The sequence below is a fragment of the Pedobacter ginsenosidimutans genome (assembly GCF_001442625.1).
Taxonomy (GTDB): domain Bacteria; phylum Bacteroidota; class Bacteroidia; order Sphingobacteriales; family Sphingobacteriaceae; genus Pedobacter; species Pedobacter ginsenosidimutans.
Map to the genome: position 1 here is coordinate 57,672 of NZ_LMZQ01000018.1, position 46,478 is coordinate 104,149.

Here is a 46,478-nt window from a genome sequence, read left to right on the forward strand (position 1 = left end):
GAGAAGTGTAGTTTTAGAACGTTCATTCGGTGTCGCTTATGGCCGTCCGACTATTACTCCTGTAGAATTGAGTGCCATAAAACTCACATTAAAACTCGGAGAAGAGTTTGTGCTTACTGGTGCAAGCAGGATTGAACTGGTCAATAAATTTTCTATCCGCAATGCTGCTAATAAACAAATTTATGACTTGATTATCAAGGAAACCAAAACAGGTCAGTTAACATTAAAAGTGCCCGATAATTTGCCGATTGGCAGCTATGATCTATATAGCTATAACTATCCTGCCGGAGAATATTATGCCGGCGGCCCGGTTAGCGGTATTTTCGATGATGTGATAACAATTGTTAATTAGGCTGTAAAGTGCAATACAACACAAAGATATATACCACGCTTCTTATGCTCATTCTAATGGGAACCTCTGCCTGTAAAAAGGCACAGGTTTCTGTTGATGATGCGGAAGAAATTGTTTCGCCTACAACAGGTACACGTAGCCAGTTTACGCTCGATTCTATCTTTTTGTACGCCAAACAGGTGTATCTATGGAGCGATGCATTGCCAGGTTATGAAACGTTTAACCCACGACAAAAATATGGAGGAATCAGTTCTGATATCATTGCTTTTAAAAAAGAATTGTTCGATATTTCGCAGCTTAAAATAAATGTGACTACAGGAAACCCCTACGAATTACCTGTTTACTTCGAAAACCCAAAATACTCATATCTTCAACAAGGAAGAAGTTTACCAGGTACTAGTGCTGGAGTCGTAAATTCAGGTGCTGCTGTCACCAGTAAAATCATTGCTACAGGAAATACGCCTGTTGCTTACCTGGCTTTGGCTTCCTTCCCTCTATTAAATAGCAGCAAAGCAACCTTAGATCAAGCCTTTGCAGATCTGGCTACTGCCAATCCAAAAGCTATTGTAATCGACCTGCGGAGCAATGGTGGTGGTTATCTCGAAACTGCAGAATATGTAGCCAATTTAATTGTTCCTAATGTTTTGAACGGAAAGGTGATGTACAGTGAGGTATTTAACCCGGCAATGCAAAATGGCACCGTACCGATATTAAAACACCAGCCATATTTAGATGCTAATGGGAAAACTGCCATCTACAATGGACGTAATGCGACCATGGCCGATGTAGACTATACTACTGCTGGCAATACCTATACATTCAGCAAAAAAGGGAATTTACAAAGTATCCAGTCAGTTTATGTAATTGTATCAGCAAAAACAGCCTCGGCCAGCGAAATGCTGATCAGTTGCCTAAAACCTTATTTTGATGTGAAACTGATTGGAGAGAAAACCTATGGCAAACCAGTAGGCTTTTTTGGGATCAATATCGATCAGTACAGTATTTACCTCAGTAGTTTTCTCATTAAAAATGCCAATGGCTGGTCTGATTATTTTACAGGTATGCAGCCAGATGTAATGATAAAAGGAGTAGATAATCCAGTTTTGGGTGATCCAGATGAGCTGTGCTTAAATGCCGCACTTTCGCTGATTAACGGGACTAAAAAACTAACTGCAAGCAAGCTGGCCACAACAGGTAAAATTGCCAATGTTAAAGCTGATTTTTTGCAGGTAAATAATATAGAAAGTGTAATGCTTGAAAACAGGTTACGATTAAGAAAATAAAAAGGCAGCAATATAACCTGGTACTACAACAATAAAAATAAAACATGTTTAAACTATCCTTCATCATATTTTTCCTTGTATTTCTCCATTTAGCGGTTGCTGCACAAGATTATGGACGTTTAAAAGGCAAGGTTACTGATGAGTTTGATAAACCTTTGCGTGGTGCAACCATACGTTTGGAGCCTGACGGGCATAGCACCGAAACCGACACCAAAGGAAATTTTAGCTTCAAGAAGATATTTACCGGTAATTACAATATTACCGTAAGTATGGTCGGCAAAATCAATCATCAAGCCAATATTAAAATCGGTTCGGTGGCTGCAAATAACTTAATAATTAAACTATCAGGCGATGAACGCGAACTTAACGAGGTTGCTGTATCCGAAAACCGTGCTGCTCCAGATAATCTGTTAAAGTTAGAACGCAGCGCAATGCCTGTTACGGTAATTAGTAGGCGAACCATCGAATTAATGGGCAGCAGGAGGTTGGATGAGGTATTGAAAGAACAGACTGGGATTGCCATAGTAAACAACATTGGTGGTGGCGCAAGGTCGGTAGGTGTGCAGATGCAGGGTTTTAGCAGTGAATACATTATGATATTGATCGATGGTCAGCCAATGGTTGGCCGCAACAGTGGAAATTTCGATCTGTCCAGGATCAGTGTTTCCAATATCGAACGGATTGAAATTATTAAAGGCGCATCCTCCTGTCTCTTTGGAAGCGAGGCGCTCGGCGGGGCAATTAATATCGTAACCCGCTACGGCGCTTTACAGCCACAGGCATTGGTTGCCGCAAATTACGGAAGTTTGAATATTGCTGATGTTACCCTCGAAGGAGAAACACCATTTGCCTCGCAAAGAGGATCCGCCAATATCTCAGCCAATTATTACCGCACCGATGGTTTTAATACCAATCCTAAATACATCCAGCAGGGTACCACCGCACCGCCTTATGATAACTATGCTTTGCAAGGGAGAATCCGTTATCGCTTAACTCCAAAAAGTACCATAGGTTTTAGTGGGCGCTATGGGCTAAGGAAATCGTTTATGTCGAAAGATTTTGGTTTAGGTATCATTTCAGGCGATAGCCAGAACGAGCAGGACATGAATCTTTCAGCCACATTTGACCATAACTTCAGTTCGGGTTTGCGTAGCATGAGCCGTTATTATTATACCAATTTCCGGTCAGACCAAAGTGTAGACTGGCAACAGGCCAATAGCACCATTACAAAAGACATTTTCGCACAGAACTTACACCGTTTCGAACAGCAATTTGCCTATGGTATAAGCGACGAACTTAAGTTTACAGGCGGTTTGGGCGGCAGTATCGAAAGTATGAATGATGTTTCGCTAACCAGTCCAGCTTCGGTAAGTACAGGTTTTGCTTTTCTTCAGGGCGATTGGCAGCTCACTAAACAATTGGGCGTGGTTGCAGGGCTGCGTTATGATTTAACCAATGCCTACGGCAGTAAACTTAACCCCAGTTTAGGCCTGCAGTATAAAATTATCCCAAATTTAACCTTTAAGGCCGGTGCAGGTACAGGATTTAAAGCACCCGATTTTAAATCGAGGTACCTTGTTTTTTATAATCCGGCAGCAAATTACCTGGTTATTGGAAATGAAGTGCTGAGGCAAACACTAAATCAGTTGCAGGCTCAGGGACAGATTAGTGAAATCAGACAATATCTGTTAAACCAGCTGGATCAAAATTTACAGGCAGAAAGAAGCACTTCATTAAATTTAAGTCTGGAGTGGAAACCAAAAGAAAATATAAAAGTAGAGGCAGGCGTTTTTCACCACGCCTTACGCAACCAGATTAACAGCATTCAGGTAGCTACAGGCAGCGAAAACCGGAATATTTATACCTATCAAAACCTTCCTGAGGCCGTAAATAAAGGCATAGATGTTTCTTTTGCCATTAGTCCGGTTAAAAATTTAGAATTGAGCGCAGGTTATCAATACCTCATTGCGAAAGATTTAAGCGTAATTGATAGCATTAAAACCGGGCATTATCCTTATAACCAGAATATCCACGATCCCGCAACCGGAAACTCCTATGCACCAAAACCTTCTGATTATTGGGGGATTGAAAACAGATCGCGTCATATGGCCAATTTTAAAGCCTTTTATAATTACCGTCCCTGGGATGCCAGCCTAAACATACGTGTAAATTACAGAGGTAAATATCCCTTTGGCGACCGCAATGGAAACCAGTTTATCGATCGTTACGACACCTTTGTCAATGGCTTTTTTATGTTTAATGCCGCTTTTGAAAAGAAATTAATGAAACAGCATTTAAGCATCAGACTTACGGCAGATAACATTTTGAATTATACCGACCGTTTAATGCCCGGACAGCCGGGGCGCGTACTGCTGGCTGGTTTAACCTACCGTTTATATAAAGATTAAATTTTAAACACCATAAATTACAAAACATGTTAAGTACAAATATTAAAGAGGCTACAAAAGCCGAACACCAAAATTTAGAGAAACAGGTTGTTTTAAAGCTGAAAGCAATCAGAAGCGATCAGGACTATGCAGATTTGTTGAAACATTTTTTTGCGTACTTCAGCCATATCGAAGAAACGATTAAACCTTTTATCACGGCATCGGTTCTACCGGATTATGCACAGCGCAGAAATTCGGGCTATATTAAAGCTGATATTTTAGAACTTGGTGCAGATATCACTGATCTTCCATTTACAACCGTACCAAAAATTGAAAATACCTTACAGGCTTTAGGTGCATTATACGTATTAGAAGGTTCGATTATGGGTGGAAGCATTATTGTTAAAATGCTCGAAAAAGGAGGGGTAACCAAAGGTGTTTCTTTCTTTTCGGGTTATGGAGAAGCTACAGGCATGATGTGGGGCAATTTTATAGCTGTTTTAAATGCACAGGCAAAAACTGATCAAGAAGAACAAGAGGCCATTGTTGCAGCAAACGAAACCTTCAAACATTTTGCTTATGTTTTCGAAAAGGAACGGGTAGGTACGGCTTAATACAACATGATTAAGTTAAGTCCTTTAAGCGCAGTAGAAATAATTTAAAATTTTTAGTCCATCGGTCGATGACTCATCGGCCAAAGCCAAATATTCAACTTCATCTATTGGTTTTTGAGTTGAAAGATAAGCCTGGATTGCCCGCGCTATTTTTGCAGCGGGCATCAGGCTTATCTGTTTTATGACTGATTTTGTTTACGAAACCTTTCAAAATTGTTAAATTCCATTTTTCGTAGTTAAAAAAGCTATTTCCATGTAAAAAATTACAAGTGTCAAGAGATAAGTAAGATAAGCCCCGATACAAGCCAATGAAACCGATTGTATTTATATTATCTTTGTGTTATCTCTATGCGTGTTTACTGTTCATATTCTGATAGCGAATTGGCATTCTTGTTAACTCAAGGCGATGAGCTGGCTTTTACCGAAATTTACAACCGTTTTTATGGCTTACTTTTTATCCATGCCAATAAACGCTTAAATGACGATGAAGAAGCAAAGGATGTATTACACCAGTTGTTCGAATCGCTCTGGGTGAAACGTTTACAGGTAGCACCTGATGGTAATTTATCAGCCTATTTATATACAGCAGTGCGCAACCGTGTACTGGATGTGTTTGCGCATCAAAAAGTAGAAAGTAAATACATTGATTCTTTGCAGGATTATATAGATCAAGATCATGTGTCGACTGATTATATGGTGCGTGAAAAACAAATGGCGCTATTAATCGAGCAAGAAATTGATGCTTTGCCACCTAAAATGCGCGAAATATTTATTTTAAGCCGTAAAGAAAACAAATCGCATAAAGAAATAGCGCTCGAATTAGGGCTTTCTGAGTTAACCGTTAAAACACAGGTTAAAAATGCGCTCCGAATTCTTAAATCGAGGTTAGGGGTGGTTATTTATGTTGTTTTCCTCTTAAAAACCTATCGGTAGTCTGCCGTGAGGGGCTTAAATTCAGTCTTCTCTCTTTAAATTAAGCTGTATTGAAAATATTTTTGAAAATAAATAATTTTTCGATACCCCCAAGGCTATAGCTTCGCCGTATATATAACAATCAACCAAACTAGATTTCTTTTTGATGGAGAAAAATGCGAAAAAGCTTTTAGATAAATACCGTGCAGGCTATTGTACGCCGGAAGAAATTGCTATTGTAGAAACATGGTACCTTCAGCTGCCTTTCGAAAAAGAGGCTCCTGATCATTTACTTATCGAAACCAGCAAAGAAGAAGTATGGAATCGGTTAAGCCCAAGCAAAAGATCTGTAAAATTGGTCACGGTTAAACGCATTGCAATAGCTGCGAGTATTATTTTATGCTGTAGCGTAGGACTCTATTTTATGGCAGGCCGTAATACTTTGCCCTTAACAGCTAAAACCGAATTAAAAAATATTCTTCCAGGTGGGCATAAAGCAATACTAACGCTGGCCGACGGAACGGTGGTAAACCTGGATGATGCTAAAAACGGTCAGATTGCTAACCAAAATGGCATCGTAATCCGCAAGGCTAAAAACGGCCAGCTCGAATATATCATTAAAGAAATTCCGAATGCATCAGTTACAGGTTCAAATACGATCGCAACGCCAAGGGGCGGACAATATCAGGTAAGCCTGCCTGATGGAACAAAAGTTTGGCTTAATGCTGCTACAACCTTAAAGTACCCTTATGCCTTTGCTAAAAACGAAAGGGTAGTAGAGTTAAATGGAGAAGCCTATTTCGAAGTTTCGAAAGATCATACCCGCCCTTTTAGGGTAAAAACAGATGCACAAATGGTAGAAGTTTTGGGGACTCACTTTAACATTAATGCCTATAAAGATGAAGCCGCTGTTAAAACCACGCTTTTGGAAGGTGCTGTAAAAGTGAGCAATACCTCTGGTAGTGTAAACCTGCACCCGGGAGAACAATCGAGGCTAAATATAAACACTGCTAGATTAATTGTCGATCAGGAGATTGATATTGATAAAGAAATGGCCTGGAAGAATAATATTTTCTCTTTTGATAATGATGATCTCCAGACGATTATGCGGCAGATTTCGCGTTGGTATGATGTAGATGTAGTTTATCAGGGCAAAATTTCAACAGAAAAATATGTAGGCGAAATTCCGCGAAATAGCAACCTGGCTGAGGTATTTAAAATATTAGAGCTTAACCATGTTCATATTGATGCAAAAGGTAAAGTGCTTACCGTAACAAAAAATTAAACAAGAATGGCTTTTCTTTAAACAGCCGAGCAATCAACCAACCAATTCACAAACTAACTAAACTTTATGATGAAAAAACTACCAGAAATTTAGCAATCTACCTTTAAAAAAAACCGAAAGCGCGATAACGCTTCCGGTAGAAATTTGGACAAGCAGCTTGCTTCGAAACCCAGCTGCTATTTTTTAACCTCATTCATTACAAAGGTATGAAATTAACTACCCTTTACAACCCCGTGTGCGACATGCGGAGGGTAAAGATTAAATTTTTATTGGTCATGAAATTGACTACAATTTTACTACTGGTTGGCGCCTTACATGTTTCGGCAGCTACCTTTTCTCAAACCGTAACGTTATCCAGAAGAAAAACCTCGCTTAAACAGGTTTTTAAGGAGATCAAAAAGCAAACGGGCTATTTTTTCTTTTATAAAGGTCAGTTGTTGCAGGATAAACCAGATGTGACGATAGAACTCGTTAAGGCTTCGCTAGTGGAGGCGCTGAATGCTTCTTTAAAAGATCAAAACCTGAGCTATAGTATCGTTAACAAAACCATCGTAATCAGCGGTAAAGAGGATTTACCGGTGCCAACGGCAGTTGTTAACGCCAAAATTGAAGTAAAAGGTGTTGTTGCTGATAAAGCTACAGGAGAAACCATTCCGGGGGTAAATGTTTCGGTTAAAAACGGTGCGAGTGTAGGCATTACCAACGAAAAAGGCGAATTCAAAGTTAATGTTGATGAAGGAAGCATTTTGGTTTTTAGTTATGTGGGCTACGACTTGTTTGAAGCCAAGGTTACAGGCACTAAAACGTTAAACGTTAAGCTTGCCCCTAAGATGACCCAAATGAACGATGTAGTGGTAACGGGTTATCAAACGATTAAAAAAGATAATTATACCGGTAATGCAATTACGATATCCGGAGATCAGCTGAGAAGGGTTAATCCACAGAGTTTACTTCAAAGTATCGGAACGTTCGATCCTTCCTTTAAACTGATAGATAATAATCTTGCCGGCTCCAATCCTAACAGAATTCCTTCTATCAATGTTAGAGGAGCTTCTGCACTGCCAAGTGGCGATGGGCAGGTGTTGAGAAGGGATGATATTCTTGGAACAGCAAACATGCCTGTTTTTATGCTTGATGGCTATGAAGTAAGCGTGCAGAAAGTATTTGATCTGGATGTGAATAGAATTGCATCGGTTACCTCATTAAAAGATGCGGCTGCAACAGCAATCTATGGTTCTCGCGCCGCCAATGGTGTAATTGTGATTACGACTAAAACACCATTAGAAGGAAAATTAAGGATAGAATACAATTACGAATTGAATCTTACTGCTGCAGATCTAACTGATTATCAGGTGTTAAATGCAGCTGAAAAACTAGATTATGAAGTTTTGGCAGGTTTATACAATTCCTCGAAACAACAGGTATCTCAAGATCAGCTCGATGAAATATATTACCATAAAAAAGCCAATGTTGTTGGTGGCGTTAACAGTTATTGGCTATCGCAACCCCTTCGTAATACCGTAGGGCATAAACATGCTGTAAATCTGGATGGAGGTTCGCAAGCATTTCGTTATAATGTAAATCTTCGTTACCAAACCAGGCCAGGAGCAATGAAAGGATCGGCAAGGGACCAATATTCGGGAGGAATGAGTTTTCAGTATAATGTGAAGAAAATTCAGTTCAGAAATGAATTATCCATAACACAAGTAGGCGCTACCGAATCTCCATATGGCGATTTTTCTAATTATGTACGGATGAATCCTTATTACCCATTGCAAGATGCTAATGGCATGACGATGAGGATTTCTGATGTATATGAAAAACAGGATCGATCGAAAGATTATGTGTTTAATCCGCTGTTTGATGCTGGTTTAAGCAGTTTCAATAAATCGAAGTACACCGAAATTATTGATAACCTTTCTGCTGATGTAGAGGTGGCGAACAACCTTCGGTTAAGGGCTCAAATGAGCGTAACCACGCGATCAAATTCTGATGATGTATTCACCTCTCCATTAGCAAATAAATATTACCTGTACACAACAGATAAAATAGATGAAAAGGGCGAATACACAAACAGGGAAATGAAAGAAACCTATTGGGATAGTAATATCAGGTTAACCTGGCTAAAACAGATCGGTGGCAATTATTTTAATGCTTTAGTAGGTGTAAATGCCCGAACAGAGCTGCGCGATCAAAAAGAATTTACAGCTATTGGATTTGCTAATGATCGTTTTACCAGCATAGGCTTTGCCAAGGGTTATGCTGAAGATGGAAAACCACAAAGCAAGCTCGAAAAAGCACGGTTGTTTGGCTCTTTCTTTACCATGAACTACTCGTACAAAAATAGGTACCTTATGGACGGAACCGTGCGTATTGATGGTTCTTCAAAATTCGGCGTGAACAATAAGCTGGCTCCTTTCTGGTCGTTCGGATTAGGATGGAATGTACATCAGGAAGAGTTTTTTCAGGGTAATAATGTGATTAGCCAACTTAGAATAAAAGCTTCTACAGGTCTCACCGGTTCGGTAGAATTCGATCCTTACTTATCAAAAACCATTTATAAGTATAATACAGGAAATTGGTATTCATCGGGTATTGGTGCCAGTGTTAACAGTTATGGGAATGAAAACCTTGGGTGGCAAAAAACGAGGATGACGGATATTGGTATCGATATCGGTTTGTTTAAAGATCGTGTAATGATTACGCCGAGAATATATAAGAAGTTTACCAAAGATATTCTGGCCGATATTACATTACCGCCATCAACAGGGTTTCTGTCTTATAAAGAAAACCTTGGCGACATGGAGAACAAAGGCGCTGAGCTGGGGCTAACCATAGATGCAGTAAGAAGCAAAGACTGGTCGGTAAACCTGAATGCTAGTATGGTTTCCAACAAAAACAAAGTGGTGAGAATCTCCAACGCATTAAAAAAATACAATGATAGGGCAGACGAACTGCAGTCGTTAAAACCAGGAGATGGTGGTTACAGGGGGATTCCCTTGCTTAGATTTAGCGAAGGGCAACCTTTTAATGCCATTTATGGTGTACGTTCGTTAGGCATCGATCCTGAAAACGGACGTGAATTATACCTCAAAAAGGACGGTACACTTACATACGACTACGATAAGAGAGATTATGTGGTAATTGGCGATCCTAATCCTAAAGTGAGCGGCTACTTTGGTGGAACAGTTAACTATAAAAGGTTCAGCTTGTACGTGCAGTTTCAAACTTTTTTCGGTGGCGACAAATATAACCTGACACTGGTAGAGCGTGTTGAAAATGCTGATCCAAGATATAACGTTGATAAGCGTGTATTCGAAGAAAAGTGGAAACAGTCTGGCGACCTCTCTTTCTATAAAAATATAGCAGATAATGGCGAGACGGATGTAAGTTCGAGATTTATACAGCCAGATAATCTGATCAACCTTCAATCGGTAAACCTTTCTTATGATATGAATAAAAAAATCGCATCCAAATTATCGATGTCGAGCCTCATGTTTCAAGTAACAGCCAATGATGTAGTGCGTTGGTCATCAGTAAAAGAAGAAAGAGGAATTAATTATCCATTTACCAGGAGTTTAACCTTTTCTGTTAGAGCAGCTTTTTAAGCTATTAATGAACAGATTTAAAATATAAAAACATGAAAATTAGATTGTTAATAGGCCTCATCTTCGTAACAGGGTTATTGAGTTCCTGCAAGAAATGGCTGGAAGTTGAGCCAGAATCAGAAATTGCTGCTCCAATTTTATTCAGTACAGAAAGTGGCTTTATGGAAGCCATAAACGGTGTGTACAACCGCAGTACAGAATCAGATCTGTACGGCAAAGAACTCACATTTGGAACAACAGAGGTACTTGCCCAAAATTTTTCGATGCGTGATGACGGACAGGATTATAGACAGACCTCATTGTACAATTATAAACATGGCGAATTTATCAAGCGTAAGGATAGAATATGGGCTGGTTTATACAATGCAATTGTTAACTGTAACCTGATCCTCGAAAACGTAGATGCAAAAAGGAACATTTTTACTGGTACCAATTATTCCATTATCAAAGGCGAAGCACTTGCATTAAGAGCATATTTGCATTTCGATCTGTTACGTCTTTTTGCGCCTTCTTATCTGAGAAATCCCTCAGCAAAAGGAATTCCATATGCTAACAAATACACGAAAGAGATTACTCCGGTTTCAAACGTATCAGAAACCATTAATTTGATAATCAAAGATTTGGAGGAGTCGAAACAATTATTAGTTGTAGATCCGATTCGGAGTGCCAATTATATTGTGAATTATCCCTTAGTAACCGATACGCTTAAAAATACAGAAGAGAAAAACCCAAGTCTTTTCTTGCAGAACAGAAGGCATCGTTTAAATTATTATGCAGTATGCGGAACGCTTGCCCGGGTTTACCTTTATAAAAATGATAAAGTTAAAGCCTTGCTGAACGCTAAGGAGGTTATCGACTCGAAAAAATTCCCATGGACAGCAAAAAGTGATTTTGAGGCCTTCGAAGATTCAAAGAAAGATCGTATTCTTTATAAAGAACTCGTTTTTGGATGGTACATACCAGGTGCTGCAAAAGAAATAAAAGACAATTGGTTTCAAAGTGGTACCAGGGGCTTTTATTTGATTGAGGACGCTGCAGATTATATTTATGAGAAGGCCACAGCCGGAGCAAGTGATTCCCGTTATAAATACTGGTTATCTGCTACTTCCAGCCAATCGTCAAGGTCTTACGATATCGTTAAATACCGCAGAAACCCCTTAAGTGCTGAGACGGGCGCAAATTTACATTATCTGATGGCTCCTGCAATCAGGCTTAGTGAGATGTATTACATCGCTGCTGAGTGTTCCTATGCAAACAACCCCACAGTCGCAGTGAATTACCTTACACAGGTTCGTGAGGCGAGGCAAATAGGCGATCCTTTGACCATAAACAACGAAGAAGATTTATTAAAAGAACTGCTTAAAGATGCCCGTAAAGAATGGTTAGCGGAAGGTCAGTTGTTTTATATGTATAAGCGGCTTAATAGAGGTATAGTAGGGCAAACTGGCGTAACCATTCCTGCTTCCGATAACATTTTTGTGCTTCCTCTCCCTAACGATGAGATTGTTTATGGTGGCAGATAAAACAATTTGAAATTTTATTAATAGCAAATTATGAAAATATATATATTAATATTCGCAATCATTTGCCTTGTTTCTTGCAAGAAAGCAGAGGAGATGCGTTTTGATCACAGCGCTAATGTTTATTTCGATATTTATAATGGAGATAAAGACAGTATAGTAAGAACCTTTGCGTATAATCCTACACTGGCTCAGGATACCGTTTGGCTACCGGTACGTTTATCCGGAATCAGAACAGATGTAGAGCGGAAATTTAGTGCACGGGTAGATGCTGATTCTTCTACGGCCACTCCCGGAGTTCACTACGAAGCTTTGAAAACTCAATATTCAATCCTTCCGAATAAAGGATTAGGATACATTCCTGTGGTGATTTATAACAAGGATAAGGAACTTGAAAACAGATCGGTTTCCATACTCATCAAATTAACCGGCACATCGGATCTGGGCATCGAAAACCCTTATCTGATCAGGGCAAAAGTAGTGTTCTCCTCCAAACTGGAAAAACCAAATTGGTGGGATACCTGGCCGCTTCCTCCTTATTCGAGAACCAAACACGAATTGTTTATTCTGGTAACCGGGCAAACCTCCCTTACTACCGACGGACTGGACGCACCAAAAAACCTCTATTATATAGGTTTATTAACCACTATGTTAAATAATCCATTTAATTGGGTAACTAAAAATGAAGCAAAAGGCTATGTAATTGAAGAGGTAACTGCAGGTAATACCAATAGTTATTATTTCTACAATAAAAAAAATCCGGCAAAAAAAACGCTGTTGAGAAAAAACATGCAGAATGGTAAATATTATTTTATAGATGAAAACGGTAATGAGGTTATTTAAATATAAAAACATGGATATTAAAAAATTAATCTTGTTAATCATTGGTGTGGTTGCTCTTGCCGCATGTCATAAAGACCTTGGCAATTATGATATCGATATGCCCATCGAGCCTAAACTGGCCAACCTCGATTCTGTTTACACTGCAAGTGTAGGTGATAGTTTGATAATCAAACCAAAAATAGAAGGTGTGGATGCGGCCAATGTAGAACTTCAATGGAAAATCAGTGTAATGGAAGGGAATGATGTTCTTTATACCGGACCAGCTTTAAGGATCATATTCGGCTTGCAGGCTAAAAGATACGCTGCCCGTCTTACAGTCTTCAACAAAGCAAACGGAATGAAATATTTCCATAAGTTTTACATAGACGGCGGAACCGAATTTGCCAGTGGTACAACGGTATTGAGCGTCGAAAATGGAATCACACAATTTTCATTTGTAAAACCGGATGGCAGTGTAAAGGCACGTTTATACAGGGCAATGCAGGGGAAAGATTTGCCTGCAAACCCCACAAATTTATTTTTGCTTAGGAATACGTTTACGGGCGGTACATTGTTAGGATATTGGATTATTACAAAAAATGGTGGAATCAGGTTGGAGCCCAATACCATGCAGGAAGATCCAAAATACCCGAATACACTTAAGGATAACTTCTTTACACAACCAGATAATCTTGAGGTTGGTTCACTGATCTCTCATCCTCAAGGGGTAATGATGGGCGTTGTAAATGGTAAATTTTACGGTGGAACAACGAGCACATGGGATCAGGCAGCTACTTACGGAATGTTTGGCTTACCTGCTGATGGTGATTATGAATTGGCCCCGTCTTTTGTAATGAGCTTTACGCAATCGGCTACTTATTTTATTGGCTTCGACAAAAACAGAAAGCAATTTGTCCGGATCAATCTTTATGGAGCGCCTGTTTACTTTGGTACCCAATACTCGGTTACCACAACAAATGCCTTCGATCCTTTAAATGTGGGTATGGATCTTATTCATTTGGAGCAACTTAATAATGCAGATTGTTTTGCCTATTGTAAGGGTACTGATGGGAAGATTTATGAATTAAAGTTCAATGTTCAGTTTAACGGGCCGTTTACTTTTACCCCTCAACATAAACGTCTTTTTGTACGCCAGGAGTTAATTAACGAAAATACAAAATGGAGTGGTGCTAAAAATGGGGTGATCTATATTGCCAACGGTAGTAAGGTTTATCGGTATAATCCTGTAAATGAAGAACTCAGAGAACTGGCCACTAGCTTTAGTGGTAAATCGATTACGATGCTAAAACTTACCGAAGATGAAGAAACGCTGATGGTAGGAACAGAAGAGACCGTTTCTTTTCTAAATATAGCTACCGGAATGAATGGTGTGCTCATTAAAAAGATCGAAGGAATTCCCGGTGCTCCTGTAGATATCGCAATCAGAAAATAATCCTGTTCCATGCTTAGGCCTTCAAAATCTTAGGCATGGAAATATTTAAATTATAAAGAAACATACGAATGAAAATTATAAAATTAGCAGCATTAGCCTTTTTATTCCCAGTTTTATGCTGGGCACAAGCGCCAAATTTTAGTTTAACAGGTAAAATAGGCACATTAGGTGCACCAGCAATGGCTTATATCGATTATATGGATAATGGTGTAAGTCATGAAGATTCTGTAGCCTTAGTTAACGGAAGTTTCAAGTTTGCCGGACATATTTCTGGCAATGCCTACGCCCGTATGGCACTCGATCACACTGGTGGCGGTAAAGGTAAGGCAGTTTATACCGGAGATGTGATTTACTTTTATTTTGGTAGGGAACAGGTAACGATCACTTCAAAGGATTCTTTAGAAAATGCAGTTTTTGCAGGTTCGAAGGTGTACCAGGAGTATGATGCTTATAATAAAGCCATTGGTGGTACCATTATGGCACTTACCAAAGCCGTTAACATCGATTTTAACCGTGGCACACCCGAGCAGCAAAAAGATACCGCTTATATGAAAGCGGTAGATCTGCGCTTCAGAAAAAATATCCAGAACAGAACCGACAAACAGTTTCAATTTGCTAAAGAACACCCAACTTCATACTTCGCTTTGGTGGCACTTTCAGAAGCTGCCGGAAGTAAGGTTGATGTAGCCAAAGTTGAACCACTTTTTAATGCATTGAACAAAGCGTACCGCGAAACCGATATGGGAAAAGAACTCGCTCAGCGTATTGCCGCAAGTGGCATTACCGCTGTTGGAAATATTGCGCCGCTTTTTACACAGAACAATGTGGTAGGCAAGCCAGTTTCGTTGGCCAGTTTAAAAGGAAAAGTGGTACTGGTTGAGTTTTGGGCAAGCTGGTGTGGACCATGCAGGGCCGAAAATCCGAACCTGGTAAAGCAATATCAAACTTACAAAGATAAAGGCTTCGAAATTATTTCAGTTTCATTGGATAATGTAAAAGAACGCTGGTTAGAAGCGATTGAAAAAGACGGTTTAGACTGGATTCATGTTTCTGACCTGAAAGGTTGGAACAACGAAGTGGGCCGTTTATATGGCGTGCGTGCCGTACCTGCAAGTTTTCTGGTAGATGCACAGGGTAAAATTATCGGTAATGGCTTACGTGGCGAACCTTTGAATAAAAAGCTTGCAGAAATATTCAATTAGTTATTGGCTGATAAATATAGATCATGAAAAAGATGCTAACGGCATGCCTGATGCTGGTTTCGCTGCTCACTTTTGGGACTGCGAAATATCGGGAGAAAATTGCATTAAAGGTTTTGTATGTTGGGTATAATCCCGATAAGCCAATGCCGAAAAATGTAGTTTATTATTCAACTAATCCAGCTATTATTGAAAAAATATACAAAACCAGAATGGCAGATTTTAAAACCTTTTTGGAACAGCGTTTTACCGAAGTTAAGGTAGTGGATGTGGCCGATTACAAGGTAGAAATGTCTGATGAGGTTGATGTAACGCTGATGGATGCCGGTCCGGTTATGCTACCAGCAAACTTTAGTCGCCCAGTGGTTTTAATGCACGCTATGGCGCCAAATGTAGGTTTGCCTTTAGGTTTAAAATTCGACTGGTACTGCCAGTGTTTGGATGATGAAGCCCTGAACATCAAAACCGATCATCCCATTTTTAATACGCCAAATGCCGTAAAACTAACTATGGTGAAAAAACCGACGCCAGGTTCTTTTTTTAATGGTCATCAGGGAGTTGGTACACCAAAAGAAATGGATAGGTGGCAGGTGGTAAAGCAGGGCTTTTCTTCAAAAGAACCTTACCTGATTGGTATGGTTTCGCATGGTGAAGGATTTAATGATTCGCCTGATGCTGAATCTATTTCGGGTGGCGTTTGCCTTAAAAATGCCGAAGCAGTAGCATTAGGTCGCCAGGGGAATTACTTTATGTGGGGGTTTGCAGGCTCCCCTGATTATATGACGGATGAGGCCAAAGATGTTTTTGTAAACACGATCTGTTACATCAAGAAATTCGATCATCTTCCGGCTATTGTTAAAAAAGTGCAGATCGAGACCCGTAGTGGCATAGATGAACAAATCTATCGGTTAAGCAAAGATCTTTATAATCAGGCCATTGTTTCGCGACGGGAAGGTAACCTCCGCATGCTGAAAATGCAACAGGAATTAAAAGATAAAAAAGCAAAAGGCGAAGATATTGGCCATGGCAACGAAATGTTTTTGAAAATGCCGGTAACCAACGATACCCAATCTTTTGAGGACTATGTAAAAGGTTATGCTGGAGATAGTTTATTTGCTATTTATGGCACTAATATCAGTCTCTATCACAAGTATTACCGACAAAATTATGAGTATTTTTATCCTTCTGGCGTGTATACCCTTCAGTTAGACCGTGATGCACAAAAACTAGGTATTTCTAACCGTAAAGTGGCACTTTTAGATAAATGTGTAAGTTTATTGGAGGCCAAAAAAGAGGTAGCGATGGCACAGCGCTTGCTCGAACGTTATACGACCGAGAAGTTTAGTAAAGCTACCGATTGGAGAAAATGGCTCAATGAAAACCGCAATAATTTATTTTATACGGAGTCTGGTGGCTTTAAATTCATGGTGAATATCTATGGGAAAAATATTCCTGTTGGCCAACAACAAAGCTACCAATTACCAAAAGCCATTGTAGGTGGTGAACCTACCACAGCCGATCCTGTAGCCGTTTCTGCAAGGTTTATTCCTGGTAATGGCAATAAAAAAGACAGTTTGCTTATCGAAGCCAAAATTTTAAAAGGCTGGCATATTTATGCTTATGTATCTAAAGATAATCCATTTGTGGTTACCGAAACCAGATTGGAACTTCCTGAAGGCGCCGTAGCGGATCAGGAATGGAAAACTACAGCAGCTATTCCATATCCGGGCAACGAGGGCATGTTTATTTTTGAAGGAAAGGCAAACTTTAGGATAATGGTCGATTACAGCAAGGCCAAAGCAGGTACTAAAATTAAATGTGGTTTGTATTATCAGGTGTGTGACGAAACCAAATGTTATCCACCTAAAGAAAAAATATTGGAGATACTTATTTAAACTATCTATGCGCTCGGCATGGCCGGTAAAATGGCCTTGCCGTTTTTTAAACCTTTAACTTAAAATATGAAACCTTTTTTAAGGCTTTGCCTCTTGGCTTCTTTGTGTCTGTTTGCACGTATTTCTGTATCGGCACAAACTGCTGTAAACAAAGCTGATTCCTTGCACAATAGGCTTTTATCAGAAATGATCGGCTTGCCTGCAGCCAATTTTGCTTTAAAAGATCTCGATGGAAATGTAGTATCGTTAAAGGATCTAAAAGGGAAAGTAGTTGTACTCGATTTCTGGTCTACATGGTGTGTGCCCTGCAAAAAATCTTTTCCTGCGATGCAACTTGCCGTTAATACCTATAAAAATGATCCTTCTGTAAAATTCTTATTTATCCATACCTGGGAAACCACCAAAACACCAGTTGAAGATGTAAAAAAATACATCGCACAATCGGGTTTTAATTTCCAGGTGTTAATGGACCTGAAAGATGAAGCCGGGCGTAATGCTGCGGTTGAAGATTATGGCGTAAGTGCCATCCCTGCAAAATTCATCATCGATAAAGCAGGCAATATTGTATTTAAACTAACCGGGTTCACCGGAACCGATGCCGCTGCGCTCCAGGAAATTTCTGAGCGGATTAAACTGGCAAAAAATCATAAATAATAATGAATAATTCTATAAAGGGAATAGCAGTGACTGTAGTTATGCTCTTCAGCTTAAATGCTGTGGCCCAGAAAAAACAGGTTGCCAAATTCCAGAAAATCATTGCAGAAGCGGTTAAAAAAGCATACCCTGCAAGTGTACGGATGTGGGGTTTCGATGTACAGCAGAATCAAAGAACAAGTGCACAGTTTAGCGGCGTGGTGGTGAGTGCCGATGGTTACATCTTAACTGCTGCACACACCATTCTACCAGGTAAAAATTATAAGGTTTTTTTTTCCGATGGTCGCGAATGCATTGCCCTGGCTCTAGGTAAAATAGAAAATAAAGATATGCCCGGTATTCCAGATGTGGGCATGATGAAAATTACAGATAAAGGCATCTATCCATTTGCAGAGATGGGTTATTCGGCAAGTTTACTTAAAAACGAACCTTGTATCAGCATTTCTTATACCGAAAGCTTAAATCAAAACCTGCCAACCTTAAGATTAGGAAATATTGCAGAAGTGAAAAATGAATATGGTTTTATTCGCTCAACCTGCAAAATGGAACCTGGCGATTCTGGTGGCCCGTTATTCGATTATTATGGCCGTGTAATCGGGTTGCACAGTGCCATTGATGTTTCAGAAGAAATGAATTTTGAAATTCCAGTCGACCTTTACCGCCGTTATTGGACAGCTTTAAACAGTGAAAAACTCTATACGGCTTTCCCAGAAAAGAGGGATAGTGTTAAAACAGATCCCTTGTCTTTGCTACTACAGAAAGAAAACAAACAAAAGGCTTTACATCCTGATTTTGATCTGCCAACGCTTAAAAATAGCTGCTTTTCCATCAAAAGTATGATAAAAGGAAAAAACCAGGATATTTACTGCATTTTATTGAATGTTAGCACAGCAAATGGAGCTAAAAAACAGTTTCTATTGAGTAAAAACACTATGGTTGGCGAACAAGCACAATGCAATATTAATGGAGTTGCCGTGCCAATTAAGTTAATTGGAAAAGATCAGGAAAAAGACCTGGTTTTATTTGAACTTGAACAGCAAATAACCGGTGGAATTGATTTAAATATTTCTGATAGCGACAGCGTTAAAATAGAAATGGGTAAACTTCTTTATAGCATTGATCCCGCTGGCAAAGTGATGCGCAGTATTTTGGGTAGTATGTTATTTAATTTGCCGAAAATTAACAGTCAGCCTTATTTGGGCGCGATGGTGGTTTATAATTCCAGCCCCGTTCAGTTTTCGTTAATCAAAGCAGGGAGTCCGGCAGAAAAAGCGGGAATAAAAGTTGGGGATGAACTGATCAGTATGAATGGTAAACTGATAAAAAAAGCAAGTGAATTTGCCCCAGAAATGCTGAAATATTGGGCAGATGATGAAGTTACTTTTGAATGGGAAAATGCTTCAGGTAAGATGAGTAAAACATTAAAACTGGAGGGACGGGGGCAGTCGGTTTCTAATCATCCGGCAGAGAAATTTGAAGGTGGAAAGTCGGAGCGGAGAGATGGTTTTAATGCTGTTTTTACACACGATGCGGCCATCAAGCCTAATGCATGCGGTTCGCCTGTTTTCGATTGGCAAGGTAATTTTTATGGGATTAATATCGCCAGGTTTAGCCGAACAACCACGGTGGTGATACCAAAGAAAACGATAATAGATTTTGTTTTGAAGACTATTCAGTAGCTTGGTTTTCGCCACGGAAACACAGAAGGCACGGAATTTCTATTGGTCGGTGTCTCACCAACCAATACGTTAAGCCCCGAAGTAAGACACCAACTGATAACACAATTGTAGCGTTCAGGAAGAAGGCTTTTTCAGCCGACGAAGCAATCTTACAACGATCGCTACTGCGTGTGCATTTCTATTTAATTGTCATCCTGAGCCTGTCGAAGGATCTTTTATTATTCAAGTGGTCGGTGTCTCACCGACTACTACTTAGGATTTACTGCCAAATATACTTCGGTCGGTGAGACACCAACCGATAAGAAATGAAAGTACTATGCCTATTTCTTCAGTAACGTATCAATCTCGGTATTAAATTCTTTCACAAATTCATCATAAAATTTGCCTGTGGCCGGACCATTAAAACCAGTATGGATTTGCGCTACATTGCCCTGTTTATCAATAATTATCGTGGTTGGGAATGATAAAAAAGAATCGAGTGCAGGCAATGATTCTGATACGACCTGTTTATCGGCAGTACCCGCAATAACCTGGTCGTAATCTATTCCAAAACGTTCGCGGAAACGTGTCATCACCTTTTTTGCATATTCAGGTTCGGTTGAGCGTTCGTAATGCAAAGCAATAATTTCTACACCACGTTTCTTGTTTTCCTTATACCAGGGCGCAATAAAAGTAGCTTCGTCAACACAATTTGGGCACCAGCTTCCGGTTATGGTTAAAATCACCACCTTATTTTTATATTTTTCATCCTTTAATGAAATCTTTTTGCCGTTGATATCAGGAAAGCTAAAATCAAGCGTTTTGTATCCTTTTTTCAGATAGGTAAGTTTGTAAGGATCGGGCAGGGCCGCATCTTTATTTTTAGTTCCGGTAAAAGGCTGGCTTCCCCTTGCACCTAAAATTTCTCCAGTTAATGAGCCATCTGGCAGGAAAGTTCCTTTGTAATAGGAAGGAGAGGAGCCAATAAAACTCGAAAGTTGAAATTCATTTCCTTTTACTACACCTTCCAGATAACGCGAATCGCCTGTTACACGGAGAAAAGTGCCTGTAAGTTTGTTACCTGTCTGCTTAAATAAACCTACTGTTTTTTCTTCCTTACCATTTGGCGATTTAAAAACTACATCATAACTGCCAGAATAATCTGCCGTTGCAGGTTTATCTGCCGTTTTAAAACGATAATTTTTTCTTTCAGCAACAATTACCAAAGGTTTGCCAGTTTTATCCTGTTTTCTTAATGCACCTGTTAATTGGTCACCATCTATCGCAAATGCGAGTTCGTTATCAAACTGATCCAGTTTTACGAAAAGCGAATCGGTCGTTTGTTTTACAAGGCCACCTTCGAAGCTTTCTTCAGCATTGCGGAAATATAATTTCTGCTGACCGCTTTTTTCGCTGATTTCGAAGTTAAAAGGGATCTCTAATCCTTCCTTTACCTTAGCTATTCCACGCCAGCTACCGAGCGCAACAAAAGCATGTTGTTTTTTCTCTTGAACCTTTGCTGCTTGCTTATTGGCTAAGACAGTATTTTCCTGGGCATAGATAAAAGTTGTTGATATGGCCAATATGGCTGTTAAAAGGGACTTTAGTTTCATTGGGATGTGTGTTTGACGACTAAATTAGTAGACAAAGATATGGATGTAATTGGCAAAGAAAAAATATTTCAATAAAAATCTATAAAAACTATAGGATAAATGGAATAAGTTATACCTTTGCAGCTGTTATTTTAAAATACTTATCAAGAAAGGCGGAGGGAATGGCCCTGTGAAGCCTTAGCAACCATCTAATTTTAGAAATGGTGCTAATTCCATCTCAGATGAATCTGGGGTAGTTAAGTCAGTTGTTTGCGTTATCCTTATAAGAATATATGGAGCACTTCTGATTTATGGGGTGCTTTTTTTTTGCCCCCGATGCACGCTTGAAAAGTAAATACGGTTTAAAGAAAATTATTCAAATGAAAAAAACAGACGAGCTAAAAGCCATTAATGCAAACCTTAATGCATATTTCCGAATGCGCATGCCCTGTTAAAATCGCTCCATTTTAACAGGCTTCTTTAGGCTAACCATTCCTTATTTATTTTTTAAAAACAAATACGATTTAGTCGTAGTGGAATTGTTTTGCCCAAAAATATTATCCCTTTTTAACTAATTAACTACATACTTATGTTTAAAAATTTAAAATCAATAACATTTATCCTGCTGTTCTTCCTGGCGCAAAAGCTTTCTGCTCAGGATGTAACCGTTACCGGAACGGTAAAGTCGGCAGATGGTGAAACACTCCCTGGTGTTTCCATTTTAATAAAAGAGACTAAACAAGCCTCCATTTCTGATGCTAAAGGAGCTTTTTCTATTAGTGCACCAGATAAGGGTACATTGGTATTTTCTTATATCGGTTTTAAGAGTCAGGAAATACAGATCAATAAAAATGCCGGCCCCATTTCGATCATTCTTCAGTCAAGCGATAATGCGCTGGATGAGGTAGTGGTTACCGCATTGGGTATTTCAAGGCAGAAGAAATCGCTTGGTTATGCTGTTCAGGAATTAAAAGGACAGGATTTAGCCGAAGCTAAAGAATCTAACCTGGTAAATGCACTGGCCGGAAAAATAGCAGGTGTTAGGGTAACCAATAGCCAGGGGAGCATGGGTTCCTCGCGTGTGGTCATCAGAGGGGAAACATCTATTGCCGGAAATAACCAGCCATTATTTGTGGTTGATGGGATTCCGGTAGATAATTCTCAGTTAAATTCGGCAGGGGCTAGAGATTATGCCAATACCATTTCGGATATTAATCCCGAAGATATAGAATCAATGAGTGTGTTAAAAGGACCAAATGCCGCTGCACTATATGGTTCGAGGGCTGCAGCAGGGGTTATCCTCATTAAAACCAAAACAGGTAAATCGAAAAAAGGATTAGGCATTGCCATTAACTCAAACGCGGTTTTAGAAACCTTGCTTACGCTACCCGTCTATCAAAATGCTTTCGGTCAGGGATCGGAAGGCAAATTTAGCTATGTAGATGGTGCAGGTAAAGGCATTAACGATGGAGTAGATGAAAGCTGGGGCCCTAAATTGGATGGCAGATTAATTCCACAATTTTATTCGAAGGGAGTAGCGGTGCCATTTGTGGCGCATCCAGATAATGTGCGCGATTTCTTCCAGACCGGATACTCATTAAATAATGGGGTATCGGTTGCAGATGCAGGCGAAAAGTATGATTACCGGATTTCATACAATAACCTGAAACAGGTAGGTATAGTACCAAACTCTGGTCAGGGCAAAAATTCGTTTGTGCTCAATACATCATTAAAAATAACACCGAAGTTAACCTTAACTGCCAACGCAAATTATAGCAAGCTTAATTCTGATAATTTACCTGGAACGGGTGGTTCGAGATCAACCAGTACCATGTTACAGTTTACCTGGTTCGGCCGTCAGGTTGATATCAACCAATTAAAAGATTATTTGGATGAAAATGGAAAAACGTTTAACTGGAACAACAGCTATTACAGCAATCCTTATTGGGTAGCTTACGAAAATACCGTATCGCAAAACCGTAGCCGGATTATTGGAAGTTTAGCCCTGAATTATAAGATTATTGATGGACTTGATTTCAACTTCAGATCGGGAACGGATTATTACAACGATAGACGTAAAGTTAGGATTGCCTATGGTACCAATGGAACACCTTTCGGTTCTTATACTGAGAGTGCCTTTACGGTAAGTGAAAATAATACTGATGCGACATTAAACTTTAACAAACAGTTAAATGATGATTTTAGTCTCGAATTGTTAGGTGGTGGTAACATCCGCAGGCAATACATCGAGCAGAACGATCAAAGTGCACCTAAATTGGCCATCGCCGGACTTTATACCCTTAAAAACTCTCGTGATCCGCTAATTTCATCAAATAATTTATCAAGATTAAAATCTTACAGTGTTTATGCATCCGGACAGCTTGGTTTCAGAAATTACCTGTTTGCCAACATCACGGCACGTAACGATTGGTCATCTACCTTACCAGCGCAGAACAGGTCGTATTTTTACCCGTCATTTAACGGAAGTTTTGTAGCAACCGAAGCATTTGACATTAAAAGTGAAGTACTTAATTATTTGAAAATACGCGGAGGCTGGTCTAAAGTGGGTAAAGATGCCGATCCTTATCGCTTGATTAATACTTACGCATTTGGTACACCGTTTAGCATAAGTTCTGATCTACAAAAATTATATCCCAACATTGTTATTGCAAATCCTCAGCTAAGTCCGGGTGCTATAGATTTAAATCCTAATCTCAAACCAGAGACTACCACATCTACAGAACTGGGGGTTGAAGCGGTATTCTTTAATAAAAGGTTACGCTTCGATTTAAGTGCATACAATACCAATAGTTATAATCAGATTTTAGCTGCTGATGTAAGTCAGAGTACTGGTTTCAGCTCAAAATTGCTTAACGCTGGCAAAATCAACAATAAAGGGATAGAAGCACAATTGGGAATTACGCCAGTAAAAAAAGCCTTTACGTGGGATATTGATGTAAATTTTGCTGCAAACCGAAGTAAGGTGATAGAATTAGATGCCGAAAAATTATTAACAAATTATGTAGTGGCTTCTAACTCGGCACAGGTTATTGCTACCGTTGGTCAGCCTTACGGCTCATTGTTCGGATCAGCATATTTGAGAGATGGTAATGGTAATATTGTTGTAAACGCTACGGGAGCACCAGCAACAAATCCTACTAAGCAGGTATTAGGGAAATATACTCCGGATTGGATTGGTGGTGTGTATAATACTTTCACCTATAAAGGTATCAGTTTAGGGGTATTGGTTGATGCAAGTTTCGGTGGTTCTATCTATAATGGTACCTATGCAACAGGTACATATACAGGAGTATTGGCTTCTACACTTCCGGGAAGGGCAGCTGAATATGGAGGTATTTCTTACTATTATCCAGGCAATGATAAAACCAAAGGAACGGTAAGGGTAAATGGTACAGCTCCGGCAGGTGTAACGGTTTACGATGACGGGATTATTTTTGATGGTGTAACGGCTGATGGTAAACGCAATGAGAAAGTATTACCAGCTCAACAATATTATAAATCGTTCAGAAATATTGATGAAGCAAATATTTTCGATGCTTCATATGTAAAACTCCGCGAGGTTAAATTAAGTTATAACCTGCCATCAAAATGGCTTCGCCCATTAAGTTTACAAGGCGTTTCAGTATCACTTGTGGGGCGCAACCTTTGGATTATCCACCGCAATACAGTAGATATCGATCCAGAGGTGGCTTTTAATACTGGTAATGGTCAGGGGTTGGAAAGTTTATCTAACCCAAGCACACGCAGTTATGGTATCAATCTAAATGTTAAATTTTAATTATCTCCATTATGAAAAATAAAAAACTATATATACTGGCCATTTTGGCAATTGCTTTTACATCTTGTAACAAAGAACTGGATGAGGTAAACATCAATCCGAATGCCCCTGAAATTCCACAGGCCGATTATTTACTTACCGGAGCAATCAAAAATACATCAGATACCTACTGGGGTACTACAAATAATCTGAATTCGAGTTTGCTTTTTGCACAACATTGGGCTAAAGTACAATATACAGAAGAAGATCGGTTTATCTATTCAAACAGTAGTTTTACCGCGTTGTGGTCTACAGGATATGCGCAGAGTATTGCTGGCTTAAATAAGATTGTCGAATTAGCAGATGCTCAAGGTAATCCAAATTATAAAGGTGTAGCCCTGGTACTGAGATCGTGGGTGTTTTTATTGCTTACCGACGCTTATGGAGATGTTCCATATACCCAGGCCGGAAAAATTAAACAGTTTGTTACGCCAGTTTACGACAAGCAAAAGGATGTTTATTATGGAATTTTAGCCGATTTAAAATCTGCTCAAACAGCCTTAGATCCTGCTTCGGGAGCTCCGGTTATTTCTGGTGATATCATGTATGGAGGTAATATTACCCACTGGAAGGAATTTGCAAACTCATTGCGTTTGCGCATTGCTTTACGCATTGCGGATAAAGAACCCGCAAAATCACAAGCAGTAATTGATGAAATTAAGGCTGAAGGGGGAAATTACATCAATAGCAATGCATTTAATGCGCAGCTTGTTTATCAGGTATCACCACAGCAAAATCCTGTGGCGGCATCATTTGAAACCAGAAATGATTACCGGATTAGCAAAACCATAGTGGATAAACTTTTTGCCTTAAAAGATCCGAGGTTGCCAATATATGCAAGTAAAACAGAAAATGTAACACCACAAGTTTATGTAGGTATCCCAAATGGTTCTACAAATTCGGAGGCAAGCGCAATAGGTTTGGCAAATTCTTCAAAACCAGGTGCTTATTTTTTAAATCCATTGGCACCTGCAGTAATTTTAAGTTACGCTGAACTGCTTTTTGATAGGGCAGAAGCGGCAGCGCGTGGCTTTACTACAGAAAATGCAGCTGACTTATATAACCAGGCCATTAGGGCCTCTTTTGATCAGTATGGTATATCGGGTAATGTTGTTGATGATTATATTAATCAGGCTGCGGTAAAATATGATCCTACCAATTATAAAAAATCAATCGGTGAGCAAAAATGGATTGCTTTATTTGGTCAGGGTTTAGAAGCCTGGACAGAGCAGAGAAGGTTAGATTATCCGCAATTAACTGCATCTGTTAATACGGTGTTGAATGGCAAAATTCCGGTACGTTTTATTTATCCAGGTTCTGAACAATCGTTAAACGGACAGAATTATAAAAATGCGGTAAGCAGCCAGGGTGCAGATTTATTAACTACCAAACTTTGGTTTGATGCTTTTTAAGTGAATGATATGGTTTTATTGTGGTGTCAGATGTTACCATCTGGCACTAAAAACAACAAACGTCCTGAATTTATATCGGGACGTTTGTTGTTTTTTACAATTAAAGAAAAAGATAAACCTGTTCAGGTTCCTTTTTTTTAATTGGTATTCATCTGGCTAAATCCTCAGCAGCATTGCTTGCCTTGGTTTTCAAGTCTTCGGTGTACCCTTTTGCTTTCTCTACCCATTCTGGGGCTTTATCTAATAGTTCATCTACTATCGATTGTCCGGTAATTGGATCTTTTTTGGTGATATATTTTACGCCAGCATAAACTGCTGCGCCAATAATTGCTGTTTTTAAAATTCCCATGTTCTTTTCTTTTTTATTAGTTAAACATTTTGAGGTCGTTTAAAGTTTTAGACATTTTCTAATAGCTGTTGTTACAAATGATTTTAGTTAGTTTGCGCTTTACTTATGCTACACTCCACAGTTGATATTGCTATTAACCGATCTTTTTTTTGCCACGGAAACACGAAAACCACAGAGAAATACCTCTGCGATAATCTTTGTTTCCATGGCAAATTTATTTGTACTATTAGTATTGGTCAATGATAAGTGCTATTTTTCTCAGTAGTATCATCAGGCGCTACAATAAAAATTACAGATAATCACTATTAAATTTATATATTTCGAACAAAATTACCTTAAACTAAATCAAATATATACTAAATGGAGCTGCATGAATAAGGAAAAGTTGTTCAATGAAATCAAAGATTTGAGCATCATAAATTCTTTCTATAAACACGAACAGCTTGTACAGGGAATCTCAATGGGCTAAACCATAAACCGATTGTTAGGGGAGATATTCTACCTTCACCCGAATAACATTGAAAACACAAATGAACAAATCAGATCAAATTACAGGTTACATCAGGCATGGAGCATTAACTTTTGCAGTTTCACTTTTTACTGTTGGCAATATTAAGGCCCAAACCATTATTCCTATTGAAACCGCACATAATGCATTGGTATTACAGGCTGATGTAAAGAAAGATGTTAACACCGTTTTTTTTGGAAAGAAACTCAGTAATAAACAAGAATATGCGCAGGTTGCCGGGCAATACAAACAAACTGAGGACTACACCGGGCAGTTAAATTCGGCTTACACACCTTCAGGATCAAGAAATCTGGTAGAACCAGCTATTAGTGTTACCCATGCTGATGGTAATAACTCCCTCGATCTGAAATACGTTGATCATACCGTTATCGCTATTGATGATAATGTGAGTTTAATAAAGATCAGATTAAAAGATCCCGTTTATAATTTTGAGGTAACCTTATTCTATAAGTCTTTTTATAGACAAGATGTAATAGAACAATGGACGGAGATTAAACACAGTGAGAAAGGTACAGTGGTATTGCATAAATATGCGTCGGCCAATCTGCACTTAAAATCACCGCGTTTTTGGCTAAACCAGTATCATGGCGATTGGGCTAAAGAAATGCAGCCAGAACAAAGTGAAATTACCCATGGCATTAAAACTTTGGATAGCAAATTAGGTACGAGGGCAAATTTGTTTCAGCCTTCTGTTTTTATGATTTCGTTAGATAAACCAGCGGAAGAAAATGAAGGTAGTGTTTTGTACGGTGCGATGGAATGGAGCGGTAATTTCAAGATCGATCTTGAACTGGATTACCAGGATAACCTGCGCATTATTGCCGGAATGAACAATTATGCTTCGCCATATAGCTTAAAAGCAGGTGAAGTTTTTACAACCCCTGCTTTTTTGTACACTTTTTCTGATCAGGGAAAAGGCGATGCCAGTAGGAAATTACAAGATTGGGCACGTAATTATAAAATATTAGATGGTAAAGGCAGTAGGTTAACCCTCTTGAATAACTGGGAGGCCACATATTTCGATTTCAATGAGCAAAAATTGGCCGATTTATTAAAAGATACCAAAAAACTGGGTGTCGATTTCTTTCTACTTGATGATGGTTGGTTCGGAAACAAATATCCGCGTAACGATGACCATGCCGGACTTGGCGATTGGCAGGAGAACAAGAAGAAATTGCCAAACGGAATAGGTTCTTTGGTAAAAGAGGCTGATAATGTAGGAACCAGATTCGGAATTTGGATAGAACCCGAAATGGTTAACCCTAAAAGTGAACTTTATGAAAAACACCCTGATTGGGTGGTAAAACAGCCGAACAGACCTGAATATTATTTCAGGAACCAATTAGAACTCGACTTGAGCAACCCAAAAGTACAGGATTTTGTTTTCGGTGTGGTAGATGGCCTGTTTACTAAGAATCCTAAACTGGCTTATATTAAATGGGATTGTAATGCGGTAATTTACAATGCATACTCCGCGCATTTAAAAAATCAATCTCATTTTTACATCGATTATGTAAGGGGACTGTATAGTGTGTTGCAAAGAATCCGTGCAAAATATCCAACGGTACCCATGATGTTATGCTCTGGTGGAGGTGGTAGGGTAGATTATGCTGCCTTACAGTATTTTACAGAGTTTTGGCCTAGTGATAATACCGACCCCTTAGAGCGCATATTTATGCAATGGGAATACTCTTATTTTTATCCTGCCATTAGCAGCGCTAACCATGTAACCGATTGGGGAAAACAGCCAATAAAGTTCCGTGTCGATGTAGCCATGATGGGCAAACTGGGTTTTGATATTGTAGTGAGTAAATTGCCTGAAAAAGAGCTTCAGTTCTGTCAGGAGGCCATTAAAAACTATAACGATGTAAAACAGACGATCTGGCAAGGTGAACAATACCGTTTGGCAAATCCGCGTACAGGTAGCATAGCATCGATGTTATATGTGAATGCGCAAAAAACGGAAGGTCTTATTTTTAATTACCTGGTAAACAACCGTTATGGTGAAAATAGCAAGTATCCGATTAAATTGAACGGTTTAGATGCAACAAAGAAATACCGCATTAAAGAAATCAACCTTTATCCTGGTACAAAATCATCAATAGATGCTACTAAAACCTATACCGGCGATTTCTTGATGAAAGTAGGCTTTAATCCTATTCTTAATACTACCAGAACCAGTGTAGTGCTAAGATTAGAAGAGATGAAGTAATATGGCGTTCGTCATTTCGACTGAAGCTTAGCGAGATGGAGAAATCTAATTAATGGTTTCTCCATTTTTTTACCACAGCGCCCACAGAAAGCAGACCATAGAGGGCACTGAGTTGGAGCATAAATAAATACGATCGTCATTCCCGCACAGGCGGGAATCTTAAAGCCCATTCCATGTTTTGGGTCTGCCAAACAATTTTTAAATTTTAATCCACTATATAGATCCTTCGACTACGCTCAGGATGACGGACCCATCAATGAAAAACAATAGTATTAATCTACTCTAGATAAATACCATCATCCCTTTTACATTTTAAACATTCTCTTCTTCGCTACCATTCATAAAAGCACGCGGACTTTTCCCAAACTGTTTTTTAAACTCCCTGCTAAAATATTTTGGATCGTTAAAGCCAACTTGATAAGCCACTTCATAAATAGTAAACCTATTTTGTTTAAACAGTTCCATCGCTTTCTTTAAACGGATCGATTTAACGAAGTCATTTACGGAGAGGTTGGTTAGGTTTCTGATTTTTTTATACAAAACAGGTCTGCTCATCCCAACCATCGAAGCCAGTTCAGATACACCAAAATCTTCATCAGTAATATGTTCATCAATGTATTTTAACAGTTTTAAGATAAAAGCTTCGTCAATGGCATTGATGGTGAGCTCTTTTGGCTGTAAATGGATGTGTTTCAGGAATTTTTGACGCATTACCTGTCTCGACATCAGTAGATTGCGAACATTCAGTAAAAGCAATTCAGGACTAAAAGGTTTCGTAATATAAGCATCGGCGCCTGTTTCCAAGCCGCTAACCTGGTGGATATGAGAAGAGCGGGCTGTAAGGATAATAACGGGGATATGGCTGGTCCGTTCATCTTCCTTAAGTCTGCGGCAAAGTTCTATACCATCCATTATCGGCATCATGATATCGCAGATAATCAGATCTGGCAGTGTTTCTACAGCTGTTTCCCAACCCATTAATCCATTTTCACTTTCGGCAACCTGGTAATGTTTGCCAACCAGTGATGTAATTAACAGTCTGATTTCGCTATTGTCTTCCACCACCAATATAGTTTCGGTGGAAATATCAGTTTCTTTTTCAGACTTTGAAATGGTTAGCTCTTTTTCGGGCTGTTGCGTGTAGATATCGGGATGTGTAGGATAATCTTTTGCCCCATCAAAAATCGCTGTTTTAAAGTGAGATTTTCCTTTCTTTAACCTTACCGTGAAATTGGTGAAACCACGTTCACCATTTTCAGCAGGTGTACTTTCTACCGCAATATGCCCTTTATGTTCCTCTACAATTGCTTTAGAAAGTGCCAAACCTATTCCCGAACCGATTTGGTTGGAGTGTTGCTCATCTACCTGGAAATAATCGCTAAAAAGATTCTTTAAACTTTCAGCAGGTATACCCAGTCCGTTATCAGAAATGCTAATCGCTACTTCATTATCCATTTCCAATAACGAGACAGAAATTTTGCCACCTTTTTCGCAGAATTTAAAGGCATTAGATAACAGGTTGAACAATACTTTTTCGAGCTGCCTTTTATCAAAAAACAGATTGATGTTTTCCTGCTCGCGTACAAATTCGTATTGTACGCCATTTGTTTGGGCAAGATGAGAGAAGGAAATGAAAATTTCGTTGATGAAATCGACGATATTATCTTCAGTAACGTGTAGGGTAAGATGCCCGGTTTCGGCCTTTCTAAAATCCATTAATTCGGTAATAAGCCGCATTAACCTGTTGGCATTATTTTTTATCGGAATAATCTGTCGATTTAACTCGGTATCGGTTTGATATTGTTTGGAAAGATTTTCTAACGGGCCCAGAATTAAGGTAAGTGGTGTTCTGATTTCGTGTGCCACATAGGTAAAGAAATTCAGTTTCATTTTCTGAATGTCCTCTGTACGTTTAAGCAAAGCACGAACAAAAAGATAACGTACAATCAAAAACAGTAATGCCGAAAAGAAGGCCAGATAAATAAGATAGGCCCACCAGGTAGCCCAAAAGGGTGGAAGCACAGTGATTTTAAGGCTTGCAGGTTTGTTGCCCGGATTTCCATCGTTATTATTTCCAGTTACCATAAAGGTGTAATTGCCAGCAGGAAGATCGGTATAGGTAACACTGGGGACGTCGGTTTTTACCCAATCTTTACTATGGCCCTTCAGGATATAACGGTAACTGTTTTTTTCTGGTTTAATGTAATTTAATAAGGCAAAATCGAGGCTGAAATTATTTTGGTCGTGTTTAAAAGTTATCTGCTTGATGCTTTTGATATCTTCATTCAACAGCCCGTCAGGAGCATTTACCGCCACTGGTTTATCGAACAGTTTAAGTCCGGTAAAGGTGATGGGGACATTATTTTTGTTAATATCAATCTGCTTTGGATAAAAAGCAGTCAATCCATCGTATCCACCAAAAAACAATTGTCCGCTGCTATCTTTCAAAAACGACCGGATATTAAAATCGTTGCCTGCAAGCCCATCGCTTTTGGTATAATTAATGAATTTTCCCGTTTTGGTTACCAGTTTGGATAGTCCTTTATCTGTACTGATCCACAGATTATTTTCCTCATCTTCGATTATTCCCAATACATTGCCATTTGGCAGGCCATCCTTTTCGCTGTAGTTCTTGAATTTTCTGCTTTTATTATCGAAAATGCTCAAACCTCCAAAAGAAGTTCCAACACAAATATTTCCATTCTGTATTTGAACAATGCAATTAATATGATCGGATTTTAAACTACCTGCCTTGCTTTTGCTTTCATAATAACCTGTAATTCTTTTATTGGCTGGATGGTAAGCATATAATCCGTCCATCGTTCCAATCCATAAATTTTTGGCCTTATCTTCAAATATAACCTGGATATACTTGTTTCTTAGGTTCTGCTCTAAAGGACTTTTAACCGTTATAGAAGCATAATGGCCATTTGTTTTTTTTAATGTAGATAATCCATCGTTAGAGCCAACCCAAACCGTACCATCGCTATCTACAGTTATTGCAATCACTTCTGATCCCCCTGGACTATTTTTTACATCTTTAACATTGATTATTTTCTTGAAATTACGACCTGAGGGATTAAATACGTATAAACCACCACGGTGTGTACCCACCAATAGCTGCCCCGTTTTATCGAGGCACAAGGTTTTAATCAAGTTGGAGTTGAGTCCATTGTTGTTTGGTTCTGATTTATAGTAGGTAAAGGTATGGTTGCTTCTGTTTACGTAATTTAAACCACCACCTTCAGTACCAATCCACAGGTTATGGTTTTGATCTTCGGCCATAGCACTCACAATATTGCTGCTCAAACCCTGCTGTTTTTTCGAATTTCTAAAAACATTAAAAGGAGTAGCGGAGGGATAAACAATATTTACCCCTTTATAAAATGTACCTACGTAAACTGAGCCGTTAAGATCTTGAAAAATACTATGAATAGAATTCTGGCTCAATCCGTCTGTTTGCTCAGGATCGTAACGGTAATTACTAAATTTTCGGGTATTTGGATCGAAGATACTTAATCCTTCCTGTGTACCAATCCAAATATTGCCCGCTTTGTCGCAGGTGAGTTTCCTAATGTCGTTATTAACGATAGAATTTGGATCTGTAGCATTGGTTTGGTATCGTTTAAATGTTTTGTGTTCGTAATCGAACAGGTTTAAGCCGTTGTAGGTACCTAACCAAAGCCGCTTTTGTTTGTCGATTACAATACTTTTTACAGCATTAGAACTGATGCTGTTTTTATTGCTGGGATTATGCCTGAAAATCTCAAAGTGGTATTTACCCTTAACCAGGTAAATACGTACTAAACCATTATAAGTACCTACCCAAAGGTTCTGTTTTTCGTCTTTAAAAATCGAGAATACACAGTTGAGCCTGGATTTGTAATTGGGTTTATCAAAAAGAAATTTCTTGAAAATCTGCTTCTCGACATCCACAACCAGGTTGAGGCCATTATCTGTGCCTACCCAGATATTTTTTTGAGGATCTTCATACAAACACTCCACCGAATCGCAGCTAAAGGAATTTGCTGAACTCCGGGTATTAATGCGATAAAAATGATCGGTTTTTTCATTGTAAATATTCAGTCCTTTTTCTGTACCTACCCATAATCTTCCTTTCGAATCGGTCAGTAGGGTATTAATCACATTATTAGAAATGCTGTTGACGTTATCTGAGCTATTGTTGTAAATTTTAAAACGATAGCCATCATAACGGTTCAATCCATGTTTGGTACCCATCCAGATAAACTGGTTTTTGTCTTGTTCAATAGCTATCACCGAATTTTGCGATAAACCATTTTCCATCCTGAGGTGGTTAAAAACAAGATGCTTCTGGGCACACAAAGAAGTGCAAATAAAAAGCATTGGGAAAAACCATAAAGCGATTAAACGCAGTTTCATAAAATTAAGCTAGTTGTTTGGCCATCTTATGGTTAGTAGAAGAATAGCCCTTGATGTATTTCCTTTAAATATAGCGCGAACTTATCAAAATATTAAAGGATTACAGTTTTTCTACCCTTTCATTTACAATTTTCGACCTTTTTGAATGAATAATACGCCAGTTTTGATTTAACAAAATTGAGCAAACTATTCCACAATAACCAGTGGCACAAACTATTGATTAAATAAACTGACCAAACCAGAGGATATGAAGAAAAGCTAACCGCACAAACTAAACTATAGTCTATTCACGACTTTAAATTGACTAATCCAAATCAACTAATCAAAAAGATAACCAAAACAATGAAATTTAACCCAAACCAACGGGGTACTATGCCGTTTGCATATGTCCGCTGTTTCCGTTTACTATTTACAGAAATCGAATCAAAACTTCTGATGCCTATGCTAAGGCATAAATCCAATCTATAACACTAATAAATTAAATGTGAGTTGCTGCTTACAAATAATGAGGCATGCAGAAATAATTCTTGCTGTTAGGGCCAGATGAATAAAACCTACACTCGGTATTGGAAATAGGCGCTTTCTGCATAACTAAAATTATAAACAAAATAAATTATTTTAAATGAACGGAACTTATACTTCGATTATAAAACGGATGATACTGTTTGGAGTGCTATTATTTTTGGCAAACAGTGTTGATGTTTTGGCATTCCCGAACCTTGCCAATTCTTTAAAAAACAAGAAATTTCAGGTACCGGTATCGGCCAAAAAAAATAGTAAACAAATTCCCAGTGATTCATTATCAAATTTGAGAGATTCTTTGAGAAACAAACTCAGGAATTCTGTAGCCGTAACTTTGCCAGACCATGATGTTCCGGTTCTATTTGGAACGCAGAAAAATATAAAAAGAATTCAATCTTCGGCTACTGTAAGTGGAGAAGAGCTAAAGAGTTTTCCTACGCCACAGGTTGGTTTAATGCTGTACGGGAAATTGCCAGGTTTGTACGTGGTTCAAAATAATTTCCAGTTGGGTTCTGACGAACCTGCTATATCGCTACGGGGAAGAACGCCATTGGTTGTAATTGATGGTGTACCACGCTCGTATCTAAGTATCGATCCTGAGCAGATAGAAAGTATTTCAGTAATAAAAGATGCATTGGGAACCGCACTATATGGCATGAAGGCCGCTGACGGGATGTTACTGATCACGACCAAGCGCGGTGCAAATATGCCTAAGCAAATTACCTTCACCAGTCAGTACGGTATTCAGCAGCAAATTGAACGACCTAAATTTCTGGATGCATTCAATTATGCCACCTTATTTAATGAGGCTCTGGCAAACGACGGGCGGCGACCCATTTATACAGCAGCTGATTTGGATAAGTATAAAAATGGTACAAATCCTTTTACGCACCCCAATGTAAACTGGACCGATGAAATTTTAAAGGCTACAGCCCCTGTGAGCAGACAAAACCTGAACTTAAGAGGTGGAAGCAACAAGGTAAGGTATTTTGTAGACCTCGATTACCTGAGCCAGAGTGGTTTTTTAGTTACCGATCCTTCCATCAATACTTATGAAACGAACAATAGTTTCAAGCGATATTCTTTCAGAAGTAATATAGATGTTGATTTAACAAAGAGTACTACGCTCAGTTTAAGCTTGTTTGGAAGAATAAGAAACAGCAATCAACCTGGATCTACAATAGCCAGTATTTACAGCACATTGTTAACTACGCCTAATAATGCCTATCCGAAATTTAACGAAAACGGTTCGCTGGGTGGAAACACAGAGTTTCAGAATAACCTCTATGGTATGTCGATAAAATCGGGATATAGGCCATCGGTAAATAGAAATTTAGGAGCAGATGTATCGTTAATGCAAAAGCTCGATACTTTTTTGCCTGGTTTGTATGCTAGTGGCGCAATATCTTTCAATTCCTACTATAACGAAAACATTAACAGAAGTAAGTCTTTTGCGGTGTATTCGCCTGTAGTAAATCCTGTTACAAACCAAACGAGCTATAAAACAATAGGTGGCGATGGTACTCAATCGAATAGTTCTTCTCCCACAGATTTAAACCAGCAGATATTTTCCCGTTTCGATCTGGGTTATGATAAAACAATAGATAAAAATACTTTTAAAGCCCAATTGTTATTTATTAGAGATAGTTATGTTTTGGGTGGCGCTTTATCGCAGGTTAATCAATCGCTGGGTGGAAGGTTTAATTACGATTACGATAATAAGTATTTATTGGAACTGGCTACTTCGTACATGGGCTATGACCGTTATAAAGCGGGAGACCAGTGGGGCTTCTTTCCATCAGTTGGTTTAGGCTGGAACATCGCCAACGAAAGTTTTTTCGCCAATTTAAAAAACACGGTTAATTCATTAAAACTGAGAACATCTTACGGTTTAACCGCTACAAATGCAGCAGCCGGATATTTCCAATACCTGCAAAACTTTGATAATGGCGATACATTTTACAGCAGAAATCCGCTAACTACTTCAAATACAAAAGATGAAGGACCGCTGGCTAATCCAAATATTACCTGGGAGAAAGCAAGGAAATTTAATATAGGCCTTGATGCTTCAATATTAAAGGATAAAATATGGTTAACAGCCGATTATTATAACAACAGTTATTATGATCTGTTACAGATCAGGAGAACAAATGCAAGTGCTGTAATTGGGGCTGTTTTGCCGCCTGAAAATATGGGTAAAAACCAATATTCGGGTGTTGAGCTGGCGCTTGGATACCAAAATCAGATCAACAACTTCAGATATTTTATTACTGCCAACGGCTCATGGAGTGCAAGCAAAGTGATTTTTAATGATGAACCTTTAAGAAAAAATGCTTACGAATACAGAACCGGACAACCTGTAGGACAAACTTTTGGATATGTGGCTGATGGTTTTTATAACAACACTGCAGAAATTAACAACGGACCAAAGGTTGACGGCTACCTCCCGGTTCCGGGCGATTTAAAATATAAAGATTTAAATAACGATGGCATCATCAACACTTATGATATGACCGCGATCGGCAGTACCAAACCTGTTTTCTTTTATGGTGTAACAGGTGGAATCAATTATAAGGGATTAGACTTTTCATTCACCTTAAATGGTACAGCTAACAGAAATGTGTATTTCAATTTTGTCAATTTTGCATCAACCGGTGCAGCCGGCGGATATGGACAAGCCTTAGAAAGTAGCTTGTTAAGATGGACACCTGCTACCGCTTCGCAGGCAGAATATCCACGTTTAAGTGTTGGCAATAACCCAAATAATAGCCAGGTTTCTTCTTTCTGGGTTAAAAACGGCAGTTATTTAAGATTAAGAAATGTAGAAATAGGCTACAGTCTACCTGGCAACCTGATCAAGTCAATCGGCTTTACTAATTTAAGGGTGTTTGCCAATGGCCTCAACCTGTTAACCGCTACAACCTTAGATGGTGTAGATCCGGAAGTGTTGATCGGAAATGTACCCAATCAGCGGATATTCAATTTTGGTGTTAACCTTCAGTTTTAAATCTTGATTATGAATAATTATAAAATATACTTCGCCATAATCTGCTTGTTATTTGCATTTGGCTGTTCGAAAAAATTTGAGGCAGAACCTTTAGACCGTATAACTGGCGACTTAATTTTTGACCCTCTTGATAAGAATGCTGATTATGCAAAACAATTTTTAAACGGAACCTATTTGTTGTTGCCAGATTGGTACAATAGGATAGATGGTAGTTTTTTAGATGCCGGGACAGACGATGCAGTACCATCAAGAATAGGGACCCAGGCAGAATTTTACCGTGCCGGTAGAATATCATCTACAAGCCTTCCAGATGATGTTTGGAGTAAAAATTATATGGGGATTAGAAGAGCCAATCTCTTCTTAAGCAAAGTAGATGTAGTACCCACTACGGCAGTTTTAAAAACTCAATTTAAAGCTGAAGCAAGATTTTTGAGGGCATACTTTTATTTCGAGCTGGTTAAGCGCTGGGGCGGTGTGCCTCTAATTGGTGATAAGGTATTTACCATCAATGATGATATCAATGTTCCAAGAAATACGCTCGACGAATGTTATGCTTATATCGTAGCAGAATTAGATGCCATAAAAAATTCCTTATTGCCTTATGCCATTAGCGATGGAGATTGGGGTAGGGCGAATATCGGAGCCGCAATGGCCCTAAAATCGAGAGTGTTGTTATATGCCGCTAGTCCTTTAAGCAATCCGACAAATAATATCCAGAAATGGACGTTAGCCGCACAGGCAGCAGCCGATGTTAAAGCATTGGGCTATACCTTGGTAACCGATTGGGTTGCAAATTTCAATGCGACCAAAAACACTGAGTTTATTTTTATCAAACAGAATGCTTTAAATACAAATATCGAAATCAACAACGGTCCGATTGGATATTTACAGGGTGTTGGCTTAACCAGTCCATCGCAAAACCTGGTCGATGCATTTTTAATGCTTGATGGAAAAGCAATTTCCGACGCGGGATCGACTTATGATCCAAACAACCCATACTTAAACAGAGATCCAAGGTTAACAGCTACCATTATGCACAATGGCAAAAATTGGTTGGGAAGACCTATTGAAACATTTGAAGGTGGCCAGGATAAGCCAGGTGGAAACAGAACACAGACCAGAACGGGGTATTACCTGAGAAAATTTATGGGCAAATTTGAAACTTCTACTACCTACACCAATCAGGCTCATCACGTCATCTTATTAAGGTATGCTGAAATTTTACTAAACCATGCCGAAGCGCTAAACGAATCGGGAGGAGCAGTTGCCGATATCGTTAACAATTTGGTTTTAATCAGAAGAAGAGCAGGAATTCTTCCTGGTTCTAATAATCTTTACGGCTTATCACTTACGCTTAGCAAAGATGAACTGCGTAAAATAATTCAGAACGAACGCCGTATAGAACTCGCTTTTGAAGAGCACAGAACCTGGGATCTGAGAAGGTGGAAGCTAGCCGAAGTTGAGTTAAACAAACCAGTTAGAGGGGTGCAGATTATCAAAAATGGAACAGCCTTCTCTTATACCTATTTCAATGCCGCTAATGCTGTTTTCGATGCCAAAATGTATTGGTACCCGATACCGCAGGCCGAAATACTAGCCAATAATAAAATGGTTCAAAATCCAGGATGGTCTAACTAGTAAGAGGCATAAAAATAAATAATGAATCATACAGGTTTTCAAATCACAGGAGTGAAACGGAAAATCAGGATGGCTTCATGCCGATAAAAAAGAAACTATATACAGATGAAAAAAATACTGAATATAATATTGCTTGTGCTGATCACTAATTTAGCCTACGCCCAAACCAAAGTTGTACGGGGTGTGGTGGCAGATGATAAAGGCACAACGCTGATTGCTACAACAGTTACAGAACAGGAAAACCCAAAGAATATTGTGATCACTAATACCAGTGGCGCTTTTAGCATCAAAGTTGGTGCAAACAGTACCAAACTGATCATAAGCTCTGTTGGTTATATCACAAAAGTGGTAACCATTACCAGCCAACCTTTAAATATTGTTTTAAAAGAAGATAATTCAAATTTAAATGAAGTGGTTGTAGTAGGTTTTACCCCACAAAAGAAGATCACCAATGCCGGTGCAACCAGTACTGTATCGGGTAAAGAATTAAGACAGAGCCCTGCTGCAAGCTTTCAAAATGCACTGGCGGGAAGGTTACCCGGTTTGTTCCAGCAACAAACCAGCGGTCAGCCAGGTGCCGATGCCGCTAATATTTACATTCGTGGGGTTAGTACCTATACAGGTGCATCTAACAGGCCATTGGTAATTGTAGATGATGTAGAGTACCCTTACGAACAGTTAAGTCAGTTAAATTCTAATGAGATCGAAACGGTTTCCATTTTAAAGGATGCTTCTTCAACGGCAATATACGGTATAAAGGGCGCTAACGGTGTAATTGCGATTACCACCCGAAGAGGAACAAATTCGGCGCCGAAAATTACATTCAGAAGTGATTTTGGCTTGCAAACGCCAACCATAAGAAGAAAACCATTGGATTCTTATAATGCCTTGATCTTATTGAAAGAGATGGAGGTAAATGAAGGTAGAGACCCCAACCTGACTTTTCCTGGACTGGTTACTGAGGAAGCGCTAAACCATTTTAAATTAGGAGACGATCCGTACCACTACCCGAGTGTACAATGGTACGATGAAGTAATGCGTAAAAACGCGTTGCAGCAAAGCAATAATATCGACATTACAGGCGGTACCCAGAATTTAAAGTATTTCGTGGCACTTGGCAACGTTTATCAGGATGGTATTTTAAAAAATATACAAAAGGACGAAAATTTTAACAGTAATTATTATTTAAAAAGATACAATATCAGATCGAATGTTGATTTGAATGTAACCAAAACCTTAATGCTAAAGCTGGATCTTTCGGCGAGGTTCAATGAAATTAACCAGCCAAACCTGCCCGATGTACTGGCTGGTGGCGCCATTTCCATTTGGCGAAGATTAAGCAGCGGACTTTTAAATCCCTGGAATTACCCTGTAAAAAACCAAGATGGGAGTTACGGAGGCAGAAAATCTGCAACTTTAAATCCCGTTGGTATTTTGCAATATGCAGGTTACAACAGAAATTACAGCAATAACCTTAACTTAAACCTAAAGGCGAACCAAAATTTAGATTTTGTGACCAAAGGCCTAGCTGTAAGGGCAATTTTAGCTTATACCAATAATGTAGAATTTAACCGATCGTTAACCAGAGGGCGTTTCCCTACTTATGCGTACCTGCCGGGATCTGATATTTTAGACCCTGTTTTTCCGGAGCTAAGTAGGTTAGAACCGCTTACGGCGACTACTACATTTGATGCCAATACATCGAACTATCCCCTTCGCAAGATCAATGCTCAAGGTATTTTAGATTATAACCGCCAGCTTGGAAACCACAACTTATACGGTCTGATTGTGTATAACCAGTTAACAGATATTTCTGGTGCCAATATTCCTGCAAATTTTAGAGGATATTCTGCAAGGGTAGGATACAATTACAAGTCGAAGTACATCTTCGAACTGAACGGTGCGTATAATGGTACTGATAGGTTCAAAGCAAGCAAGCGGAATGGTTTATTTCCGGCAGTAAGTGCAGGCTGGAACATTAGTGAAGAATCCTTCTTTAAAAAAGCACTCCCTTTTATCAATTATATGAAAATCAGGGGCTCATTGGGTACCGTTGGTTCTGATGATTTCCCGAATACTTACCGTTATATCTATGAAGAGATTTATAATGCCCCGGCAACGGCGGCAAACTCTTACTGGTTTGGCGATAATAACAGCCTACAGTATGGTATTACGCCGGGCGCCCTCGCAAATGAAGATGTAAGATGGGAGCAGGAACGTAAACTGGATATTGGTACAGACATTAAATTGCTGAACAGTAAACTAGGGATAACCTTCGATTATTTTGACCATAAAAGGTACGATATTTTAACAGTTAGGGAAACCGTGCCTAATTTCTCAGGTATCTCGTTACCTCCGGTAAATTTGGGTATTGTAAATAATAAAGGTTTTGAGCTCGATTTGTCATACCAGAATAAACTGTCAGAAAACTTTTCTTATTTCGTTAAAGGAAACGTTTCCATCTATAAAAATAAAATAATTTACCGTGATGAGCCCTATAATCAAGGTAACCCCTTGCTGATGCGTACAGGAAGGCCTATTGGTCAGATTTATGGATATACCAGCATAGGTTTCTACAATGATGCAGCCGATATTGCCAATAGTCCAACATCTGTTGGCCGGGCAGTTAAGCCTGGCGATTTAAAGTATGCTGATATCAACAACGACGGAAAGATCGATCAGGGTGATATTGGCCCGATTGGTAACCCTAATATTCCTCAGATCAACTATGGTTTTTCATTAGGTACAAGCTACAGGGGCTTCGATGTTTCAGTGCTATTTCAGGGGGCTGCAAAAGGAAGTTTAAGTGCCTCTACCATGTTTCAAATAGGAACTGTTAATGGTACGCCTTCCGAAATACACCTAAAAAGATGGACACCAGAAACTAAGGAAACAGCAGAATTACCACGCTTAGGTGGTGCCAATTTTGATCAGTCTACCTTTTGGTTACGCCCAACAGATTATATCCGACTTAAAAACGTAGAACTGGGCTATAACTTTAATAATAAACTGGTAAGTAAAATCGGATTATCAAATGCCCGCGTTTATGCGAATGCCGCAAACCTGATTACCTGGTTTAACCTGAAAATTTACGATGTAGACCCTGAGTCTCTAAATTCAACAGGAACGGTAGAGGCCTATTCATCCTATCCTCAACAAAAAATTGTAAACCTAGGCTTACAGGTAACATTCTAATATATAAACAGATGAAAAATATAAATTATATAAAAACTTTAACATTGGTTGGCTTATTAGCGATAGGTGCTGTTGCCTGCAAAAAAACTGATAGCAATAGTTTTTTGGATAAAACAGATGTGGGGCAGCTCAATGAAGCTACTGTATTTGCAGATAGTTTGTTAACATTTAGATTTTTAACGGGTATTTATACCGGTTTGGCCGGAACATACTATTTAGACAATGGCTTAACTGGCGGTGGTTTGTGGTCGTACAGTGATGCGTCAGACGATTCGGATATTGTATGGAGTGGTGCTACCGCACAAATAGCACCCGCCTTTAATTCGGCAACATTTCAAAGTCAGGCTGATTTTAGCCGGTTTAAGAACCACTGGAACAATTGCTACAATAATATCAGGCGGGTAAATGTTTTTTTGGCAAACGTTGACCGATCTCCGATTTCGGCGGCCAGAAGAGCAACTTTAAAATTAGAAGCCAGGTTTTTAAGGGCCTATTATTACTGGCATTTACTGCGTAATTATAGTGGTGTGCCAGTTATTGGCGATAAAGTATACGCCATAACCGACGATTTTGGTTTAGCCAGATCTACATTTGCCGAAACTGTAAATTATGTTGTTAGCGAATTAGATGCCTGCGCAGCCTTGCCTGTAACCACACAAATTGAAGATTTCGGACGCCCCACAAAAGGTGCTGCATTGGGCTTAAAATCAAAAGTTTTACTTCTGGCTGCCAGCCCTCTTTTTAACGGGCAAAACCCTGGTACAGGTGTCAATAAAAATTTGGCAGGTTATGATAATTTAGATAATAATAGATGGAAACTGGCCGCAGATGCAGCAAAGGCGGTGATGGATATGGGCATATACAGTTTAGTGAAAGATAATACAACTGCCCCTGGTTACGGGTATTATCAGATGATGATTACGAGAAATACCCCTGAACATATTTTTCAGGTAATGAAATCGACAAACAGGTGGTACGAAGGTTTTCTGCTTCCGGTTTCCCGCGGTGGGCAAGCTTACTCTTATCCAACCCAGGAACTGGTAGATACCTATCCGATGAAAAATGGTAAGAATATTAAAGAAGCGGGCTCAGGTTACGTAGAAGCAGATATGTACAAAGACAGGGATCCTCGTTTTTATTATTCTATATTATATGATGGCAGCTTGTGGTTAAACAATACCACAAATACTAAAACGGTGGTTAATTTGTACGCCAATGCCCCTGGCGACGGTTTAGGTACATCGGGTTCTACTAAAACGGGGTATTTATACCGCAAATTTTGTCACGAAGGTGCTGGTGGCAATTTTGGCATATCCAATAATATTGGTTTGGTGGCTATCAGATATGCCGAAATATTACTGAATTACGCAGAAGCACTTAACGAATTTAGTGGGCCAAGCACAGAAGTGTATCAGGCTGTTGAGCAAATCAGGGAAAGAGCTGGTTTAGTGCCGTTTCAATTGCCATTGCAGTTAACCAAAGAGCAAATGAGAGAAATAATCCGTAGTGAGAGAAGGGTAGAGTTAACCTATGAAGAAGCGACTAGATTCTTTGATATCAAAAGATGGAAACTAGCAGAAACTTTAATAAACGGTCCGGCTAATGGGATGCGTTGGACACGTAGTGGATCAACCGTTACCGGAGCCCGCTTTTCTTTTGAAACAAGGAGATTTACCAATCCTCAAATGTATTATTTCCCTATCCCACAATCAGAAATTAATAAGAGTGCAGTGCTGATTCAAAATCCAGGATGGTAAAGTGAGTTAGAAGCTGGGGGAGTTGGACGTTTCGTTACGACCAACCCGATTGGGAATCTTAAAGTGATAAGCGCTAAGGTTCCCGCCTGGGCTGCAATCACGACCAGTTTAAAAATCAATCGATACCTGCTTGCCCAGCCTAATCATGATGAACTCAGTTATAAACCATTAACTAATGAACTATTGAACCATGACGAACCCATTTACTTCAGCACAACCTCGATCTACAATTGATATCAGAACACTTGAGCCCATTATATTTTATTCGGGAAAGGAAGATGAGCTGCAGATTTTTTTAAATGAAACCGAATATGGCGAACTGATTATTAAGTCGCTATCTAACGACCAGCTTCAGGTTAAAGCAGTAATGCTCGATGAAACAGGCGAAAAACTCAACTGGAAACAGGATTACAAAGGGCTTAGGGTATCGGTGCCAGAAACATTGGTAACCAGCAAGAAGGCTACAGGGAGGGTGGTAAAGGTCACTTTTTAACAAAAATGACAATGATGAAATAAAAATTAATTAATCAAATAACCTCAAACCATTAAACATGAAAAACAAAAAACAACTTTGCTTTGCCTTGCTTTTAACAATTTCGAGCGGCATTTTAATGAGTAGCTGTAAAAAAGCACCCGTTTCAGAACCAGAAACGGCTAGTGCAAAACCAACTACATTAGCGTTAAGCTCAACCACCACGCCAGGCTTTGTAACCAATACCAAAAACCTCAACATTGTAATGTTTGTGCCTACCGATAATCCGGCACTTCCTGATTACAAAACCAGATTAACGACGTTATTTACACATTTTCAAAACTGGTTCCATACCGAAATGTTAAGGTATGGCTATGATAAATATATGGGATTGCCCAAAATCGATTCAACCGGATTGGTGCGTTTTATCGAAATACCAGCTCAGTTTGCACAATCGGCCTATCCTTACGATGCCAGTATTTCGGCAACTAAAATCCTGAACGAAATTGCGGCTTACAAAGCTACGCATGCTTCAGAGTTTTCAAATTCGAGCCATACCCTCATTTTATTGCCACAGCGTACCGATGGTAGTTTTGATCAGCCTTTTTATGGTTATGGTAAAAATTGTTTCGCTACTGACAACTCAAACATGGCGGTTGATAAAATCCCTAATGCAACATCAAATTTACTTGGTGGCATGCTGCATGAGCTTGGACATGGCTTAAATTTACCACACGATCATGCCAAATATGCTTCAGAACAACCAACTTTAGGTACTTCTTTAATGGGATCAGGAAATGTAACTTTCAGTAAAGGACAGCCAACATTCTTAACCGAAGTTGATGCTGCAATTTTAAACCGTAACGAAGTGTTCCAGAACCCTTTGCCTACAGAAATACCTTACGAAGCTGCTACCACCGCTATTAACGCACAGTTTGCCTACAATGCAACAACCCAGGCTTTCAATGTTACAGGTTCATTTACTAGTAATAAAGAAGTAAATGATATCCTAATTTATATGGACCCAGATTTGGGTGGTAGCGATGCTGATTATAATGCCGTGGCGTGGAGATCGAACCCGGGCAGCGGAAATACAGTTTCGGCAACTATTCCTTTTAGCGAGCTTTATTATAAAAACAACGAAGCCTACAACATCAGGGTGAAATTGTTATTAAAAAATGGTGGTAATGTAAGCAAAACCTATTCATTTTCATTTTTAAATGGTGTACCACAGATTGGTGCAAACGGTTCTGCTAAATTTTACCAAAATGCCAGTTATGGAGGTTATGAGATATCATTACCTGTTGGCCAGTATACAACTGCCGATTTGATCAGCCGTGGTATTAGCAATAACGATGTCTCATCTGTTAATGTAGGTTTAGGAGTGAAAGTGATTATGTATGATGGAGATAACTTTACAGGAAGCAGCATCGAGTTAACCTCTTCGAGCAGTTACGTTTCTACTTTTAACGATAAAGCATCATCCATAAAAGTGATTGCCCTTTAATGATTATATTTATAAACAGGCTTATGATAAATGTTTCAAACCATATTCAAAAATGAGAAAACCGCTTTTTTTAAGTCTGTTATTTGCACTGTTTGTCCAGTTATTGGTTGGGCAAACAGTACAAAATAATGCATTGAAACAGTTTAAGGAGGGAAAATTCGGCATGTTTTTACATTGGGGCCTGTATGCCCAAACGGCAGGCGACTGGAAAGGCCATAAAGTTAAAGGTGGCGAGCATTTTATGCTTTACGAACGCATTCCGGTAAAGGAGTACGGAACTATTGCCGGTCAGTTTAATCCCGCCAAGTTTGATGCAGACGCCTGGGTTAAACAAGCCAAAGAAACAGATATGAAGTATATTGTTTTTACGGCTAAACATCATGATGGATTTGCCATGTACAACTC

The 46,478-nt window shown here is 39.1% G+C and carries 27 protein-coding genes and 1 riboswitch (1 of these 28 only partly in view); of the genes, 24 read left to right on the forward strand and 3 right to left on the reverse strand.

Translation table 11 applies throughout. From position 1 onward, the window contains the following. The 14 genes from ASU31_RS19360 to ASU31_RS19425 form a co-directional block, all read left to right on the forward strand. Positions 1-352: the 3' portion of a DUF5018 domain-containing protein gene (locus tag ASU31_RS19360; protein WP_057933929.1), read on the forward strand. Its footprint begins 626 nt before the window's first position; only the last 352 of its 978 coding nucleotides appear in the window; its start codon lies beyond the left edge, outside the window; its stop codon occupies positions 350-352. 44 nt (positions 353-396) lie between these two features. After that, on the forward strand, positions 397-1,635 hold the full coding sequence (locus ASU31_RS19365; RefSeq protein WP_157258133.1) for a S41 family peptidase: 1,239 nt from the start codon (positions 397-399) through the stop codon (positions 1,633-1,635). A gap of 44 nt (positions 1,636-1,679) precedes the next feature. Next, on the forward strand, positions 1,680-4,043 hold the full coding sequence (locus ASU31_RS19370; protein ID WP_083505440.1) for a TonB-dependent receptor: 2,364 nt from the start codon (positions 1,680-1,682) through the stop codon (positions 4,041-4,043). A gap of 26 nt (positions 4,044-4,069) precedes the next feature. Beyond that, the gene (locus tag ASU31_RS19375) at positions 4,070-4,636 is read left to right on the forward strand and encodes a biliverdin-producing heme oxygenase (RefSeq protein WP_057933931.1); all 567 of its coding nucleotides are present in this window, start codon (positions 4,070-4,072) and stop codon (positions 4,634-4,636) included. A 348-nt stretch (positions 4,637-4,984) separates the two neighbouring features. Then, complete coding sequence (locus ASU31_RS19380; protein WP_057933932.1) at positions 4,985-5,569, forward strand: RNA polymerase sigma factor; 585 nt, start codon at positions 4,985-4,987, stop codon at positions 5,567-5,569. A 145-nt stretch (positions 5,570-5,714) separates the two neighbouring features. Beyond that, complete coding sequence (locus ASU31_RS19385) at positions 5,715-6,833, forward strand: FecR family protein (RefSeq protein WP_057933933.1); 1,119 nt, start codon at positions 5,715-5,717, stop codon at positions 6,831-6,833. Between the two features lie 275 nt (positions 6,834-7,108). Further along, positions 7,109-10,441, forward strand: a complete 3,333-nt coding sequence (locus tag ASU31_RS19390) for a SusC/RagA family TonB-linked outer membrane protein (protein WP_083505443.1) — start codon at positions 7,109-7,111, stop codon at positions 10,439-10,441. A gap of 32 nt (positions 10,442-10,473) precedes the next feature. After that, a complete protein-coding gene (locus tag ASU31_RS19395; protein ID WP_057933935.1) occupies positions 10,474-11,964 on the forward strand; it encodes a RagB/SusD family nutrient uptake outer membrane protein in 1,491 nt (496 codons plus the stop codon). 30 nt (positions 11,965-11,994) lie between these two features. Continuing rightward, positions 11,995-12,804: a DUF4843 domain-containing protein gene (locus ASU31_RS19400; RefSeq protein WP_083505441.1), complete on the forward strand. Its 810-nt coding sequence runs from the start codon at positions 11,995-11,997 to the stop codon at positions 12,802-12,804. A gap of 10 nt (positions 12,805-12,814) precedes the next feature. Then, entirely contained in the window at positions 12,815-14,236 is a 1,422-nt protein-coding gene (locus ASU31_RS19405; protein ID WP_167346210.1) for a PKD-like family lipoprotein, read from the forward strand. A gap of 68 nt (positions 14,237-14,304) precedes the next feature. Next, complete coding sequence (locus tag ASU31_RS19410; protein WP_057933938.1) at positions 14,305-15,438, forward strand: TlpA disulfide reductase family protein; 1,134 nt, start codon at positions 14,305-14,307, stop codon at positions 15,436-15,438. 23 nt (positions 15,439-15,461) lie between these two features. Beyond that, positions 15,462-17,330, forward strand: a complete 1,869-nt coding sequence (locus tag ASU31_RS19415; protein WP_057933939.1) for a protein-disulfide reductase DsbD domain-containing protein — start codon at positions 15,462-15,464, stop codon at positions 17,328-17,330. A gap of 66 nt (positions 17,331-17,396) precedes the next feature. After that, complete coding sequence (locus tag ASU31_RS19420; protein WP_057933940.1) at positions 17,397-17,984, forward strand: TlpA family protein disulfide reductase; 588 nt, start codon at positions 17,397-17,399, stop codon at positions 17,982-17,984. 2 nt (positions 17,985-17,986) lie between these two features. Further along, positions 17,987-19,663, forward strand: a complete 1,677-nt coding sequence (locus ASU31_RS19425) for a trypsin-like peptidase domain-containing protein (RefSeq protein WP_057933941.1) — start codon at positions 17,987-17,989, stop codon at positions 19,661-19,663. 320 nt (positions 19,664-19,983) lie between these two features. Here the strand turns inward: ASU31_RS19425 and ASU31_RS19430 are convergent, their stop codons facing one another. Then, positions 19,984-21,255, reverse strand: coding sequence for a TlpA disulfide reductase family protein (locus ASU31_RS19430; protein ID WP_057933942.1), 1,272 nt, complete (start codon positions 21,253-21,255; stop codon positions 19,984-19,986). Between the two features lie 137 nt (positions 21,256-21,392). Further along, a riboswitch (SAM riboswitch) is annotated at positions 21,393-21,498 on the forward strand. A 325-nt stretch (positions 21,499-21,823) separates the two neighbouring features. Between ASU31_RS19430 and ASU31_RS19435 the strand changes: the two genes are divergently transcribed. Continuing rightward, a complete protein-coding gene (locus ASU31_RS19435) occupies positions 21,824-25,033 on the forward strand; it encodes a SusC/RagA family TonB-linked outer membrane protein (protein ID WP_057933943.1) in 3,210 nt (1,069 codons plus the stop codon). An 11-nt stretch (positions 25,034-25,044) separates the two neighbouring features. Beyond that, positions 25,045-26,484 (forward strand): SusD/RagB family nutrient-binding outer membrane lipoprotein, encoded by a 1,440-nt coding sequence (locus ASU31_RS19440; protein ID WP_057933944.1) that lies wholly within the window; start codon positions 25,045-25,047, stop codon positions 26,482-26,484. A 148-nt stretch (positions 26,485-26,632) separates the two neighbouring features. Here ASU31_RS19440 and ASU31_RS19445 read toward each other — a convergent pair whose 3' ends face one another. Further along, positions 26,633-26,833: a hypothetical protein gene (locus ASU31_RS19445; protein ID WP_057933945.1), complete on the reverse strand. Its 201-nt coding sequence runs from the start codon at positions 26,831-26,833 to the stop codon at positions 26,633-26,635. 530 nt (positions 26,834-27,363) lie between these two features. Between ASU31_RS19445 and ASU31_RS19450 the strand changes: the two genes are divergently transcribed. Beyond that, entirely contained in the window at positions 27,364-29,574 is a 2,211-nt protein-coding gene (locus ASU31_RS19450; RefSeq protein WP_057933946.1) for an alpha-galactosidase, read from the forward strand. Between the two features lie 312 nt (positions 29,575-29,886). Here the strand turns inward: ASU31_RS19450 and ASU31_RS19455 are convergent, their stop codons facing one another. Beyond that, entirely contained in the window at positions 29,887-33,879 is a 3,993-nt protein-coding gene (locus ASU31_RS19455) for a hybrid sensor histidine kinase/response regulator transcription factor (protein WP_057933947.1), read from the reverse strand. Positions 33,880-34,597: 718 nt separating this feature from the next. Between ASU31_RS19455 and ASU31_RS19460 the strand changes: the two genes are divergently transcribed. The 7 genes from ASU31_RS19460 to ASU31_RS19490 all read left to right on the forward strand — a co-directional run. Then, the gene (locus tag ASU31_RS19460; protein ID WP_057933948.1) at positions 34,598-37,504 is read left to right on the forward strand and encodes a SusC/RagA family TonB-linked outer membrane protein; all 2,907 of its coding nucleotides are present in this window, start codon (positions 34,598-34,600) and stop codon (positions 37,502-37,504) included. A gap of 9 nt (positions 37,505-37,513) precedes the next feature. Then, positions 37,514-39,142: a RagB/SusD family nutrient uptake outer membrane protein gene (locus ASU31_RS19465; RefSeq protein WP_057933949.1), complete on the forward strand. Its 1,629-nt coding sequence runs from the start codon at positions 37,514-37,516 to the stop codon at positions 39,140-39,142. Positions 39,143-39,247: 105 nt separating this feature from the next. After that, positions 39,248-42,337, forward strand: coding sequence for a SusC/RagA family TonB-linked outer membrane protein (locus ASU31_RS19470; RefSeq protein WP_057933950.1), 3,090 nt, complete (start codon positions 39,248-39,250; stop codon positions 42,335-42,337). 11 nt (positions 42,338-42,348) lie between these two features. Continuing rightward, positions 42,349-44,094, forward strand: a complete 1,746-nt coding sequence (locus ASU31_RS19475; RefSeq protein ID WP_057933951.1) for a RagB/SusD family nutrient uptake outer membrane protein — start codon at positions 42,349-42,351, stop codon at positions 44,092-44,094. 190 nt (positions 44,095-44,284) lie between these two features. After that, positions 44,285-44,587 carry an alpha-L-fucosidase C-terminal domain-containing protein gene (locus ASU31_RS19480; RefSeq protein WP_057933952.1) on the forward strand — a complete coding sequence of 101 codons (303 nt, stop codon included), beginning with the start codon at positions 44,285-44,287 and terminating at the stop codon, positions 44,585-44,587. 58 nt (positions 44,588-44,645) lie between these two features. Next, complete coding sequence (locus ASU31_RS19485; RefSeq protein WP_057933953.1) at positions 44,646-46,073, forward strand: hypothetical protein; 1,428 nt, start codon at positions 44,646-44,648, stop codon at positions 46,071-46,073. A gap of 52 nt (positions 46,074-46,125) precedes the next feature. Continuing rightward, a partial coding sequence (locus ASU31_RS19490) for an alpha-L-fucosidase (RefSeq protein ID WP_167346211.1) occupies positions 46,126-46,478 on the forward strand: 353 nt, incomplete at its 3' end.

Bases quoted from the DNA above. Each gene is read 5' to 3' on its own strand.
- ASU31_RS19365 (WP_157258133.1), top strand. From the start codon at position 397: ATGCTCATTCTAATGGGAACCTCTGCCTGTAAAAAGGCACAGGTTTCT.
- ASU31_RS19370 (WP_083505440.1), top strand. From the start codon at position 1,680: ATGTTTAAACTATCCTTCATCATATTTTTCCTTGTATTTCTCCATTTA.
- ASU31_RS19375 (WP_057933931.1), top strand. From the start codon at position 4,070: ATGTTAAGTACAAATATTAAAGAGGCTACAAAAGCCGAACACCAAAAT.
- ASU31_RS19380 (WP_057933932.1), top strand. From the start codon at position 4,985: ATGCGTGTTTACTGTTCATATTCTGATAGCGAATTGGCATTCTTGTTA.
- ASU31_RS19385 (WP_057933933.1), top strand. From the start codon at position 5,715: ATGGAGAAAAATGCGAAAAAGCTTTTAGATAAATACCGTGCAGGCTAT.
- ASU31_RS19390 (WP_083505443.1), top strand. From the start codon at position 7,109: ATGAAATTGACTACAATTTTACTACTGGTTGGCGCCTTACATGTTTCG.
- ASU31_RS19395 (WP_057933935.1), top strand. From the start codon at position 10,474: ATGAAAATTAGATTGTTAATAGGCCTCATCTTCGTAACAGGGTTATTG.
- ASU31_RS19400 (WP_083505441.1), top strand. From the start codon at position 11,995: ATGAAAATATATATATTAATATTCGCAATCATTTGCCTTGTTTCTTGC.
- ASU31_RS19405 (WP_167346210.1), top strand. From the start codon at position 12,815: ATGGATATTAAAAAATTAATCTTGTTAATCATTGGTGTGGTTGCTCTT.
- ASU31_RS19410 (WP_057933938.1), top strand. From the start codon at position 14,305: ATGAAAATTATAAAATTAGCAGCATTAGCCTTTTTATTCCCAGTTTTA.
- ASU31_RS19415 (WP_057933939.1), top strand. From the start codon at position 15,462: ATGAAAAAGATGCTAACGGCATGCCTGATGCTGGTTTCGCTGCTCACT.
- ASU31_RS19420 (WP_057933940.1), top strand. From the start codon at position 17,397: ATGAAACCTTTTTTAAGGCTTTGCCTCTTGGCTTCTTTGTGTCTGTTT.
- ASU31_RS19425 (WP_057933941.1), top strand. From the start codon at position 17,987: ATGAATAATTCTATAAAGGGAATAGCAGTGACTGTAGTTATGCTCTTC.
- ASU31_RS19430 (WP_057933942.1), bottom strand. From the start codon at position 21,255: ATGAAACTAAAGTCCCTTTTAACAGCCATATTGGCCATATCAACAACT.
- ASU31_RS19435 (WP_057933943.1), top strand. From the start codon at position 21,824: ATGTTTAAAAATTTAAAATCAATAACATTTATCCTGCTGTTCTTCCTG.
- ASU31_RS19440 (WP_057933944.1), top strand. From the start codon at position 25,045: ATGAAAAATAAAAAACTATATATACTGGCCATTTTGGCAATTGCTTTT.
- ASU31_RS19445 (WP_057933945.1), bottom strand. From the start codon at position 26,833: ATGGGAATTTTAAAAACAGCAATTATTGGCGCAGCAGTTTATGCTGGC.
- ASU31_RS19450 (WP_057933946.1), top strand. From the start codon at position 27,364: ATGAACAAATCAGATCAAATTACAGGTTACATCAGGCATGGAGCATTA.
- ASU31_RS19455 (WP_057933947.1), bottom strand. From the start codon at position 33,879: ATGGAAAATGGTTTATCGCAAAATTCGGTGATAGCTATTGAACAAGAC.
- ASU31_RS19460 (WP_057933948.1), top strand. From the start codon at position 34,598: ATGAACGGAACTTATACTTCGATTATAAAACGGATGATACTGTTTGGA.
- ASU31_RS19465 (WP_057933949.1), top strand. From the start codon at position 37,514: ATGAATAATTATAAAATATACTTCGCCATAATCTGCTTGTTATTTGCA.
- ASU31_RS19470 (WP_057933950.1), top strand. From the start codon at position 39,248: ATGAAAAAAATACTGAATATAATATTGCTTGTGCTGATCACTAATTTA.
- ASU31_RS19475 (WP_057933951.1), top strand. From the start codon at position 42,349: ATGAAAAATATAAATTATATAAAAACTTTAACATTGGTTGGCTTATTA.
- ASU31_RS19480 (WP_057933952.1), top strand. From the start codon at position 44,285: ATGACGAACCCATTTACTTCAGCACAACCTCGATCTACAATTGATATC.
- ASU31_RS19485 (WP_057933953.1), top strand. From the start codon at position 44,646: ATGAAAAACAAAAAACAACTTTGCTTTGCCTTGCTTTTAACAATTTCG.